The sequence below is a fragment of the Kaistella haifensis DSM 19056 genome (assembly GCF_000735695.2).
Lineage (GTDB): Bacteria > Bacteroidota > Bacteroidia > Flavobacteriales > Weeksellaceae > Kaistella > Kaistella haifensis.
Window position 1 is genome coordinate 1 of the sequence record NZ_JASZ02000022.1, and the last position, 43,152, is coordinate 43,152.

The 43,152-nt window shown below is 35.7% G+C and carries 45 protein-coding genes, 1 other RNA gene and 1 pseudogene; 27 read left to right on the forward strand and 20 right to left on the reverse strand.

Going from position 1 to position 43,152, the window contains the following annotated elements; all coding sequences use genetic code 11:
- The 8 genes and pseudogenes from AP75_RS09785 to AP75_RS09820 all read right to left on the reverse strand — a co-directional run.
- Positions 1 to 186: pseudogene (locus AP75_RS09785) on the reverse strand (IS4 family transposase); the annotation flags it as partial.
- Positions 187 to 780: 594 nt separating this feature from the next.
- Positions 781 to 1,512: a hypothetical protein gene (locus tag AP75_RS09795; protein ID WP_088264503.1), complete on the reverse strand. Its 732-nt coding sequence runs from the start codon at positions 1,510 to 1,512 to the stop codon at positions 781 to 783.
- Positions 1,513 to 1,630: 118 nt separating this feature from the next.
- Positions 1,631 to 2,473: an alpha/beta hydrolase gene (locus AP75_RS09800; protein WP_031503367.1), complete on the reverse strand. Its 843-nt coding sequence runs from the start codon at positions 2,471 to 2,473 to the stop codon at positions 1,631 to 1,633.
- Between the two features lie 208 nt (positions 2,474 to 2,681).
- On the reverse strand, positions 2,682 to 4,808 hold the full coding sequence (locus tag AP75_RS09805) for a S9 family peptidase (RefSeq protein WP_088264505.1): 2,127 nt from the start codon (positions 4,806 to 4,808) through the stop codon (positions 2,682 to 2,684).
- A 148-nt stretch (positions 4,809 to 4,956) separates the two neighbouring features.
- Entirely contained in the window at positions 4,957 to 5,697 is a 741-nt protein-coding gene (locus tag AP75_RS14685; protein ID WP_242589798.1) for an AAA family ATPase, read from the reverse strand.
- A gap of 170 nt (positions 5,698 to 5,867) precedes the next feature.
- Positions 5,868 to 6,305: a hypothetical protein gene (locus AP75_RS14690; protein ID WP_242589799.1), complete on the reverse strand. Its 438-nt coding sequence runs from the start codon at positions 6,303 to 6,305 to the stop codon at positions 5,868 to 5,870.
- Positions 6,306 to 6,420: 115 nt separating this feature from the next.
- Positions 6,421 to 6,933, reverse strand: coding sequence for a helix-turn-helix domain-containing protein (locus tag AP75_RS09815; protein ID WP_088264507.1), 513 nt, complete (start codon positions 6,931 to 6,933; stop codon positions 6,421 to 6,423).
- 135 nt (positions 6,934 to 7,068) lie between these two features.
- Positions 7,069 to 8,160, reverse strand: coding sequence for a TerC/Alx family metal homeostasis membrane protein (locus AP75_RS09820; protein ID WP_088264509.1), 1,092 nt, complete (start codon positions 8,158 to 8,160; stop codon positions 7,069 to 7,071).
- Positions 8,161 to 8,509: 349 nt separating this feature from the next.
- On the opposite strand from AP75_RS09820, the gene AP75_RS09825 reads away from it, so the two are divergent.
- The gene (locus tag AP75_RS09825; RefSeq protein WP_031502605.1) at positions 8,510 to 9,616 is read left to right on the forward strand and encodes a M14 family zinc carboxypeptidase; all 1,107 of its coding nucleotides are present in this window, start codon (positions 8,510 to 8,512) and stop codon (positions 9,614 to 9,616) included.
- A gap of 49 nt (positions 9,617 to 9,665) precedes the next feature.
- Here AP75_RS09825 and AP75_RS09830 read toward each other — a convergent pair whose 3' ends face one another.
- The gene (locus AP75_RS09830) at positions 9,666 to 10,169 is read right to left on the reverse strand and encodes a DUF4920 domain-containing protein (RefSeq protein WP_088264533.1); all 504 of its coding nucleotides are present in this window, start codon (positions 10,167 to 10,169) and stop codon (positions 9,666 to 9,668) included.
- A gap of 192 nt (positions 10,170 to 10,361) precedes the next feature.
- Here AP75_RS09830 and AP75_RS09835 point away from each other — a divergent pair, with 192 nt between their 5' ends.
- The 7 genes from AP75_RS09835 to AP75_RS09865 all read left to right on the forward strand — a co-directional run bounded on the left by AP75_RS09835 (position 10,362) and on the right by AP75_RS09865 (position 16,695).
- Positions 10,362 to 11,771, forward strand: coding sequence for an APC family permease (locus tag AP75_RS09835; RefSeq protein WP_088264511.1), 1,410 nt, complete (start codon positions 10,362 to 10,364; stop codon positions 11,769 to 11,771).
- A 176-nt stretch (positions 11,772 to 11,947) separates the two neighbouring features.
- Entirely contained in the window at positions 11,948 to 12,184 is a 237-nt protein-coding gene (locus AP75_RS09840) for a hypothetical protein (RefSeq protein ID WP_031502609.1), read from the forward strand.
- Between the two features lie 152 nt (positions 12,185 to 12,336).
- Positions 12,337 to 13,173: a 1,4-dihydroxy-2-naphthoyl-CoA synthase gene (locus AP75_RS09845; RefSeq protein WP_031502611.1), complete on the forward strand. Its 837-nt coding sequence runs from the start codon at positions 12,337 to 12,339 to the stop codon at positions 13,171 to 13,173.
- Positions 13,174 to 13,245: 72 nt separating this feature from the next.
- Complete coding sequence (gene menA, locus AP75_RS09850) at positions 13,246 to 14,175, forward strand: 1,4-dihydroxy-2-naphthoate octaprenyltransferase (RefSeq protein ID WP_088264513.1); 930 nt, start codon at positions 13,246 to 13,248, stop codon at positions 14,173 to 14,175.
- 10 nt (positions 14,176 to 14,185) lie between these two features.
- A complete protein-coding gene (locus AP75_RS09855; RefSeq protein ID WP_031502031.1) occupies positions 14,186 to 15,094 on the forward strand; it encodes a restriction endonuclease in 909 nt (302 codons plus the stop codon).
- A 49-nt stretch (positions 15,095 to 15,143) separates the two neighbouring features.
- Complete coding sequence (locus AP75_RS09860; RefSeq protein ID WP_031502030.1) at positions 15,144 to 15,824, forward strand: metal-dependent hydrolase; 681 nt, start codon at positions 15,144 to 15,146, stop codon at positions 15,822 to 15,824.
- 58 nt (positions 15,825 to 15,882) lie between these two features.
- Positions 15,883 to 16,695 carry an HNH endonuclease gene (locus tag AP75_RS09865; RefSeq protein ID WP_051872551.1) on the forward strand — a complete coding sequence of 271 codons (813 nt, stop codon included), beginning with the start codon at positions 15,883 to 15,885 and terminating at the stop codon, positions 16,693 to 16,695.
- Positions 16,696 to 16,704: 9 nt separating this feature from the next.
- On the opposite strand, the gene ffs is transcribed toward AP75_RS09865, so the two are convergent.
- An RNA gene (ffs, locus tag AP75_RS09870) (signal recognition particle sRNA small type) lies at positions 16,705 to 16,802 on the reverse strand.
- 103 nt (positions 16,803 to 16,905) lie between these two features.
- Between ffs and AP75_RS09875 the strand changes: the two genes are divergently transcribed.
- The 8 genes from AP75_RS09875 (at position 16,906) to AP75_RS09910 (ending at position 24,538) form a co-directional block, all read left to right on the forward strand.
- Positions 16,906 to 17,454 (forward strand): DUF4199 family protein, encoded by a 549-nt coding sequence (locus AP75_RS09875; protein WP_262488060.1) that lies wholly within the window; start codon positions 16,906 to 16,908, stop codon positions 17,452 to 17,454.
- A gap of 73 nt (positions 17,455 to 17,527) precedes the next feature.
- A complete protein-coding gene (locus AP75_RS09880; protein ID WP_031502026.1) occupies positions 17,528 to 18,478 on the forward strand; it encodes a glycosyltransferase family 2 protein in 951 nt (316 codons plus the stop codon).
- A gap of 36 nt (positions 18,479 to 18,514) precedes the next feature.
- Positions 18,515 to 19,216, forward strand: a complete 702-nt coding sequence (locus tag AP75_RS09885; RefSeq protein WP_031502025.1) for a GIN domain-containing protein — start codon at positions 18,515 to 18,517, stop codon at positions 19,214 to 19,216.
- A gap of 188 nt (positions 19,217 to 19,404) precedes the next feature.
- Positions 19,405 to 21,123 carry a phospho-sugar mutase gene (locus AP75_RS09890; RefSeq protein ID WP_088264515.1) on the forward strand — a complete coding sequence of 573 codons (1,719 nt, stop codon included), beginning with the start codon at positions 19,405 to 19,407 and terminating at the stop codon, positions 21,121 to 21,123.
- 85 nt (positions 21,124 to 21,208) lie between these two features.
- Positions 21,209 to 22,462, forward strand: coding sequence for a pyridoxal phosphate-dependent aminotransferase (locus AP75_RS09895; protein ID WP_031502024.1), 1,254 nt, complete (start codon positions 21,209 to 21,211; stop codon positions 22,460 to 22,462).
- 3 nt (positions 22,463 to 22,465) lie between these two features.
- A complete protein-coding gene (gene kdsB / locus AP75_RS09900; protein ID WP_088264517.1) occupies positions 22,466 to 23,200 on the forward strand; it encodes a 3-deoxy-manno-octulosonate cytidylyltransferase in 735 nt (244 codons plus the stop codon).
- 57 nt (positions 23,201 to 23,257) lie between these two features.
- On the forward strand, positions 23,258 to 23,920 hold the full coding sequence (locus tag AP75_RS09905) for a LolA-like protein (protein WP_088264518.1): 663 nt from the start codon (positions 23,258 to 23,260) through the stop codon (positions 23,918 to 23,920).
- A 48-nt stretch (positions 23,921 to 23,968) separates the two neighbouring features.
- On the forward strand, positions 23,969 to 24,538 hold the full coding sequence (locus AP75_RS09910; protein ID WP_031503728.1) for a glutathione peroxidase: 570 nt from the start codon (positions 23,969 to 23,971) through the stop codon (positions 24,536 to 24,538).
- Positions 24,539 to 24,584: 46 nt separating this feature from the next.
- On the opposite strand, the gene AP75_RS09915 is transcribed toward AP75_RS09910, so the two are convergent.
- The 3 genes from AP75_RS09915 to AP75_RS09925 all read right to left on the reverse strand — a co-directional run bounded on the left by AP75_RS09915 (position 24,585) and on the right by AP75_RS09925 (position 29,398).
- Positions 24,585 to 26,039, reverse strand: coding sequence for an LptF/LptG family permease (locus AP75_RS09915; protein WP_031503726.1), 1,455 nt, complete (start codon positions 26,037 to 26,039; stop codon positions 24,585 to 24,587).
- Between the two features lie 72 nt (positions 26,040 to 26,111).
- Positions 26,112 to 26,759, reverse strand: coding sequence for a LolA family protein (locus AP75_RS09920; protein WP_031503723.1), 648 nt, complete (start codon positions 26,757 to 26,759; stop codon positions 26,112 to 26,114).
- A 149-nt stretch (positions 26,760 to 26,908) separates the two neighbouring features.
- Positions 26,909 to 29,398, reverse strand: a complete 2,490-nt coding sequence (locus AP75_RS09925; RefSeq protein WP_088264521.1) for an FtsK/SpoIIIE family DNA translocase — start codon at positions 29,396 to 29,398, stop codon at positions 26,909 to 26,911.
- Positions 29,399 to 29,617: 219 nt separating this feature from the next.
- On the opposite strand from AP75_RS09925, the gene AP75_RS09930 reads away from it, so the two are divergent.
- Entirely contained in the window at positions 29,618 to 29,845 is a 228-nt protein-coding gene (locus AP75_RS09930; protein WP_031503721.1) for a hypothetical protein, read from the forward strand.
- Positions 29,846 to 29,909: 64 nt separating this feature from the next.
- Here AP75_RS09930 and AP75_RS09935 read toward each other — a convergent pair whose 3' ends face one another.
- On the reverse strand, positions 29,910 to 30,299 hold the full coding sequence (locus AP75_RS09935) for an acyl-CoA thioesterase (RefSeq protein ID WP_031503719.1): 390 nt from the start codon (positions 30,297 to 30,299) through the stop codon (positions 29,910 to 29,912).
- Positions 30,300 to 30,642: 343 nt separating this feature from the next.
- On the opposite strand from AP75_RS09935, the gene AP75_RS09940 reads away from it, so the two are divergent.
- The 4 genes from AP75_RS09940 (at position 30,643) to AP75_RS09955 (ending at position 34,548) form a co-directional block, all read left to right on the forward strand.
- A complete protein-coding gene (locus tag AP75_RS09940; RefSeq protein ID WP_088264523.1) occupies positions 30,643 to 30,942 on the forward strand; it encodes a hypothetical protein in 300 nt (99 codons plus the stop codon).
- A gap of 361 nt (positions 30,943 to 31,303) precedes the next feature.
- Complete coding sequence (locus tag AP75_RS09945; RefSeq protein ID WP_088264524.1) at positions 31,304 to 33,289, forward strand: urocanate hydratase; 1,986 nt, start codon at positions 31,304 to 31,306, stop codon at positions 33,287 to 33,289.
- A gap of 288 nt (positions 33,290 to 33,577) precedes the next feature.
- Entirely contained in the window at positions 33,578 to 34,279 is a 702-nt protein-coding gene (locus AP75_RS09950; RefSeq protein WP_034767430.1) for a DUF6261 family protein, read from the forward strand.
- 77 nt (positions 34,280 to 34,356) lie between these two features.
- Positions 34,357 to 34,548, forward strand: coding sequence for a hypothetical protein (locus AP75_RS09955; RefSeq protein WP_221404535.1), 192 nt, complete (start codon positions 34,357 to 34,359; stop codon positions 34,546 to 34,548).
- Between the two features lie 34 nt (positions 34,549 to 34,582).
- Here the strand turns inward: AP75_RS09955 and pncA are convergent, their stop codons facing one another.
- Positions 34,583 to 35,188, reverse strand: coding sequence for a bifunctional nicotinamidase/pyrazinamidase (gene pncA / locus AP75_RS09960; RefSeq protein WP_031503712.1), 606 nt, complete (start codon positions 35,186 to 35,188; stop codon positions 34,583 to 34,585).
- Positions 35,189 to 35,309: 121 nt separating this feature from the next.
- Between pncA and AP75_RS09965 the strand changes: the two genes are divergently transcribed.
- The 4 genes from AP75_RS09965 to AP75_RS09980 are packed head-to-tail and all read left to right on the forward strand — an operon-like array spanning position 35,310 to position 37,281.
- Entirely contained in the window at positions 35,310 to 35,846 is a 537-nt protein-coding gene (locus AP75_RS09965) for a YfiT family bacillithiol transferase (protein ID WP_088264527.1), read from the forward strand.
- Positions 35,840 to 36,304: a DUF1569 domain-containing protein gene (locus tag AP75_RS09970; RefSeq protein WP_088264529.1), complete on the forward strand. Its 465-nt coding sequence runs from the start codon at positions 35,840 to 35,842 to the stop codon at positions 36,302 to 36,304. Before AP75_RS09965 ends, AP75_RS09970 begins: the two co-directional genes overlap by 7 nt.
- Positions 36,301 to 36,675 (forward strand): bacillithiol system redox-active protein YtxJ, encoded by a 375-nt coding sequence (gene ytxJ / locus AP75_RS09975; protein WP_031503709.1) that lies wholly within the window; start codon positions 36,301 to 36,303, stop codon positions 36,673 to 36,675. Before AP75_RS09970 ends, ytxJ begins: the two co-directional genes overlap by 4 nt.
- Positions 36,676 to 36,690: 15 nt before the next feature.
- Entirely contained in the window at positions 36,691 to 37,281 is a 591-nt protein-coding gene (locus AP75_RS09980) for a Crp/Fnr family transcriptional regulator (RefSeq protein WP_031503707.1), read from the forward strand.
- A 47-nt stretch (positions 37,282 to 37,328) separates the two neighbouring features.
- Here the strand turns inward: AP75_RS09980 and AP75_RS09985 are convergent, their stop codons facing one another.
- Complete coding sequence (locus tag AP75_RS09985) at positions 37,329 to 38,195, reverse strand: sigma-70 family RNA polymerase sigma factor (protein ID WP_039344711.1); 867 nt, start codon at positions 38,193 to 38,195, stop codon at positions 37,329 to 37,331.
- Between the two features lie 265 nt (positions 38,196 to 38,460).
- Here AP75_RS09985 and AP75_RS09990 point away from each other — a divergent pair, with 265 nt between their 5' ends.
- Together AP75_RS09990 and AP75_RS09995 are read left to right on the forward strand one after the other, a co-directional pair.
- A complete protein-coding gene (locus AP75_RS09990) occupies positions 38,461 to 39,324 on the forward strand; it encodes an aldo/keto reductase (protein ID WP_031503706.1) in 864 nt (287 codons plus the stop codon).
- A 141-nt stretch (positions 39,325 to 39,465) separates the two neighbouring features.
- Complete coding sequence (locus AP75_RS09995) at positions 39,466 to 39,810, forward strand: RNA recognition motif domain-containing protein (protein WP_055043157.1); 345 nt, start codon at positions 39,466 to 39,468, stop codon at positions 39,808 to 39,810.
- 70 nt (positions 39,811 to 39,880) lie between these two features.
- Here AP75_RS09995 and AP75_RS10000 read toward each other — a convergent pair whose 3' ends face one another.
- The 4 genes from AP75_RS10000 to AP75_RS10015 form a co-directional block, all read right to left on the reverse strand.
- Positions 39,881 to 41,656 carry a DUF4153 domain-containing protein gene (locus AP75_RS10000; RefSeq protein WP_088264530.1) on the reverse strand — a complete coding sequence of 592 codons (1,776 nt, stop codon included), beginning with the start codon at positions 41,654 to 41,656 and terminating at the stop codon, positions 39,881 to 39,883.
- 56 nt (positions 41,657 to 41,712) lie between these two features.
- Positions 41,713 to 42,171, reverse strand: coding sequence for a BlaI/MecI/CopY family transcriptional regulator (locus tag AP75_RS10005; RefSeq protein ID WP_088264531.1), 459 nt, complete (start codon positions 42,169 to 42,171; stop codon positions 41,713 to 41,715).
- Between the two features lie 4 nt (positions 42,172 to 42,175).
- Entirely contained in the window at positions 42,176 to 42,778 is a 603-nt protein-coding gene (locus tag AP75_RS10010) for a phosphatase PAP2 family protein (protein WP_031502057.1), read from the reverse strand.
- Between the two features lie 57 nt (positions 42,779 to 42,835).
- The coding region (locus AP75_RS10015; protein WP_088264535.1) for a transposase at positions 42,836 to 43,152 on the reverse strand (317 nt) is incomplete at its 5' end.

A 43,152-nucleotide genomic window follows, 5' to 3' on the forward strand; every position in this document is an offset into this window, starting at 1 on the left:
AGTTCTCTGGCTTAGTTTTTCATTGTCGAAGATACAGAAAAGCAAAAGGTAGAACATTTTCTTGCCATGAAGCACCTTGCTGTAATAGTCCACCTTCGTGGTTGCAGAAAGATGGCTCAAAAGAGCTTCGGGAATAAAATCCAAAACTTGTTTAAGAGAAATCTTGTGGTCTTTAAATACTGACATAAGTTATTGATTATCAGATATAAAGATACGAAATAAAACCCATTAATCCAAATTAAATCATTGAAAATCAACAAGTTAACCAAAAAAAATCAAACAATTTTAAATACAAAAAGTCGGAAGAAAAATCTTCCGACCATGACTGAATGTCAAACCGCTGATATAAAGATGAAAAATGACCAAGGTAAACACAAAATTTCCCACCATCATACCTATGGTTGTATCTAGACCATAAAAAATCAGTCGCTCTAACCAAAAGTAAATGCCCTGACTGACGGCAAATATTACAATGGACAGAAAAAAGGACGCCAACATTTTAGATATTTTCCTGAATTGGCTTTTTGAAATTATTTTCCAAGCAATAACAGTACTTATCAGAGAAAATATACAGGTGATAATTCCAAAAATGTGAGTAGATAAATTGAAAAAATCAATGTCCCCAAACTTTCTCGTAATGTGCAGCACATAGGTTTGCACAGTATTTACCAAGACAATAAATACCAGTAAAAGGATAATGTTCGATATGAATTTGTGATGCTTCATGTTAAAAATTCAAAAATGGGCATTTTTCGTGAAAGATAAATGCCCAAATTTATATTATTTAGTTGCCGTAACCAGGAAATCTTTTATTTCTCCAGTTTCGGTAAAGGTTTGGATTTTGGGTTGCCCTTTTTCATCAACATAGATCATCAGTTTTGGCTGTCCTTTTTGGTCTGCAATGAAGAGTCCTTGCGAATTTCCTTTGGTTTTGCCTAAAAATAAAAGGTTTCTGATTCCGTGCGTTTGAGAAATTTCACGGATTTTTGCTTTTCTGGCTTTATCATCAGTGATTTTTTCGACCTCTTTAATAGCTTCATTTCTCTGATTTATGCCGTTTAAGGTTGGATAGTCATTCACAAAAAAACCGCGTTGAGAAAAAATTTTACCTGCGTCTATGGATTCATCATTTAAAATTTGAATGACCTGATCATCCCGATAACGGTCCATCGTGATGGACATCCCGCTGGTGGCTTTGCCGTCGGCTGTTTTTTTGGCTGCATATACCAAACCGCCGCATTCGTCCCCCAAATCGTTGAAAAAAATCATTCCTGCCTGTCTTTCCCGCTTTTCCCAATCTTTGCCGTCCATTCTCCCAGAGTGCTGAAGTTCTTTGTTGGAGATTACCATTCTTATGGTACCATCTTTTTCAATGATGTTAATTCTTTTCACATTAATTTCATCAAAATTTTCAATTTTTTTTTCTAATCGGAAAGAATTTAGAAGGGTAAAAAGGGTAAATGCTGCACCGAAGAGAACGACTCCCAAAGGCATTTTAACTGTTGATTTCATTTTAATAATTTTTTGATTGTTTATTTTTTATTTGCTTAATGCTTTTTCGAGTTCTTTTTTAAAATGTTCAGGTTCATCGCTCCAGACATTATGACCGGAATTCGGTATGACTTGGAGATCAATGGAAGGATAATTCTTTATATTTTCCGAATAGTGTTGTGCTGCCAAAATCCATAAAATCGTATTCGCCATTGATGATGGTTATTTTTCCGTTTTTGTTCATCGCATCGCGGTAATCGTAATTCCAGTTGACTGTTTTAGGCATCGCGTTAGCCACTCTTTGATTATAGTAAGCCATTCCGCCTTTGAAGTTTTGCAGGCTTTTATTTAACTGATAAGAATTTACCGCAGCAAACTGAATCTTCCATTTACGTGTGGCTTCTCTCGGCGAAAGATTTTGTTTTTTTTCATAAGGCTGAAGCAAATCTTTGACTTCTTTTCTTTCCATCAAAAATTTTACCTGTTCGGTCTGGCGCTTGGTGAAAACATCGTCCGCAGACTTTGCTACCGGTGTAATTGCGCCGACCAATACCATATTTTTCACCATTTCGGGATGCTGTTTTAGAAATTCCATTCCCACAAGGGTTCCCATGGAATGACAAAGAAATTTTGCCCTCTTGATGTTTAATGCTGTCATCAGCGTTTCGATATCGCCTACATTTTTATCGAATGTCAGGTATTTTTCAGGAGCCGAAGGTTGCGACATCAATGAACCGCGCTGATCGTAAAAAACAAAATGGAACCGACCTTCCAAACCCTTTGTCGCATCCAACAAATAATCGTGGTTGGCTCCAAATCCACCGTGAAGCACGATAACCGTGTCTTTAGAGGTAGAAAGAGATTCTTTTACATAAATTCTTAAACTGTCTTTGGTGTTAAAATACCATTCTTCATACTTATTTTGCTGGGCGGAAAAGAGTGCTGCAAAAAAGAAACAAATAATTTGAACTAAAACTTTCATGATATTTTGCTTTGATTGTTGATTTCTAGAGCAAATTTATTTCGCTACCTAGCGGATTGGAATAGCTTTTAAATGAATTGAGGGAAAAATAAGATGAATGGTGGATTTTTTCAAATAAAAAAAACTACCCAAAATTTTGAGTAGTTTTTTTGAAGTCTCTCTGCAACGGAGAGGAATTTAGGATGAGAATTTTCAACTTCCAGCCCTCCTACAAATTTTCCAAAATAAAATCGGTCATTTTTTGGTAGAGTTGTGGTCTTGTATTTCCGCCATAAATCCCGTGGTTTTTATCAGGATATGCCATAAATTCGAATTGTTTTTTGTTCTGAATTAATGCTTCTGCAAACTCCATCGAGTTTTGGAAATGCACGTTATCGTCAGCACTTCCGTGAATTAAAAGGAAATTACCTTTCATTAAGTTTGCGTATTCTGTTGGGGAATTTTCGTCGTATCCTTTAGGATTTTCCTGAGGAGTTCTCAGGAATCTCTCAGTATAAACCGTGTCATAATATCTCCAGTTGGTAACCGGAGCTACTGCAATACCGGCTTTGAAAACGTCTGCACCTTTAGTAAGGGCTAAACTTGCCATATATCCACCGTAACTCCAGCCGAAAATTCCGATTCTGGATTTGTCGATATAACTTTGTTTTCCGAACCATTTTGCGGCTGCAATCTGGTCTTCAATCTCGTATTTCCCGAGGTTCATGTAGGTTGACTTCTTATACTTCGTGCCTTTATAGCCGGTTCCGCGACCATCTACACAAACAACGATATAACCTTTTTGTACAAGGTGGTTAAACCATAATCCGTTTCCTGCATCCCATGAATTAGAAACGCTCTGCGATCCCGGTCCGGAATACTGATACATAAATAGCGGATATTTTTTATTAGGATCAAAGTTTTTTGGCTTCATGATCCAGACGTTCATCTGGTCTCCGGCTTCGTTGGGAACCGTGAAGAATTCTTTGTTAACCATGTTATCTGCCTGAAGTTTCTGCAGCAATTCGTTGTTGTTTTGAAGTTCTTTGATGGTTTTCCCGTTACCGTCCTTTAAAACATAAGTAAATGGTTTTGCGGCAGATGAAGAAGTTTCGATAAAATAATTATAATTTCCGCTGAAACTCGCACTGTTATTTCCTTCAGCGTTAGAAAGCAACGTCGATTTACCGGTTTCAATATTGATCTTAGAAACTACTTTATTGATGCTTCCTTTTTCGGTGGTTTGTACCAGAACTTCTTTTGTTTTTGGATTAAATCCGTAATAATCAGTTACTTCCCAATTTCCTTTTGTAATCTGTTTTTTAAGTTTTCCATTTTGGTCGTACCAATAAAGATGTCTGTTCCCATCTCTTTCGCTGCCCCAGATAAATGAATTGTCATCTAGAAATTCCAGCGTAACATTATCGGTTTCTATCCATTTATCATCACTTTCTGTAAATAATTTCTGAATAGTTCCGGTTTTTGTATTCACTTTTAAAACATCCGACGCATTTTGTAATCGGTCTGAAGTAATCAATACAATTTCGTCAGATTTTGCGGTTTTATAAACATTCGGAATGTAATAGTTCTTAAAGTTCAATAAATTTAAAGCTACTGTTTTCTGAGAATCCAAACGATATAAATGCGCTGAAACCATCGAGTTTTTTTCACCCGCTTTTGGATATTTAAACCGCAGTTCAGAAGGATAAAGTTGTTTTCCGTAAATCGGGATGTACATTTCCGGAACTTCCGTTTCATCGGATTTTACAAAGACAATTGCGTCCGAATTTTTGGTCCATTCGTATTGCTTTGCGTGCCCGAATTCTTCCTCATAAACCCAATCTGCAAGTCCGTTTATTATTGAGTTTTTCTTCCCATCTTGAGTGATTTGGGTAATCTTTTCTGAGTATAAATCTTGGTAAAATAAATTGTTTTCAGCAATAAATGCTACTTTCGTTCCGTCTGGTGAAAAAGTGGGTTCTTGAATGTAATTTCCATTGTTTAAACTTAATGTTTTTCCTGATTTTAAATCCTTTACATCGAATTTTCCGAGGAAAGAATGGCGATAAATGGGCTGACTTTTTTTTAGTAATAGGATCTTCGACTCATCATCATTAAATTGATAAGATTCGAAACTTCCATCGACAATATTTCCTTCTTTTGCGGATGTTTTATAAGAATATTTGGCAATTCCACCTCTTTCGATTACGGCATAATTTTCACCATTTTTTAAGGAAGCAATCCCTGCAATTCCTTTTCCGCGGTAGTATCCGGAGTAAATTTTATCTAAAGTTATTTCCTGTGAGAAAGTTGCTACAGAAACTAAAATAGAAACGGATAAAAAGATTTTTTTCATTGTAAAAATTTGATAATGATCAAAGATAACAAAATTATCAAAATGCGTCCATCATTCTCCAACAATAGGGATTCCTTTTGTTTGAAAAATTTTTTAACCAAAATATGAAGTTTTTCCTTTAAGTGAGCCGGTGTTTTATCAAAAAAAATTACTCTTCCTGATCTCCATTATGAGTAAAACCAATGGTTTTTATTGGTTTTTCAACCATTTTATAGCTATCAAGTTCCGCTTTCAGAGCTTCAATTCTACTGGAAAAATCATCATAATTGTTGATAGAAACATCCTGTACAAATTGGGCAACGTGATTTAGGTATTCTCCTGTAAGTTTTGCGGAAGCTTCTCGAAAAGCGGCTTCCAAAAGTTTTTCAGTAATTTTTATATTTTGAGAACTGTTTTTTAGATAAATATCTCTGATTTTCTTTTTCAAACTTTGGGTGAAATCGATGATCATCGTATTCGAAAACACTTTCATTTTCATCGAAATATCTTTCCAGAACGGTAAATGATCGGCATCGTTCGCTTTTAAAATTTCCATTAAAATAGCATCTTTGGAAAGATTTTCCTTTATATAATACAGAATCATTTCGGAGCGTTCCTGGGCATTTGGCGGAAAAATGGGAATACTTACATCAAATCTTCCCGGCGCCAGAATCTCCGTATCAATATCAACTAAAGAATTTGCTGATCCAATCATCAATATGCCTTCTTTTTCGAACTGATTTACGTAATGCAAAACAATTTCTTTGGTTTCTTCATAACAAGATGAAACCGATTTTTCCTGGCTTCTTTCACTCATAATCGTATCAAAATCATCCATGAAGAGTAAAACTTTGTCTTCGCTCATCATTTCAACCAAAAAATCGTTGAAATTGGCTTTCCTACCATCCACAAATGAAGTTCCGAAATAATATTTTTTAATCTTTTTAAACTGAAAATCAACAATTTATGCAATTTTATTAGCCCAGAAAATTTTTCCACTTCCGGGAGGTCCATATAAAATAATTCCTGCTGATTTATGAATTCCCCAATCCGTAAGCAGCGAGTGATGTAAAAACGGATCTAAGGTTTTGGAAATAAAGAAAAAAAGGTCACGATAACCGATGAAATCTCGCTCAGCAAGACTGGTTTTTTTCCGAAATAATCATAAACAAATTGATAATTGCCACCCAGCTTTTGATCGATTACATAGCTGGAAACAGAAGATTTATAAAAGCCATTGTCATAGATTTTTACCTTATCTTTTTCTAAAATTTCGGAAACTTTATCTTGGGGTTGCTTTATGGTTTTGGCGATATCTTCTACGGATTTATTTTGGCCTAAATCCTCTTCATATTTCTTCAAAAAAGTTATATTTTCTTTAGCGAATTTTATGAAATCTTTCTTTACCTCAAAATTTGTCGAAATGCATTCTGAAATTTCCAAATCGAAATCCTGGATAAATTTGATAAAGCTTTCGGTGGATATTTGAAGTTCTTTTGCGAGTTCGGCGAATTTCATTTTGATTATTTTTTGAGGAATTATCAAATTTACAAAAATCATGCTGAATAGAAATTTCCTTACCCGAGAGAAATAGTCTGAAAAAAAATAATTGAAAAGGTACTTTTCTTAGAAATTAAGGTTCGAAACTTTCAAATTTCCCATTGTCATAAAACATTACAATCCTGATAATTTTACTTTTTTGATTTTCAGGTGTTTGTAATTTAGGTTGAATTTCCTGAACGGCTAATCGCTGAGAATCGGATATTTTTTCTCTTTCGGGACTTTGTTGGGAAATTTTTGATTCTCGCGGAATTTCTTTTTGTACTGAATCTTCACTTTCCGTAATTCCGAAATTATCATCATCAATTAAAGAAAACAAATCGGGCAGGGAAGTGGGTTTTTGTTTTTCAACAATTATTTCCGGTTCTGGTTTGATGAGCATCTCACCTTCGCCTTTGATCAGCCAATCCCACTGAATTTCTGGAAAACGTTCTTTAATTTTGATAAGAAAATCCAGCGATGGTTTATTTCTACCGGAAGTAATATGCGAAATATTCGAACGTTGTACATCGATCGTATCTGCAAATTCAGAAGAAGAAAGTTCTGAATATTCTATAATTTTTGAAATTCTTTCGTTCAAATTCATAATTACAAATGTAAATAAATATTTACTTACAATAATATACAAATGTAAATAAATGAAATCGAAACGTGTTTACAAAAGTAAAACCAACAATATGATTGCTGGTTTTTAAATGTTTAAGGTGTTCACTTTTATAAATTACCGATGTAAATTTTCCTTATGATCATCATCAATTCTTAATTTTCTTTCCTTTTTATGTTCAGGAAATATTAACGAGAAAAATATACTTAGTCCTAAAATACTTACAATAATGAGCAATGAATGTGTTGTGGTAAATCCAAATGAATCCAGGTAGGAATGGAAAAGCATTTTCAAACCGATAAAAGTTAAAAGCATGGCCAATCCTAACTTCAGGAAACGGAATTTATCGATAATTCCTGCTAATAAAAAGAACATCGATCGAAGCCCGATAATCGCAAAAATATTGGAGAAAAATACAATATAAGGATCTTTAGTCACCGAAAAAATTGCAGGAATACTATCGACTGCGAAGATCAAATCCGTAGCTTCAATAATAAGGAGAACCAGAAAAAGCGGGGTAATTTTCTTCACACCATCTATTGTCACAAAAAATTTGTTTCCAACAAAATGGTCATGAACTTTAAAAAATCGTTTCGCAAACTTTACCACCGGGTGATTTTGAGGATCAATTTTCTCATCGTTGTCTTTATCGAAAAACATTTTGATTCCTGTGAAAACGAGAAATGCTCCGAATACATACATGATCCAACTGAATTTCTCGATCAGTGCAGCGCCAACGAAAATAAAGATAAAACGCATCACAATCGCTCCCAAAATTCCCCAGAACAAAACCCGGTGATAGTTCTTCTGCGCCACTCCAAAAGCTGAGAAAATAAGTACCATTACAAATATATTATCCACAGAAAGGGCATACTCAACAACGTATCCGGTTAGATATTCCAGACCCAAATTTTGATTATACAATTGGATACTGTGTTCCAGATCTTGCGGAATAACTTTGACGGGATGATGATGAGAAGTAATCACCTGTTGTAGTTTTTCCATGTTATCGATGCCGTGGAGTAGGTGACCGTACGTGATCAAAATAAAATAAAAACACATGGACAATGCAACCACAAAGAAACTCATCAGTCCTGCTTGTTTCATTGAAATGGTGTCGGATTTTTTGTTTAATAATCCTAAGTCTAATGCGAGGATCAAAAAGATAAATAATATAAATCCTATAAGGAAAAGTGATTCGCTACTCATATAAAATATTTATTACAAAGATAAGAAATTAATCATTTTTACTCTGATTTACATTTGTAATTTTATTGTAAATTATATCGATATCCACAAAATAATGTGTTTACGTTTTTTCCCTACAAATAGGCAATTCAGTGTACTTTTTAGCTTAAAGTACATTTAAAAAAGTAGTTTATTTAAATATAATAAATAACTGATATTTAGGTTGATATAAAAATTTTTTAAATAAAATGCAATCCACAATTTTATCAACAGACAAACTGACATTTTAACCTGTTTAGCTAATTTACAAAAGTGAATTTTTTAAATCCGTTTAAAAAAATTAAATTTGAAAATTGTAAAATAACTTTCTATGCGAGATAATCTCATTTATCGAAAATGCCCCGATTTCCCAAACCGCTATATTTCCCCGGGAAAATTATTTTTTTTACTACAGACGAATTACAGCGATTGTATTTCAGAGATCGGAACATCTTTTCTGGATCAACCTATTTATAAAATGCGAATCGGATCAGGTGGAACAAAGGTTTTGGCTTGGTCGCAGATGCATGGGAACGAATCGAATGCTACACACGCAATGCTTGATTTGTTGGAGATTTTTAAACATCAACCCGAATTGAAAGAAAAATTGTTTCAGGAGATAACTTTGGATTTTATTTTCATGTTGAATCCAGATGGATCAGAAAAATGGTCCCGCAGAAATGCGATAGATATTGATATAAACCGTGATTTTCTAAAGCTTTCGAGCAAAGAATTTCCTATTTTGAAAAATATCGCTGAAAACGGTAATTATGACTATGCATTAAATCTTCATGAACAACGTACGATTTTTACTACGGATGGTGAAAATCCGGCAACGCTTTCTTTTCTAGCGCCTTCAATGAACGTGGAAAGAGATGTTACTGAAACTCGAAAAAAAGCGATGGCGGTAATTGTGAAGATTTTTGAAGCTTTGAAAAATGAAATTCCGAACCAGATTGCTCGATATTCGGATGAATTTTATCCAACCTCTACGGGAGATAACTTTACTAAAATGGGAATCCCGACAATTTTATATGAAGGTGGTCATTTTCCGAATGATTATAAAAGAGAAGGTACCCGAAAATATTATACTTTGGCGCTATACGAAGGTTTAAAGGCGATTGCGGAATTGAAAGGTGCAACTGATTTTTGGGAAAAATATCAGGAAATACCGGAGAATAAGGAGTCGCATTACGACATAATTTACAGAAATGTGAAATTGAACACCGATCATTATTGTATTCTCGACATCGCAGTACAGTTCAAAGAAGAAATTCGCGCAGGTGATGATGAAATTTCTTTTGTGCCTATCGTGATGGAAGTAGGTGACGTTGGCAAAAAAAAGGGTTGGAAAGAAATTGATTGTACCGGGAAAAAATTTATTTCCGACAAGAAATTTCCAAAACTGGATACGGAAGTTGATTTTAAAATAGAATAGAAAAAGCGAGACTTAAAAGTCTCGCTTTAAATTTGTAAACTGTTGATAATTAATTCACAACCTTGATTCCGGATGCTACAAATCGAATTTCTTCCTGTGGTTTGGTGATGGCATCAATTTCCTGTTGCGATTTTTTCGCATCTTCAGCGTAATGTTTCTGCTCATCGACTGAAATTATTTTCGTCTCTGCGTTGCCTTCTAATACTACGTTTTTTCCAATCAAAGCAGTAGGAACGAAGAATCCGTAATCTTTCATTTTCACAAAAAACTTCTCGTTGTTTTCTGTTTCTAGAGTCAACCAGCAGCCTTTTTTATCGCAAACATCGGTTACTTTTCCTTTCACCGCAATATTTTCTATTTTTTTTGATTGAGCCAGCTTTTTATCCAATTTTTCTGGTGAAATTGCTTTTTTTTCAGCTTTTGCAGAAATTACACTTCCATAAACGTCTCCTATTAAAGCGTTTCCTGGAGGTGGACCCATCTTTTTCTCGCTTTCCTGAGCGAAAACCATCGTAGATAATGCGATGCTTACTATAAATACTAATTTTTTCATAAACCAAATTTTCACAAAAATAATAAATTTTTCCAATTTTATTTTTAGAAAAGGTGTTTTTAAGTTTAAATCCTATATTAATCTTAATTAAAACTTAAAACCTTTAAATTAAATTTATACATTTACTAACTATGTTTTAAAAAATAATATATCCGGAACTAATCTTTTTTATTTAAAATATATTCAAAATTAATGGAAAAAAAACTCAAACTTTGGGATGCTACAATGCTCGTAATGGGCTCGATGATTGGTAGCGGAATATTCATTGTAAGTTCCGATATGATGCGGAATTTGGGATCCGGATATTGGCTGATAGCGGTGTGGATCATTACTGGAATTATGACGGTTGCTGCGGCGATTTCTTACGGTGAACTTTCTGCGATGTTTCCAAAAGCGGGCGGGCAATACACCTACATGACCGAAATTTTCGGCAGAATGACTGGTTTTCTCTACGGTTGGGGATTGTTTACGGTAATCCAAACCGGTACGATTGCCGCTGTTGCAATGGCTTTCGGAAAATTTACCTCTTATTTGATTCCAGCGCTTAATAATTCGCAACCGATTTTCCAAAGCGGAAGTTTCAAAATTACTTGGGTGCAAATTTTAGCAATTGTGATTATTCTTTTGCTCACTTATATCAATACCAAAGGAGTGAAAAATGGCAAATTTTTGCAGAATATTTTCACTACTTCAAAAATATTAGCGCTACTTGGAATTATCGTTTTCGGATTTCTTTTGGTTAAAGATTCGCAATGGACAGAAAATATGAGTTTTGGCTGGAATGCTTTTCAGGATTTTGGGAAGGAAGTAGGAAATGATCTGGTTCCAACCGGTTGGCAATCGATCGGAAGTGTTACCCTTCTTGGCGGAATTGCAGCTGCGATGGTCGGGTCGGTCTTCAGTTCTGTTGCTTGGGAAAACGTAACTTTCATGTCGGGCGAAATTGAAAATCCAAAGAAAAATGTAGTAAAAGCAATGGTTTTGGGAACCATCGTTGTGATGATTTTGTATCTCCTCGTGAATTTCGTTTATTTGAATGTACTTGATCGAGACGAAATCGCATTTGCGGATAAAAATCGTCCTGCGGTAGCAGCTTCGGAAGTTATTTTCGGAAATTTAGGTACCGTAATTATGGCGATTTTGGTGATGATTTCTACGTTTGGTTGCATCAATGGATTGGTTTTAGCCGGCGCACGCGTCTTCCAGACTATGGCGAAAGACGGATTATTCTTCAAACAAGCCATAGAAAACAATAAAAATGAAGTTCCCGAAAAATCACTATGGATGCAGGGAATTTGGGCTTCAGTCCTTGCGCTCAGCGGTCAATACGGCGATTTGCTGGATATGATTTCCTTCGTTATCGTCCTTTTCTATATGATTACGGTTTTCGGAGTTATTTACCTCAGAGTCAAAAAACCAAACATGGAAAGGCCCTACAAAACATGGCTTTATCCCATAACGCCCATCTTATATCTATTGATCGGCAGTGCATTTTGTATCCTGTTGATTTGGTTCAAACCCCAATATACATGGCCTGGTTTCCTCCTTATTTTGCTAGGCTTGCCAGTATATTGGTTTATCAACAGACGGAAAACTGAATAATTTTTTTTAGGAGCATCAAGGTTTTCTATATTTTCCAAGACTCCACCTGCTGTCCGTTGCAATCTTCCGCCGACCTTGTCGGCGGAAGGATTTCCACTTCCATCAGGGCTAGAAGTTCTGTCGTTTTTATTTTGAAGATTCCCCAAATTTACCTTACATTTAATAAAAATTAAAAAATGTCAGAACTAGTTCCGATTTTTCAATCATCCTATCTTTACGAAATAGAACTTGCCAAAACCAAACTCGCATCGCGTGATATTCCGAGTCACATTAAAAATGAATATGTAAATAATGTGGCAGTTTTCCCCATTTCTCAGAATTATTTTCTGTTAGTCAATCAACATGATGTGGAAATAGCCCAGAAAATTCTAGCAGAAACCAACGAAATCACCGAAGAAGAAAATCCGGAATAAATTATATCTTTCAAGCCGTATTTTAAAACTTTTAAGAATATTTTGAGTGCAATTCTACACGGAAAATTATCCGATTTTATTCCCAAAACCCTTCGTTTTCCTTTTGTCCTGCCTCATAAATTCCGTATCTTTGGCTCAAATTTTACAAGAAAATGATCGATTGGAAAACCGTAAAAGAATACGAAGATATTACTTATCAAAAGTGTGGCGCTGTAGCTAGAATTGCTTTCAACAGACCTGAAGTTCGCAATGCATTTCGCCCAAAAACAACCTCAGAATTATACGATGCTTTTTATCACGTTTCGGAAGACTCTTCTGTAGGTGTCGTGCTGCTTACCGGCGAAGGTCCTAGTCCAAAAGATGGAGGACATGCATTCTGCAGCGGTGGCGACCAAAAAGCGCGTGGTGAACAAGGCTACGTAGGCGAAGATGGAAGACATCGTTTGAATATTTTGGAAGTTCAGCGTTTGATTCGTTTTATGCCGAAAGTGGTTATTGCAGTTGTTAACGGTTGGGCAGTTGGTGGCGGACATTCTTTGCACGTGGTTTGCGATTTGACTTTAGCGAGCGAGGAGCATGCGATTTTCAAACAAACTGATGCCGATGTGACGAGTTTCGATGGTGGTTACGGATCGGCCTATTTGGCGAAAATGGTTGGTCAGAAAAAAGCCCGTGAAATTTTCTTTTTAGGAAGAAATTATTCTGCCAAAGAAGCTGAAGCAATGGGAATGGTAAATGCCGTGATTCCGCATGCAGAACTGGAAAATACCGCTTACCAATGGGCTCAGGAAATTTTAGAAAAATCACCTTTATCCATTAGAATGTTGAAATTCGCAATGAATTTAACCGATGATGGAATGGTTGGTCAACAAGTTTTTGCAGGCGAAGCAACGCGTTTGGCGTACATGACCGATGAAGCCAAAGAAGGCAGAAATGCATTCCTCGAAAAAAGAAAACCTGATTTCGGCGAGAATAAATGGATTTCTTAAAAAAAATAGACTTCGGATAGGAGCTTAGACTCAGATTTTTAAAATTTGTCTGAAATCTTACAACTAAAATTTATGATTGATTGGATAAAAGCAGCTCGGCTGCGAACTTTGCCGCTGTCAATGAGCGGAATTATAATGGGATCTTTCATCGCAAGATGGAGAGTCATCGAAAACGGTGGAACTTGGGACTGGAAGATTTTTGCGATGGCAATCTTGGTGACGCTGCTTTATCAAATTCTTTCAAATTTTGCCAATGATTACGGCGATGGAGTAATAGGAACCGACAAAAATAGGATAGGAGAAGCTGAGCAAAGAGCCGTAGCTTCAGGAAAAATTACAGCAAATCAAATGAGAAATGCAGTGATTTTGTTCGCAATTCTATCTTTTTTGGCAACGGTTGGGCTTTTATATCTTGCTTTTTTCAAAGAAAATTTAATGAAAGAATTCTACATTTTCGTAGGATTGGGAATTGCCTGTATATTGGCAGCAATCGGCTATACAGTCGGTAAAAAACCTTATGGATACTTAGGTTTGGGCGATATTTTTGTGTTTGTGTTTTTCGGATTGGTTTCCGTTTGCGGAAGTTATTTCCTTTTCACCAAAACTTTTCACTGGGATATGCTTCTTCCGGCTACCGCAATCGGAATGTTGAGTGCAGCAGTTTTGAATCTGAACAATATGCGCGACATTGAAAACGATGCAATCAGCGGTAAAAAAACGCTGGCTTTGCGTTTAGGTTTTAGGAATGCAATGGTTTATGAAGTGATTTTATTACAGCTTCCTTTGATTCTAATGCTGGTTTTTATGATGATGAACGGTTTGCACACCGAAAGAAAATACTATGCTTTCATCTTTTTTATTCTAATGTTTCCAATGACGGGACTTCGTAGAAAAATAATGCAGGTAAAACAACCAAGCGAACTAGATCCTTTCTTAAAACAAGTAGGAATAATGACTTTGATGATGGCAATTTTAGTGGCTTTTGGGTTGAATTATTTTTAAATAAGATTTTATGATTCCAGATTTTCAAACGATAATGCTTCCTTTGCTGAAAGAGATTTCAAATGGAAATGAATTTACTGCGAAGGAAGTTAATTCTAATTTATCTCAATATTTTAATTTGTCGGATGAAGAATTGCAAGAAATGTTGCCGAGTGGAAAACAAGGAGTTTTTGTTAATCGTGTTGCATGGGCAAAAGCGCATTTGAAAATAGCAGGATTATTGGAAAGTCCCAAAAGAGGGAGTTTTAGAATTACACCTAAAGGATTGGAGGTTTTGAATCAAAATCCTGAAGTCATTAATTTAAAATTTTTAAAAACATTACCTGAATATATTGAATATTTAGAATCTTCAAAATCTGAGTATAAAACCACTGATGTTAACCTTGAAACCGAAGAAGCCAAAACTCCGGAGGAATTGATTGAACAATCATTTTTAACCATTCAAAAAGCACTTTCTCAAGAATTAATTACAAAAGTAAAGTCATGTAATCCATATTTTTTTGAAAACTTAGTGGTAGAACTTCTTGTAAAAATGGGTTATGGGGGTTCTCTTGCAGATGCGGGTAAAGCAATCGGAAAAAGTGGTGATGAAGGTATTGATGGGATTATTAAAGAAGATAAATTAGGATTAGACATTATTTATATTCAAGCAAAGAGATGGGAGGGAAATGTTGGAAGACCTGAAATTCAGAAGTTTGTGGGAGCTCTTGCAGGACAAGGTGCTAAAAAAGGAATTTTTATTACCACTTCTAAATTTACTCCGGATGCGCTTAATTATATTCCTCGAAACGAAACAAAAATAGTACTGATTGATGGTGAGAAATTGACTCGTTTAATGATTGAATATAATTTAGGAGTTTCAACTCATAACATTTATGAATTAAAGAAAATAGACATTGACTATTTTGAAAATGAATAAATTAAAAAAGTGATACCTCTTAACTTTATAACCTTTTAACAATAAAAAAATGAAAATACAATATCTCGGACAAAACTGTTTTTTGTTCACTTATAACGGAAAAAATATTTTAACAGATCCTTTTTACAACTTCGGGAAAGAAGAATCGGGATTCGATATTTCTGCACAAAATATTGATTATGTGCTCATTACTCACGCTCACGGCGATCATACTGCTGATGTGAAAGAAGTTTTGCAACATCATCCGGAAGCGGCGGTGATTGGTCAACCGGAAATCTGTGGATACTTTGCTCATCCAAATTCCATTGATATCAATTTAGGTGGATCTGCAAAAATTGATGATTTGAAGATTTCGATGGTTCCGGCAAGTCACACAAGCAGTTTTCCAGATGGAACTTATGGCGGAGAACCTTGCGGATACATTTTCAGATTTCCTGGAAAAAATATCTATTTTGCAGGCGATACCGGCGTGATGGCCGACATGGGATTGTTCCCACAATTATTCGGAAACATCGATTTGGCGGTACTTCCAATTGGTGCGCATTACACAATGTGTGCCCGAAAAGCAAGTTTTGCCGCTTCTGAATTATTGAAAACGAAAAAAGTTATTGGTTGTCATTTCGACACTTTTCCGCCAATTAAAATCAATCACGAAGAAGCGAAAGAACTTTTTGCAGAACGGAATATCGATTTTGCTTTACCGCAATTGGGAGAGGAATTTGAAATTTAATTTATACTTCGCCAATACCCCGCGTTATTTTTTGTATTTTTGTTGAAAATTTAGAAATATGATTAAGAAAAATGAAGAAATTTGGAAGGAGTATCCTTTAAATTTGGGATTTGCAACTGATTTTAGAATCGAGTTTTCAAATTTGGGTAGAATGAAGACGTTTTCTAGACTTGCTCCAAAAGGAAATATTATTAGTGGTTCCTTACAAGGCGGTTTTCCCATTTTCAGAACTACATTTACGGATGAACTCAAACCTAAAGATGCCGAAAAACTTCAAGAACTCGATAAAGAGATTGCCGAACTTAATGCCGAAATTAAAAACTTTGGATTAAAATCACCTATCGAGAATAAATCCGAAAACTTGCGTGATAAACTAGATGATTTAAAGAAAAGAAGAGCTGAACTCGTTAAGACAAGGTCAAAACTTAATAAAAAGTTTAGAAAGAAAGTCTCAAAATATGTAGCGATTTTGGTTCATAAAGCGATTGCGGAATTATTTATAGGAAAGCCTTTAGATGAGTCTAGAAAGTTTGTAATTCACCACGATTTCGATAAGTTAAATAATAATGTGGAAAATTTAGGATGGGCAAATCAGGAAGAATTAACCGAACGCCAAATGAAACATCCGAAAGTCATTTTGAACCAATTCAAAAAGCAATTCGAAGATAAAAAACCGAATGTAAGAAGTAGCAAACTCTCGGAAAACGACGTGCTTTTCATCAAATCAAAATTGGGAAAAAAAGGAGTGACGATGAAGAAATTGGCACATCAGTTTGGGGTTTCAGAAATGCAGATTCACCGCATCAAAACGGGAGAAAACTGGAGCCACGTAAAAACAGTGAGTGAACTAAAAGCAGAAATGCAAAAATAAAGAAACAAAAAATGGCAAGCTACCTAAATCACACCGCTACAACCGTTTACCTTTGCTGCGTTCCCACCCTGGAGGATTCACAGGAGCTGGTTGTTTAGGACTTGCCGATGCAAAGATAAGGGTTTAATTCAAAATTCAAAAATCTAATTCAAAAAAAATTAAAAATTATAATACTCGGATATGGTAAAAAACGTCTATGCAGTTGGTTTTATGTTGTTTATAGCGACAATGGTCCTCTTTTTTGGGATGTATTTTTTCGGGATGAATGTTGATTTTTTCAACAATTCAATGCTTTTGAATGCATTTTTGCTTCCGTTGGTGTATGTTGCTGGAGCATATTATTCTGTAAGCTCTGCCAAAAAGTTAGGATTTCCAATGGGATTTCGTGCGGTTTTTGGACGCGCTTTTAAACCGATGTTTATCGGAGGATTGTTTTCGATGCTCACAATGTTCGTTTTCCTGAATTTTGTAGATAAAGATGCTAAAGATTTACTTAATTTTCAGTACATCGAAAGACAGAAAACGGAACTCAACAAAGAGTATGAAAAGGCAAAAATCGGCCTGAAAGAAGAAGCTGAAAGAAAAGAGCTCGACAAAAATTACCAAGCCAGACTCCAAAGTTTTTCTCCGGAAATGATTAAGGGTAAAGACATGTTTTCGTTTCGCCAGTTTACCTATTATTTCGGAGCAGTTATGGTTTTTTACGTAATTTTATCCGTGTTTTTCGGAAGCTTTTTCCGAAGCCGAATCGAAGAGTAAATTTCTCATTATCAATTATTTTAATTAAAAACTTTATATTGTTCTATTGAACATTAAAATTTCAAAAATCTCAATGAATTTATCCATCATCATACCACTTCTTAATGAAGAAGAATCTCTTGAAGAATTGTTTTCAAGAATTGATTTGGTTTGCAAAACCGAAAATTTGTCCTACGAAATTTGGTTTGTAGACGACGGAAGTACCGATCTTTCGTGGAGTATTATCGAAAATTTGAAGGTGCAGAATCCGCAGATTCATGGGATCAAATTTTCTAGAAATTACGGTAAATCTCAGGCGCTTCATGCAGCTTTTGAAAGAGCAAACGGCGATGTAGTGATTACTATGGATGCTGATTTACAGGATTTTCCAGAAGAAATTCCGGAATTGTACAACATGGTAAAAAATGAAAATTACGACATTGTTTCCGGCTGGAAGAAAAAACGTTTCGATAATGTAATGACTAAAAATATTCCTTCAAAACTCTTTAATGCAGCTGCCAGAAAGGTTTCGGGAGTAGAACTTCACGATTTCAACTGCGGTTTGAAAGCTTATAAAAAACAAGTGGTAAAATCCATCGATGTTTATGGTGATATGCACCGATATATTCCGGTTTTGGCTGCCAATGCGGGTTTCCGAAGAATTACTGAAAAAGAAGTGAAACATCAGGCAAGACCTTACGGAACCTCAAAATTTGGAACTGAAAGATTTATTCGTGGGTTTTTGGATTTGGTAACGCTTTGGTTTGTAAGTCGTTTCGGAGGAAGACCGATGCATTTCTTCGGTGCTGTGGGCACTTTGATGTTTATCATTGGATTTTTATCAGCACTTTGGCTCGGAATTTCAAAATTAATCGATGTTTCGAGAGGAATTTATGGGCACCTTTTGACCAATAATGCCTGGTTTTTCATTGCTTTAACGATGATGTTGATGGGAACTTTGCTCTTCATCGCAGGATTTTTGGGTGAAATGATCATCAGATCGAACCGCGAACACAAAAATTATAATATCGACGAAGTGATTTAAGATTTGTCTAAAAAAATAGAACTTAAAGAAAAACTTATGAAAAAGCTGTTTTTTCTCCTCTTGATATTTTCCGTGATTTCCTGTGGAAAAATCTCGCCAAAAGGTAATATCAAAAGCAAAGATTTTCCGGTGGAAGAATTTGTAAATGTTAATGTCAAAGGAAAATTTCGGCTATTTTACATTCACTCCGATAAGGATTTTGTAAATGTGGAAACCTATCCGAATTTGATTAAAAACTTGAAGATTGATGTGAAAGATAAAACCTTGAATATTGAAGAAAAGAGAGAAACTCAGTCTGTTGATTTTTATAATATTACCATTTATTCGAAAAATAATTTAGAAAAAATTTCCATTTCCGATTCCGTTGAAATGAACATTTCGAGTGAAATAAAAACCGATAATTTTAAATTAAATTTAAAAAATAATGCTAAATTTATTGGGTCGGTAAATTCTCGAAGAGCAGAAGTGCAAATGACGGAGAAGAGTCGCGCTAATTTTTTAGGAAAGAGCAAAGATGCAGTGATAAAAATAGCTGACACAGCAAGTTTGATCGCGCCTTATTGGATTATTGATAACTTAAAAATCGATTCCAAAAACGGAAATTACGCTGAAGTAAACGTGAAAGATTCATTGAAAGGAGAAATCAAAAATACCGCAAAATTTGTATATTACAATGATCCAATCAGAGCTTTCAAGATTGAGAAAACAGCGAACGTGAATAATAAAGAATTGAAATAGCTGCAACCTTTTGGAATAAAGGGATAGACCAATTATAATTTAGATGTTAGATTGAGTTTCAAATTCGTTGAATTAATTACCCTTTCATAAATCTATTAAAAATTAAAATAAATGTTTAACAAATGGAAATGAGTGTGTGAAATTTAAAAACTTCCATCTTCTAGCTTCCATCTTCTAACTAAAAATATATGACAACTTTAGAAAAAGCTAAACTCTGGCTTACAGATACTTTCGACGAAGAAACCAAAAGAACCATCCAAAATTGGATTGATACCAATTCTGACGAACTGGAAGATTCTTTTTACCGAGACTTGGAGTTCGGAACCGGCGGAATGCGCGGTGTAATGGGAGTTGGAACCAATCGTCTTAATAAATATACATTGGGACAAGCTACACAAGGCTTGGCAAATTATCTACATACCCAGTTTCCTGGCGAAGAAATAAAAGTCGCAATCGCGTATGACGTACGAAATAATTCCAAAGAATTTGGGAAAATGTGTGCAGATGTGCTTACTGCAAACGGAATCAAAGTTTTGTTGTTTAAAGAACATCGCCCGACTCCCGAACTTTCTTTTACCGTTCGCGACAAGAAATGTAATGCAGGAATTGTTCTTACAGCTTCTCACAACCCGCCTGAATATAATGGTTACAAGGTGTATTGGAACGACGGAGCACAAATTGTTCCTCCTCATGACGATGCGATTATTAAGGAAGTTTATGCAGTGAAATTCGATGAAATCAAATTCAATGGAAACGATGAATTAATCGAATGGATCGGAGAGGAGCAAGACGACGTTTATATCGATGCATGTATTGAAAATTCCCTTTATCAAAAGGATAAAACGGGATATGATAATCTCAATATCGTATTTACTTCCATTCACGGAACTACTTACACCACCATTCCGAAAGCTTTGCGCAAAGCAGGTTTCCAGAAAATTGATTTGGTTAAAGAGCAGATGATTCCAAGTGGAAATTTCCCAACGGTAGTTTCCCCGAATCCGGAAGAACCTGCAGCGTTGGAAATGGCGATGGATTTGGCAAGAATTACCAACGGAGATATCGTAATCGGAACAGATCCGGACGGTGACCGTTTGGGAGTTGCGGTGAGAAATTTAGATGGGGAATTACAACTTTTAAATGGAAATCAATGCAACACGATTCTTACTTATTATATCTTGGATCAATGGCAAAAAGCTGGAAAAATCACTGGAAAAGAGTTCATCGGTTCGACGATTGTGACTTCCGATGTCTTCATTGATATCGCTAAAAAATTCGGTGTTGATTGCAAAATTGGGTTAACGGGATTTAAGTGGATAGGAAAAATGATCCGCGATTTTGAAGGTAAAGAAAAATTCATTTGCGGGGGTGAAGAAAGTTTCGGATTCATGACCGGAGATTTCGTTCGCGACAAAGATTCTTGCGGATCTGTTTTGCTGGCTTGTGAAATCGCAGCTTGGTGCAAAGCTAATGGCAAAACCATGTATCAGTACATGATCGATATTTACAAAGAAATCGGAATGTATTACGAAGGACTCATCAACGTTGTAAGAAAGGGAAGATCCGGAGCAGATGAAATTAAACAAATGATGACCGATTTCCGCGAAAATCCACCAAAAGAAATCGCAAATTCAAAAGTTGTTGAAGTACGAGATTATCTTGAACAAACTTCATTAAATCTTTTAAATAATGAAAAATCGGTGATGGACGGGATTCCAAAATCCAATGTATTGATCTATTATACCGAAGATGGAACCAAAGTTTGCGTTCGTCCTTCAGGCACAGAACCGAAAATAAAATTCTATGTTTCTGTGAAAGATTCTATCGTTTCTGAGCAGGATTTCAAAGAAAAATTAGTGCTTTTAGATCAAAAAATAAATCAAGTAAAAGCAGATTTAAACTTGTAATATCGACTCAATCATCAATTAATACAAAGAAAGCGGTAACTTTTCTTATTGCCGCTTTTTTTTAATCAACTAATAAATAAGCCACGTGAAAGTATCCAAAATCGCCCAAAACCTCATTGGTTCAGAAATTATCAAAATCGGAAATCAAGTCAACGAATTAAAAGCTCAAGGAGCTGAAATTGCCAACCTAACTATTGGTGATTTAGATTCCAATATTTATCCGATTCCGGCGCAACTGAAAGAAGAAATTCAGAAAGCCTATCAAAATAATTTAACAAATTATCCGCCAGCAAACGGACTTTTATCCTTACGAAAATCAGTTTCCAAAGACTTAAAAAATCGTTGGAATCTCGAATATTCTGCCGAAGAAATTTTAATTGCAGGTGGCTCTAGACCGCTGATTTATGCCTCTTTCAAAACTATTGTGGACGATGGGGACAAGGTAGTTTATCCGATTCCGTCTTGGAATAATAATCATTATGCATACTTAACCAACGCCGAAAAAATTGAAGTAGAAACTTCGCGTTCCAACAATTTTCTACCAACTGCTGAAGATTTAAAACCTCATTTGGAAGGTGCGGTTTTGTTGGCGCTTTGTTCTCCGTTGAACCCAACTGGGACGATGTTTACAAAAGAACAACTTACCGAAATTTGTAAATTGGTTTTAGAAGAAAACAAAAAACGTGGCGAAAATGAGAAACCTCTTTATTTGATGTATGATCAAATTTATGCGATGCTCACTTTCGGGCAAGAACATTTCAACCCGGTTTCTTTATTTCCTGAGCTTAAAGAATACACGATTTTTATTGATGGAACTTCCAAATGTTTCGCAGCGACGGGCGTCCGCGTTGGTTGGAGTTTTGGACCTGCAGCAGTAATCGACAAAATGAAAGCTTTGCTCGGACACGTTGGTGCATGGGCTCCAAAACCTGAACAACAGGCGGTTTCCACATTTTTAAATGATACCGAAAGTGTAGAGCTATTTGTAAATGATTTCAAGGGAAAAATTGCAGAAAGTCTATCCGTTCTTCACCACGGAATTCAGGATATGAAATCCCGCGGATTCGCTGTAGAAAGTATTCAGCCGATGGGCGCGTTATATTTGACGATCGAAATCGATTATCTTGGAAAAACTAAACCTGATGGATCGCAAATTTTGGATTCTTCAGACCTTGTTTTTTACTTAATTAATGAAGCTGGTGTGGCGCTGGTTCCGTTTTCGGCTTTTGGTAATTCACGAAATATGCCTTGGTTCAGGGCTTCTGTTGGTGGTTTGTCCTTAAATGAAATTCAAAAAATGTTGCCACGATTAGAAAACGCACTTTCAAAACTAAGCTAATTGATGAAAATTATAGCTGTAATTCCTGCGAGATACCAAGCCAGCCGGTTTCCCGGAAAACTGATGCAAGTTTTGGGCGAAAAAACCGTGATTGCCACGACTTATCAAAACGTGGTAGAAACAGGTTTGTTCGATGAAGTTTTTGTCGCTACAGATTCTGAGATTATTTTTAAAGAAATCATTAAAATCGGTGGAAATGCTGTGATGACCGGCGAGCATGAAACGGGAAGCGACCGAATTGCAGAAGCCGTTCGCGATATTGAGTGCGATATCGTAGTAAATGTTCAGGGAGACGAACCTTTCTTGAAAACTGAACCACTGAAACAGTTAATTTCGGTTTTTAATGATGATTTCGAGGAGAAAATTTCTTTAGCTTCACTGAAAATTCAATTAAAAAACAAGGAAGAAATCGAGAATCCAAACAATGTGAAAGTAATCACCGATAATGATGGTTTTGCGCTATATTTCAGCCGTTCGGTAATTCCTTATCCGCGAGAAATTCATCCGGATGTTGCTTATTTTAAGCATATTGGCGTGTATGCATTCCGGAAAAATGCTTTACTCAATTTCGCGCAATTGCCGATGAAACCTTTAGAAATTTCTGAAAAAATCGAATGCATCCGGTATTTGGAATATGGTATGAAAATCAAAATGATTGAAACGGATTTTGTGGGAGTTGGCATTGATGTTCCTGAAGATTTGGAAAAAGCAAGAGCAATTTTGAGCGCAGGAATTTAATTATGACATACTTAAATTCAAAAAGTATATATTTGAAAAAATAAATTGATTGATTGAATGAAAAAGATCGTATTGGTGTTGATGATATTGGTGAGTGGAATTATTTCTGCACAAACTGCCAAAGAAATTATCGACCAAAATATAGAAAAATCGGGTGGATTAACTAATTGGAAACTGTTGAATTCCATTATTTTACAAGGTAAACTCACGCTAGGAATCAATGATTCTTATCCGATAAAAATTTATCAACAAAGACCAAACTTGACCAAAACCGTAATTACCATTAATAAAAAAGAAACGGCGATCGAAGGTTACGACGGAAAAAAAGGTTACGCGATGAATTACGCGACCAATAAACTTCAGGAATATCCGAACTACAACGCGGAAAGTTTCGATACCGATTTTATCGATTGGGAAAACAAAGGTTTTGAAGCCAAATATCTTGGAAAAGAAAAAGTTGGCGAAACTTATTGTCACAAAGTTGAATTGACCAAAAATGTCAACAAAACCATTTATTATTTCGATACCAAAAATTATATGTTGTTGAAGGAAGTAAAAAGCGATGAAACCCTTTCGTACAGCGATTATAGAAAAGTCGGTAGTTTGCTAATGCCTTACAAAATTGAGGCTTCTTCACAGAAAAAAGACAGCGATTATGTGATGATTCTCAATACTATAGAAACCAATAAAGCTTTGCCTGCAAATACTTTTAAGTTTTAATAAAAGAATTTTCACAAGAAAATTTTTCACAATAATAAACCTTTAAGTATGAAAAAAATATTCATTCTTCTTTTATCAGCTGCAGCTTTTTTGCAAAATTGTACCCAACAGAAGAAGGAAGTTTCACAGGATAAAAATGTTATTATGAAAAGCATTTACGACTACAGAGTAGAAGGTTTGGACGGTAAAGAAATTAATTTTGCTGATTTTAAAGGGAAGAAAATTCTCATTGTGAACACCGCTTCCGAATGTGGGTTTACACCGCAATACGCTGATCTAGAAACACTTTCCAAGGATTACAAAGATAAATTGGTGGTCATTGGTTTCCCAGCCAATTATTTCGGAGGCCAGGAACCGGGTAGTAATACTGAAATTGGTGCTTTTTGTCAAAAAAATTATGGGGTAAGTTTTCCGATGGCTGCAAAAGTTTCGGTAAAAGGTGATGATACTGCACCAATTTTCAAATATCTCACGGAAAAAGATTTGAACGGCGTGAAAAACACAACCATTCTTTGGAATTTTACGAAGTTTTTGGTCGATGAAAACGGAAAATTAATTGATAGTTTCATAAGTACTACCAAGCCAACAGACGACGCAATTACCAAATATTTAAAATAAAAAAAGCCGCAATTTTTGGAAATTGCGGCTTTTCTTTTCTTCATTTTTATCGATATCTCTCGTGTTCTTTATTTTTCGTAAATCGATCGGTAATTGGTTTGAATAAACTTTTATATTTCTCGATATCAAATAGTTGCGAATCGGTAAGTGCTTTGTAAGTAAGCCACGCACCGAAAGGGAAAAGAACCATATTTGGGAGCCATGCCGCCACGTAAGGATCCAATTTTCCGGACCAAGCCATGTTTTCTACCGAGAGATTCATAACATAAAAAATAATGAAAACCACGATAGCGATGACCACCGGAAGTCCCAAACCTCCTTTTCGGATAATTGATCCTAAACTCGCGCCAATTAAGAAGAAAATAAGACATGTTACCGAATAAGCGAAAATACGTTGTTGGTATAAAATAACCCGCGAAAAATACCCGTGAAGCTCTTTTATTTGGGAACTCTTACTGGTGTTCAAACTCTTGATTCCGTCGATTTTGTTGTACGCGGAATACAATAATTCTTCCCTCTTCTTTTGTTCTAAACTTTCTATCGTAGGAGCAGCAACGATTTTTCCTTTTAATTTTGTTTTATCGATATAGCTCACAAAACCGTTGGTTTGGTTGATCAGTTCATTGCTGATGTTGCCAATTACATTATCATTTTCTTTTTTAGCTTTGTCAATGGTGGAATTGAGTTCGATGAAATTTTGAAACGAATAATCATCGGTAATTTTTTGAGATTCTAAAGCTTTATTAATGATATCTGAAATATTAAAATGTGAAACCAAAGTATCGAATTTAATCGCTTGATCCGGTTGTTTCAATCTTTGGTTGTAATCTGAATTAGAAATATTATCTTCAAAAATATGCCCATTGAAAAGCACTAATTTCAGGAAATTTCGGTTGGTGGCAGGAACAAATTTTCCTTTTTCAGCTACAATTGATTGTTGGTTTTCGAAAGAATTTGCCATTTTGTGAATAAACACGCCCTCCAAATTTTCACCATTCTCGCCGGAAATTTTATCGAACTTTACACTGTAACCTGGAATTTGTTGGATAAATTGCCCGGGTGTGAAATTGAGAGCCGGTTTTGTCGCAGCGATATTGTAGAGCATATTTTTGGCTTTCCGCTGGAAATCGGGAATTACATTATTTGAAAATATAAAAAGGAATAGCGAAAAAATAAAGGCAACCCCAAACAAAGGCAACATAATTCTTGTTAATGAAATTCCTGCTGCTTTCATCGCGGCAAGTTCGTACCTTTCCCCAAAATCGCCAAAAGTCATGATGGAGGCGAGCAAAATCGTAAGTGGAAGAACCAACTGGACGACAATCGCCGAAAGGTAGGAAAGCAACTTCAGAATTTCCCAGTAACTAAGACCTTTTCCTGTGAATTGGGCCAATCGGATCCAGATGATGTTCACCACGAAAATGAAAAACAATACACTGAAAATAAAAAGAAACGGGCCGAAAAAAGTTTTAATGACGTAGCCGTCGAGTTTTTTTATCATGCACCAAATTTACCAAAAAAGTTTTTAAAAATTCACAGAAAAAAATCCTCCCGAATTGAGAGGATTTTGTGATTATAACTCGGTTATGAGATAGTTTTTGTATTGATTTTTGTCGAAAGAAAACATCGAGTTGCTCAATGTTTGGTTTTCTTTGTAATCGCTGATTGCTATTACAGAAACCGAATTGTCGGTTGAAAATTGCTCTAGTTTTACCAATTGTTTTTTCGCATCATTCACGAAAAGGTTAACCTCTTTAATTCCGTTATTCTTCGTTGGAATCAATTTAATATGGTCAGTTTTTACGCCATTTACGGTAATTTTTCCGAGATATTTTACGTTGTATCCTTTTTTATATTCTTCTACATAATTCAGTGGAGAAAATATTTGAGAATCTGGCGTTGGTTTAGCAACCGTCACTTCCTGATCTTCGCCGGAGATATTGTAAACATTGTTCCCATCGAAAATCTGTTCTGTTCCCATGATTTTCAATTTGTATTTATCTTGGGCAGAGTAGAAGACGCCGGGTTCGGTTTTGGTTACTTTCTTGTTATGGCCGGTTCCGTAGACAAATTTAAAGTAAACATTATCTTTTGCTTTATATTTACTGGAAACCGCATCGAGAATTGATTTTGCTTTTGCATCGATTTTCTGAGCAGAAAATGTTGCTGCTGTTCCCAAAACGAAAACTCCACCGGTAATTTTTTTCAATATACTTTTCATATGTAGAATTTATTTTTTATTAAGGTCATATGCAATCGCCTTTTTCCACAATAATTTTTGGGTATAATCTAATCTTGGCGATTTCATTCTTTTTTATTTTTTGGATTAAAATTTTAAAATAAAGTTAAACCGTTGTTTAAAGTTTAAATTTAATTCCGCAATTCTTCCAAAAATTGTTCCAAAGAATTCAAATCACTGATTAACACTTCCCTTGCTTTTGCCCCATTGAAGCCGCCTACAATTCCGCTGGCTTCCAATTGATCCATAATTCTACCGGCTCGGTTGTAACCCAATTTCAGTTGCCTTTGCAACATGGAAGTAGATCCTTGCTGTGTGGAAACAACGATTCTTGCCGCATCTTCGAAAAGGGCATCTTTTTCGTTCGGATCAAAAGTTCCCGCAGAAGAGGTAGTTTCCTCGCTTGAATATTCAGGTAGCATGAATGCACTTGCATAACCTTTCTGTTCACCGATGAATTCTGCAATTTTTTCAACTTCGGGAGTATCGACAAATGCGCATTGTAGCCTTAAAATTTCATTTCCGTTAAAGTAAAGCATATCACCTTTTCCGATCAATTGATCTGCTCCCGGAGAATCTAAAATCGTTCTTGAATCTACACTCGAAATCACACGGAACGCTGCTCTTGCTGGGAAATTCGCCTTAATCATACCTGTAATTACATTCACAGAAGGACGTTGAGTCGCAACGATTAAGTGAATTCCAACTGCTCTTGCTAATTGAGCCAATCTTGCAATCGGAAGTTCTACTTCTTTTCCTGCGGTCATAATTAAATCTGCAAATTCGTCAACCACCAAAACGATATAAGGTAAATAGCGATGTCCGTTTTCAGGATTGAGTTTTCTTTCGGAAAATTTCTTGTTGTACTCTTTTAAGTTTTTACAAAACGCATTTTTAAGCAAATCATATCGCTGATCCATTTCTATACAAAGCGAATTCAGCGTATTGATTACCTTGTGAGTATCGGTAATAATCGCGTCGTCACCATCCGGAAGTTTTGCCAAATAATGTCTTTCAATTTTGGAATAAAGCGAAAGTTCCACTTTTTTAGGATCCACCATCACGAATTTCAGTTCGCTTGGATGTTTTTTGTAGAGTAGGGAAGTGAGGATCGCATTAATTCCTACAGATTTTCCTTGTCCCGTCGCACCTGCCATCAGTAAGTGAGGCATTTTTGCTAAATCTGCCATGAAAATTTCGTTCGAAATCGTTTTTCCGAAAACCACCGGCAAATCCATATCGGTATTCTGGAATTTCTGGGAAGCAATCACACTTCGCATCGAAACCATCGAAGGATTTTTTCTTGGAACTTCAATTCCGATGGTTCCTTTTCCTGGCATTGGTGCGATAATTCGAATTCCTAGAGCGGAAAGATTCAGCGCGATATCGTCTTGTAATTTTTTAATGGAAGCTACTCGGATTCCGGCTTCAGGAACGATTTCGTATAAAGTTACGGTTGGTCCTACCGTCGCTTTTATTTCAGCAATTCCAACATTGAAATTCTTTAGAAGTCCAACAATTTTATTCTTATTTTCTTCTAATTCGTCGCGGTTGATGGAAATTTCTTCGTTTCCGTAATCTCTTAGCAAATCGATCGTCGGCATTTGGAATTTCGCAAGATCTAATTTGTGATCGTAAAGCCCGTGTTTATCAATAAGTTCCTGTGATTTCTGATCGGTTTCATCCAAAATATCCATCGTTTTTGCAACTTCTACTTTGAATTCGATGTTATCTGTTTTTGGAGTTGGAGTAGTTGTTGGATTTAAATTGATTTCAGCCGCGGAAGTTTCGGTTACCGTGATTTTTTGTGGAATTTCTCCTTCATCGAAGGTCGTTTTATTGGGAGTTTTAATCGTTTCAAAATCATTACTAATTTCGACCTCAGGAAAACCTTTCACTGGAATTTCTACGGGAGTCACCGGCGCAGAAGTTGGAGAAACGATATTTGTTTTTTCAGTATCAACTTTAGCAATTTCTTCTAATTCCTCGTCTGCTTCGAAGTTTTCAGAACTTGGCATCATTGCTTTTACTTTTCCTAAAGTATTTTCATTCAAATCATTAAGTTTCGATTTGATATTTTTTGGGTTTAAATTAAATTCTAAAACAAAATAAAGAGCAATACTTACAAAAAGAACCAGCCAAAGTCCTGCAGTTCCGATTACCGAATTTAGAAAATCCATAATTTGGAAACCATATACGCCGCTTAAAACACCTTCACCTTTCGTAATTGCGCCCATAAAAATAGGCAACCAACAAATGAAAAACAGAGAATGGCCAAAGGTTTTCCAAGGTTTGAAATAATTTTTTTTCATAATCATCGTTCCGAAAACAAAAAAAATAAATGCTACCGCAAATGCAGCAATACCAATGCTTTCGAAAATGAAAAGATTGCCTAACCAATCGCCGATTTTACCGAAAAAATTCGAAGATTTCACAGTTTTATCGAGCATCGTACCAGCTTGGCTTTGATCCGCTTTCCAATTCAATAGATATGAAACGAAAGAAAAAGTAAGCACAATAGAAATAAGAACGAACAACACACCAAAAAAAATACGTGGTTTTGATAAGATTTTACTTTGTTCGGAAGTAGATGTCGGGGAGGTTTTAGCGTTTTTTTCCATAATATCAATGAGGGCAAATTTAATAATAATTTTAAGAAATTGTGACCAAGTTTTCAGTTTTATTTAGCATTAAAATGTTGAACTTTTCTCTATTTTTCTTTAAATTTTTAATAGTAATGAGAAATAAATGATGATTTTTAAATTGATGACAAATTTCGATATGATGATTTTTTGTGGAATAATATTTGAACTCGATTGACAATATTTAAATCAATCACAATGAATCCAAACAACGAAAATAACAACGAAGAAAATTCTAAAAAAGTTGCTCCCGAAATTTTAGATTCTGCTGAAGACAACCAATCAAAATCAGCGCCTGAAAATAGAGACAGACTTCCAGAAAATGCCGAAAATGCAGTTCCGCCAAAAGCTTGGGAGAATCAGAAAAAAGCTTATGACGACGCTTGGAATAACAATAAAAATCAAAATCTTGATAATGATTTTTAGATTTCCAGAAACAAAAAAAATTCCACTTTTGAGGTGGAATTTCTATTTAAAGTTGATTCAATAATTAATCCTTGAAAATTTTGACCGGTTTTTTATTTTCATCCAAAGCAACCAACGTGAAATCGCCTGAAACCGCTTTCTCTCTCTTTTCTTCATACATTTCTTCAACGAAAACTTCTACATTCACTTTCAAACTGGAGTTGCCGACATATTTTACCTTACCGATAAGTTCAACCAGCGTATCTGCAGGAATCGGTTTTTTAAAATCAATTCGGTCGCAACTTACGGTTACAAAGGACTTTCTTGCAAATCTTGTTGCGGTCATAAACGCAACTTCGTCCATCATTTCCATCACCGTTCCACCAAACATGGTGTTGTGATGATTGGTAATGTTCGGAAATACTACCTTGAAAACATGGGTTTCGGAATCTTTAATTTTTGATTCGTAATTCATTTCTGTGGGGTTAAAAATTAATATTTGAAATGAATAGAAATTCTTTCTACTTCAAATCGCGAAAGTTTTTGGGGATCCGACTTCTTATTTCTAAATTACGGTTGCGCGACAGATCGTGAGTTGCACACGATTCACCCTTTTCGCCGGCAAATATAGCGGTTTTTGTGAAAAATTTAATGATTTCTTAGTGGCAATTGACGCAGATTTTAAAATGTAGAAAAAATAAGGTCGAATTTTTAAATTTCGAAAAATTGCCGACTTGTGCAAATCCGAAAGTTTATGGAAAATAAGTTAAAATTGGAATCATTTTTGAGTTAACCAATTAATTTTAAAAACCACTATTATGAGTACAGAAGATAAAGACAAAGAATTAGAAAAAAATTTAGAAGAATTGGATTATAATCCAAAAGAAGATATTTTTAACAAAGAAGAAGCAATCCCGATGGACGGGGATGGGAATCCAATTACCAACCCAAATAATTTAGCTGACGAAATGCCTTATGGATTGGATATCCCGGGTTCGGAAGATGACGACAATTTTGAACAGATTACAAGCCAAATTCCCGACGAAGAAAATGAATATTACAGTTTGAGTGATAATGAAGATGACCACGAGGAAGTAAATGAAGACCTGATCGAATAATAGCAGCCTTACTTTTTTAAGTAAGGTTTTTTGTTAGTAAAAAATCTTGTTTAGATTTTTCCTTATGTTAATAATTAAAACATCAAAAAAGAATACTCAATTTACCCTGATTTTATTGAATTTGAGTTCATTTTCAAAACTGAATATTTCAGAACAAAATTCGAAAATCAGGCAATGCAAAATTTAAATTGGAAGATCAAGTTTTTAAAAAATTTAATTGATAAAAATAATCTTAAAGCAATCTGATATTCTCAATATATTTTAAATTCCATATCTTTTAATATTTGCATAGATTTTCTAATTTGAATATCTTTAAAACCACAAATTTTCAAATCTCAAATACGAAATCTCAAATTTAAACATGACTTTCCAAGAACAAATAAAACAAGGAATTCCCACAGAATTACCTCAGCCAAAACCATACGACTCAACCATCAATCACGCTCCGAAACGTAAAGAAATCTTAACGGATGAAGAGAAAAAACTCGCTCTGAAAAATGCTTTACGTTATTTCGAACCAAAATTTCACGCAGAATTATTGCCGGAATTCAAGGAAGAACTGGAGAAGTTCGGCAGAATTTATATGTATCGCTTCCGTCCGAATTATGAGATGAAAGCAAGAGATATTGCCGAATATCCCGGAAAATCTGAGCAGGCAAAAGCCATTATGCTGATGATTCAGAACAATCTGGATTATGCTGTGGCGCAACATCCCCACGAGCTGATTACTTATGGTGGAAATGGCGCTGTTTTCAGCAACTGGGCACAGTATCTTCTGACGATGAAATATCTGTCTGAAATGACGGACGAGCAAACATTAACAATGTATTCCGGGCATCCTATGGGATTGTTTCCTTCGCACAAAGATGCTCCGAGAGTGGTTGTGACCAACGGAATGATGATTCCAAATTATTCTAAACCGGATGATTGGGAAAAATTCAATGCTTTGGGTGTGACGCAGTACGGACAAATGACGGCCGGATCTTATATGTACATTGGTCCGCAGGGAATAGTTCACGGAACAACGATTACAGTTCTGAATGCTTTCAGAAAAATAAATAAAGATCCAAAAGGCGGATTATTTGTGACTTCAGGATTGGGCGGAATGTCTGGAGCGCAGCCAAAAGCCGGAAATATTGCTGGTTGCGTTACGGTAATTGCAGAAGTTAATCCAAAGATTACTAAAATCCGTCACGACCAAAAATGGGTGAACGAAATTCACGAAAATCTGGATGAATTGGTTGAAAGAGTGAGAAAAGCTCAGGAAAATAAGGAAACGGTTTCTTTAGCTTATCTCGGAAATGTGGTAGAAGTTTGGGAGAAATTTGACCAAGAAAATTTGAAAATTGATATTGGTTCCGACCAAACTTCGCTTCACAATCCTTTTGCAGGAGGTTATTATCCTGTAGGAATTTCATTTGAAGATTCCAATAAAATGATGGCGGAAAATCCTGAACTTTTCAAAGATAAAGTCTATGAAAGCTTAAGAAGACACGCTGCTGCAATCAATAAACACACCGAAAAAGGAACGTATTTTTTCGATTATGGAAATGCTTTTCTACTCGAATGTTCCAGAGCTGGAGCCGATGTTTTGGCAGAAAAACCGACTTTGGGAAGAGAATTTAAATATCCTTCTTATGTTCAAGATATTATGGGGCCGATGTGTTTCGATTTCGGTTTCGGGCCTTTCCGTTGGGTTTGTGCCAGCGGAAAACCGGAAGATTTACAGAAAACGGACGAAATTGCCTGCCAGGTTTTAGAGGAAATAATTAAAAATTCTCCTATCGAAATTCAGCAACAAATGCAAGATAACATTACCTGGATTAAAGGAGCGCAAGAAAATAATTTGGTGGTAGGTTCGCAAGCAAGAATTTTGTACGCCGATGCGGAAGGCAGAATGAAAATCGCTGAAGCCTTTAATAAAGCCATTACAAACGGTGAAATTGGGCCGGTTGTGCTCGGTCGCGACCATCACGATGTTTCTGGGACGGATTCGCCGTACCGTGAAACTTCCAATATTTACGACGGTTCCAGATTTACAGCAGATATGGCGATTCACAATGTGATTGGCGACAGTTTCCGTGGGGCGACTTGGGTTTCTATTCACAACGGCGGCGGAGTTGGTTGGGGAGAAGTAATCAACGGTGGTTTCGGGATGTTGCTCGATGGAAGCGATGATGCCGATAGAAGGCTGAAATCAATGCTTTTCTGGGATGTGAACAACGGAATTTCCCGACGAAGCTGGGCTAGAAACGAAGGTGCTATCTTCGCAATCAAAAGAGCAATGGAAATCGAACCGAATTTGAAGGTGACACTTCCGAATTTGGTGGATGAGCGTTTGTTTTAATTCAACTTTGTCAAAGTTTTTTGAACCTCACCAAAACATTGTTGGGAACCTGCCCAACCTCTCGGGAAGTGTAAAACAATAGTGTTTGTCCTTTCCCGAGGTGTCGGGAGGTTTAAAACAAGGGTGTTTGTAACTTCCGGAGGAGTCGGGAAGTCTTCTGCAATTTGCGGGAAACCTTCCGAGTGATCGGGTAGTTTGTTTTAGGGGTATTTGTAAGAAAATGATATTTTTTTTTATATTTGATATTATAAATTATTATCAAATCATTAAATAAAACATAAAAAAATTATGAAAATCAAATTAACAGCACTCAGCACAAAAAACCTTGCCACATTGGCGCAAAGAGTGATTTCTTCTTCTAGTTCCGGCAATTATCAAGTGATTGCAAACCACCCGCTTTTATTGGCTTTACAAGCTTCTTACAACGAATACGATTTGGTTTATACGAAACAAATCTACAGCGGAAAAGGGACTGATGTAGCTGCAGCAGACCACGAGAGAGACGCGGCTTACAACAATTTGAAGGCTTTCCTGAACGGATACCGAAAGTTGCCTTCGGCGGCAAATTTTCAGTTGGCGGAAGACTTGTATCAGGTCTTCAAAACGTTCGGATTGGATATGAACCGCCTGAGCTACTCTTCGCAAACGGCTCAAATGAAAAAGCTGGTAGAAACCCTGGAACTACCGGAAAATGCACAGAAAATAACGACTTTATCATTAACCGCCGCTTTCGCAGAGATGAAAACCAAGCATGAAACTTTCGAAACGCTGTTTGCCGAACAAGCGGAAGCTAATGCAGATTTAAGAAATATGACGAGTGCATCCGCCATTCGCCGGAATCTGGAGCAAACGCTACGTTCGTACCTTAATCTCATCACCGCTATGAAGGAGGTTCCGGGTTGGGAGCTGCTCTATGCCGACATCAACGAGTTGGTAAAAGCGGCGAGCAATTCTAAGGTAAAACCTAAAGAAGAAGATCCAACTCTGTAGAAAATAAACCATCATCAACCTGTCCATTGGCAGGTTTTATTTTTCTAAAAATAGAAGAATTGTATTTGTATAAGATATTGATACGAAAAACTGTAGAACCTAAACAATGGCACAACGAAACCAAAGAGGAAATTTTGGAATCACTTATGAAATTAGAGGAAGACATAAAAAACGGTAGAGTACACGATTATCAAACAGTAATGGAAGATCCAAGAAACCGACTGCAAAAATATCGAGATGAAAAACAAAAAAAAAACTCCGCAAAGTGATTTTGCAGAGTCTATTCTCAATGAATTAAAGTTCTTATCCCAAAACAGTTACGGAATTTTGTAACATTTCGTACAAAGCATCTTTACCATTGTCGGGTTTCACGTTCACAGCGCGTGTTCCGTTGAAATGCAAACATGTGATATAGCCCAATTGGGTGGCGTCCAAACAAGTGAATTTTACACAATAATCAAGCGCTAAACCTACAATTTCTAGTAATTGAATATCGTGATATTTCAAGAAATCGTCCAGACCGGTTTTCACAAAATGGTTGTTATCTTGGAAGCCGCTGTAACTATCGACATCGGTGTTTTTTCCTTTCTGAATGATGTGGGTTACCTTGTCGCGGTTAAGATCTTTATGAAACTCTGCCCCGAAAGTTCCCTGCACACAGTGGTCTGGCCACATAAACTGTGGTATTCCGTTTAAAATGATGGTTTCACCTACTTTTTTTCCGTTGTTTGAAGCAAAACTTTTGTGGTTCGCAGGATGCCAATCTTGCGTGAGGACGATTTGGTCGTATTCATTTTCTTCCATCAGAAGGTTGATGTAGGGGATTATTTCGCTGGCTCCCGGAACCGCAAGTGCGCCGCCTTCACAAAAATCGTTTTGTACATCTACTATTATCAGTGCTTTTTTCATAAGTTAAATTGTATTAAAAAAAAATAGAATCGTTTGAGATTTTGGGTAAATTTACAAAATAGAAAGTCAAATTTTTAGCCAAAATCATTAATCAGCCAAATCGGCAAAATAGAATATTAAAATGGACAATTTAGAACAAAAAAAATATCCGATCGGAACTTTTCAATGGCCGGAAAATATTTCGGATGCAGAGATTGATCTTCACATAGAAACGCTGAAATATTTCCCTCAAAAATTAAAAAGATTAATAGAAAACTGGATTGATGATATGCTGGAAACTCAATACAGATCGGGTGGTTGGACGGTTCGGCAACTCATCAATCATCTCGCGGATAGCCATATGCAGAGTTTGTCGAGATTCAAATGGGCTTTAACAGAAGAAAATCCGACCATAAAACCTTATGATGAAGCCAAGTGGGCGGAGTTGCAAGATAGCCGCAGCGAACCGGTGAAATCGGCACTTCTTATTTTGGAAGGTTTGCATTACCGATGGGCGCATTTGCTGAAAACGATGACTAATAAGGACTTTAGCAGAAGTTTTTACCATCCGGAACATCAAAAAAGTATGAATCTAAGAGATATGCTTGCATTTTACGCTTGGCATTGCGATCATCATTTTGCACATATTGAAAATTTAAAAAAAGAAAAAGGTTGGTAGCCAAGAAATCGATTTTCAATCCGGAAGATTTAGAAGAAATAAAACTGAGAATTTCCAAAATTAGCCCACAATCTGAGAGAAAATGGGGAAAAATGAATGCTGCGCAAATGTTTCGACATTGCGATAAAATTCTGCAGATCGGCTTTGGTAAAATCATTTTGCCCAAAATTTCTCCCGGAATAAAATGGATTGGAATGTTCACGAAATTTGAAATGAAAATTTTCAATAATGGAATTCCGCCAAATATGCCGACTTTTGCGAAGGTAATTACCACAGAAAACTGTAATTTTGAAAAATCAAAAAGTCAGCTTCTGGGAACACTCGACGATTTTGTTGCAAAAGGATTGAAGAATAATTTGCTTTCCGAGCATCCGCTTTTCGGGAAAATGACGCAACAAGATTGGGGTTTTATGGAGTATAAACATCTTCACCATCATTTAAAACAATTTGGAGTATGAGTTTTTTTAATAAAATATTTGGAAGTTCGGAAGAAGAAAAACCATCACCGAAATTTTGGAAATATATTGAATCTGAAGAAGATTTGAAACGTGCAATTGCAACTTCTGCAGAAAAAAAAGTGGCTATTTTTAAACATTCCACAAAATGTTTTATCAGCAAAACGGTATTGAAAAACTTCGAAAAAGAAGTTGAAAATTCTGATAAAAATGTGGATTATTATTTTCTAGATTTGCTTGCGCACAGGGATTTATCAAATAAAATTGCCGATGATTTGGGAGTAACTCATCAAAGTCCGCAACTGATCGTTTTGGAAAATGGAGTAGTGGTGAATCATGCTTCTCATCAAAGTATTTCTTTATCCTTAATCTAAATTTGCATCTTTTACATGGAAAATATCGAAACCTATTTATCCGAAATCTTAGAAATTCCGAGAAATGAAGTTACCCAATGCAGCAGTTTTTATGAAACAAAAAGCGTTGCGAAGAATGAATTTCTACTGAAGGACGGTGAGGTATGTAATGCTACTTATTTCGTGGAAAAAGGCTTGCTCAGAATGTATTCCATTGATAAACACGGAAAGGAACACATCATTCAGTTTGCCCCGGAAAAATGGTTGATTTCGGATAGAAGCTCGCTTTATTTTAATGAAAAATCGAAATATTATATAGAAGCGGTGGAGGAATCAGAAATATTGTTATTAAAAAACGATTTTTTTAAAAATATGGCTTTGCATTTCCCAAAAACTGCCGAAAAAAACGATTTGCTTTTGCAGAAACATATCCGAAATTTGCAGAATCGGGTGAATTCACTTTTGGCGGAAACTGCCGAAGAACGTTATATGAATTTCATTAAAATGTATCCGGATATTTTGCTGCGTGTTCCGCAATGGATGGTGGCTTCTTATTTGGGAATTACGCCGGAAAGTTTGAGTAGAGTAAGAAAAGAATTGGCGCGGAAGAATTTTCAGCCTTCATAAAAAAAGGAACTCAAATCGAGTTCCTTTTCCTTTGTTTCTTTTTGAAATTATTTACCTAAATAAGATTTCAAAATCTTACTTCTGGTATTGTGTTTCAAGCGTTTGATTGCTTTTTCTTTAATCTGACGAACTCTTTCTCTTGTAAGATCGAAAGTTTCACCGATTTCTTCTAAAGTCATTGGATGTTTCCCGTTCAAACCGAAGTATAAACGTACCAAATCAGCTTCACGAGGCGTTAAAGTTTGCAACGCTCTTTCGATTTCGATCTGAAGAGATTCCAGCATCAAATCTTTATCCGGACTTGGCGATTCCCCGGACCGCAAAACGTCATATAAATTGGAATCTTCACCTTCAACCAATGGCGCATCCATCGACAAGTGTCTTCCGGAGTTTTTCATTGATTCTTTGATGTCGTCTTCGCTCATATCCAAAACTTCCGCCAATTCTTCCGGAGAAGGAGGTCTTTCGTTTTCTTGCTCCAGGTGAGCGTAAGCTTTGTTGATTTTATTGATAGAACCAATTTTATTTAAAGGCAATCTTACAATTCTGGATTGTTCTGCCAATGCTTGCAAAATCGATTGGCGAATCCACCAAACGGCATATGAAATAAATTTAAAACCTCTGGTTTCATCATATCTTTTAGCAGCTTTCATCAAACCAAGATTCCCTTCGTTGATCAAATCGGGTAGGGAAAGTCCTTGGTTTTGGTATTGTTTCGAAACAGAAACCACGAAACGTAAGTTGGCTTTAATTAGTTTTTCAAGGGCAACTCTATCGCCAGCGCGAATTTTTTGTGCCAATTCTACTTCTTCATCAGCGGTGATAAGGTCCACTTTACCAATTTCTTGTAGATACTTGTCGAGTGAAGCGGTTTCTCTGTTGGTAACCTGCTTGGTAATTTTTAATTGTCTCATGTATTAAAACCTGTCCACTTTAGGACTGCAATATATTATACGATGCGAAATATAAAAAGGTTACACTGGTTTTAAATTTCAATTAAATAATTGTGATGTTTCATTCATATTTAAATGAAAAAATACAAGTTTTTAGTTTTAAATTTCTAATTGCGGTTTGTAATTAATAAATTTGAATAACAACCAAGTATTATGCTGAAAATATGAGATTTTATTTATCAAAAATTTATTTTTAATATTTATTTTTGATGAAAAATATAGCATTATGACATTTTCACCTATTATTATAGGAACCATGCGTTGGGGAATTTGGGGCGCCAATCATTCCCAAAAAGAAGTTCAGAAACTCATTGAAACATCTCTGGAAGAAGGTTTTTCCACTTTTGATCATGCCGATTTATATGGCGATTATACCACCGAAAAACTTTTTGGCGATGCGTTTTCTCAAATGAAAATCAATAGGGAAGAAGTGCAGTTGATTACTAAATGCGGAATCGAAATGCCTTGCGAAAATCGAAATTATCAAATCAAATCTTATAATTATTCAAAAGAACATATTTTAAAGTCGGTGGAAAACAGTTTAGTAAATTTGCAAACTGAATATTTGGATCTTTTGTTGCTGCACCGGCCGTCTCCACTGATGAATCCTCAAGAAATTGGTGAAGCTTTCGAAGAATTAAGAGAAAAAAAATGGGTGAGACATTTCGGCGTTTCCAATTTTTCCCCTTCGCAGTTTGAATTGATTAATGATGCTTTTCCGTTGGTTACCAATCAGGTAGAAATTTCGATTAATCATACCAACGCTTTTGATGATGGAACTTTGGATCAATTGATGAGAAAAGGATTGCAACCGATGGCTTGGTCTGTTTTGGGGAACTATTTTTCAAAGGAATCTGAGCAGAACAGCAGAATAAGATTGGTTTTAGTGGAATTGTGCAAAAAATATAATGCAGATGAAAATCAGTTGCTTTTGGCATTTATTCTCAAACATCCCGCCAAAATTCTTCCTGTTATCGGTACTTCAAGATGGGAAATGATTAAAAAGTTCAAAGAAAGCCTCGATATTAATTTGGAAAGAGAAGACTGGTTTAAACTGTTGGAAGCTTCGCAAGGAAAGGAAGTAAATTAATATTAATCATAAAAAAGTTGTTTTTCTGATTTATAATTGTATCTTGCACCCGTTTTTATATCCGAAATCAATATTTGTTCATCCTTTGTTGACTTTCATTTATAATTTCAACAAGTATTAATTTTTTTAATTTTTTTTATGATGAACATTTTTGTTTCAAACATCAATTACTCTACAAGAGAAGAGTCATTGCAGGACCTTTTTTCAGAATTTGGCGAAGTATCTTCTGCTAAAATTATCACAGACAGAGAAACCGGTAGATCTAGAGGATTCGGTTTCGTAGAAATGGGCGACGAAGACGGTAAAAACGCTATCGAAGCTTTAAACGGTAAAGAATTGGATGGTAAAGAACTTAACGTTTCTGAAGCTAAGCCAAGAGAAGACAAACCAAGAAGAAGTTTCGACAATAACCGTGGAGGCGGTTACGGTGGAGGAAACCGTGGCGGTGGTTACGGTGGAGGAAATCGTGGCGGTTCAAACTGGTAAGATTTTTCTACAAATAATGAAGCGGCTTTTTAGCCGCTTTTTTTATGGAATTATTTTCGAAAGGGAGAATCTATTTCTTGCGGATTAAAATGTACGCGTCACTGAAATAGATATTTTCTGTCCCGAAATTTTCCCTGATAAGATTATCGAAAATGATTTTGATATGATAATTTCCCAGATCGTGTTCCAACGTAATTTCCGGAACAGAAAGACGCCCCGTTCTGTTGCTGTGCTTTGCCATCAAGGCTTTTATTTCTGCACTTGCATCCCACTTTTCATTGCTGTTCAAAGTAATAATTAAAAGTTTTTCTTTTTGCTGGCTGGTGATGGTAAAAATATCCTGGCCAACAGTTAACCCTTCTGTGTCCCGGAAATTGCCAACCCTCGCAAAAAAATCGTAACCTTGCACAGACCGTAATCTGTTTTCAGCAACAAGTTCGAAATTTTCTCCAAAAGAGTTTTTGGTTTTGTCAACATTCGAAAATGAAGACCGGATCTGACTTTGTATTCCGTATAATTCTCCCTTATTAATTTTGCTGGTAATTATCTTTTGATATTTTAAATTCATGTAATTCAAGACGAAATGCGTTTCATCACGTTTTACCAAAAAGCCGATTTTATTGGAAATTTCATCTGCCACAGTGTCTGAAACTTTTGCAGTGAAATCTATTTTCCCGTTTTTCAGTACCTTGTTCTGATTCAGGATATTTTTAAGTTCTGTTTTCTGACTCCTTGTCGCGACAGAAAATGTATTCAGATAAGGAAAAACCAGCGAAAATAATCCAAACGCAAACATGCTGATTGGAACAAATTTAATCGTCGCTCTTTTTGTGAAAATAAAATAGAAAACAACCGACGTCAGCCAAATCGCCAGTAAAAGGACAAAATATCTGGGTTCGGTATAGCCGTATTCTAAAATTCTTGTGAAAATAGCGGTAAAAAGTAAAACAAGAAGCGGGATAAGGGTAAAATAAAATATTCTCGAAAATACTCTTACCCAAGAAGTCGTAGATTCTTGTTTTAAAGGATGCACCAGAAGTAAAGCCAAAATCCCTACGACTGAATATGCTAAAATTAAATACGAAACCCAGCCCCTCGGAAGCTCCCAGTTTAAAAGGATTTTAGCAGAATAAAAGTAAAGAATTACCGCATAAATGATTAAGAGCGGAATTAAAATATATTGGGTGAAAAATTTCAGAATTACAGGATAAGTTTCGTCTTTTTCCAATTGCAGAAGTCCCTTTTCATTAAACAGAAGAAAGATAAAACTGCTGCCGAAAATGGAGAGGAAATAGAACGTTTCCAGATAATACCGGTCGTTAAAATTGAAATCGAAAAGTTTATCCACTGCCAGAATCGCGAGTTCTACACCGCCTGTTAAAACACCGGTAAAAATCGCGGTAAGAAATAAATTAATAAATAAATTCTTGTTGTACTGCCAGAAATTCAGCTCTTTCTCTTTTCCGAAAAAAGCAATAAACGATACTAAAAGATGTGAAAGAATAAAAGTCGGTACAATCAAAAACGCATAACGCTCGGTGAAATATTTTTCTTCTTCGGGAAGAAGAAAATAGAAAAATATTAAGAACAAAACACCTGAAATCTCCAGTAAAATTTGCTTTCCAATCCGTTGCGAAAGCATTTTCAAAGCAAACATAAGTGAAATTCCGATACAGGAAACCAACGCGAATTTTATAAAAACAAAAAAATTAGGATTTGAATTGAAATTGCCGTGAGCAAAGCACATCAGCGAAACTGCTCCAAAAAAAGACATGAGCAGTACCATTGGATATTGGCGGATCACAAGACCAGCTTTTCCTGTTATTTCCTTAAATTTATTTAGCATTACGTTAGGGTTAAATTTTACAAAAATGGACTGAAGTAGCGTTAAGGAGAAAAATTTTATTTTTTCTTTTTTTCTTTCTTTTTCTTCTTATCCTTTTTGCCGGTTTTCTTACCCGAAGTTATTTCTTCTACAAAATCACTGATCGGATTTTCCTGTTCAGGAATTTTGGTCCCGAAAAGATTGGTAAGTTCGGAAGGATTAAGCAGTTTTACATCAACGAGAGTTTTTACCAGTTCGCTTCCGGAATTTCCGAAATATTGCTCCACAAAAGATTTGGTTCGGTACTCGCGATAGTCTTCAAAAGGGATGGCAACCCGGTATTTAAAGATTCGGCCTTCTTTTTCTGTGGTTAAAAATTCTTTTTCCACCAAAATTTTTATAAAAGTAGAAACTGTATTTTGGTGAGGTTTCGGTTCGGGATACTGCTCCATTACCTCTTTCATGTAAGCGGAATTCAGTTTCCAAAGGATGGTCATTAAAAGTTCTTCGGCATGGGTGAGCTGATTTATTTTCATAGTTTTAATGCTGAATTTGGATATGGGTATAAAGATAAATAAAAGATATGAAACCTGCGATAAGGGCGCCGGAAAGGACTTCTCCTACGGTGTGTCTTTTCAGAATAACTCGGGATATTCCTACAATAATCGTTATGAAAAACCATACCATTCCCAATATGGGATTGCTTGAAAAAAATAAAGCTGCAACGAAAAGGTTGAAAGAGGTATGCATGGAACTTTTGATAAAATAATTGCTGATCTGCATTACTATAAGTAAAACCATGATAAAAACCATTATAAGATCAGCATTTTTATTAACGGCAAAATCATACAGAAGATATCCGGCAATAGCAGCGATAATAAAGAAATAAAGACTTTTTCGTTGTACACGGTTGGAAACGTCCATGTTGGAATACTTCCCTGTCTTCACATTCCAGAAAATCCATATTGAAATAGGAAGTGCCGTTAAAAGAAATAAAGGTAAAAAGCGACGAATAGTTTCTTGTACCGAGTAATTTTCATAACTGAAATACAAAAAATACAGGAAAAGAGAGGTGAGAGGATTGAAGAAATCGGAAATAATTTTCCAAACCTTAGTTTTCGTTGTAGTGGTATTTTTGAACATAAAAATAAATAGTGACTCAAAAATAAGTTTTTTTATCTGTTTATAATTAGAGCCTGTTTAAATTTTATTCAATAAATTTTTTATGGCGGATAATTTTACCATATTTTCAGAATTTTCCATTAGTAATTCGTAATTCCTGCATAATCTCCTGTCGTTATCAAACCAGGAAAATGTCCGTTCAATAATCCATCTTTTAGAAAAGGGCTTAAAATCTGTTTTCTTTTCATCATTTCTCATCACCACATTGATTAGATAAGCAAACTTATTTTTCACCTGTTCTATGATTTCTCCTCTGTAACCTCCATCAGCAAGAATAATCTTCACAGGACTTAAGAAATATGCCAAAGTTCTCATGAGAAAATCAACAGCTTTAC

Excerpts from the sequence above, each read along its gene's own strand:
- AP75_RS09795 (WP_088264503.1), bottom strand. The coding sequence starts at position 1,512 with ATGAAATCAACAGTTAAAATGCCTTTGGGAGTCGTTCTCTTCGGTGCA.
- AP75_RS09800 (WP_031503367.1), bottom strand. The coding sequence starts at position 2,473 with ATGAAAGTTTTAGTTCAAATTATTTGTTTCTTTTTTGCAGCACTCTTT.
- AP75_RS09805 (WP_088264505.1), bottom strand. The coding sequence starts at position 4,808 with ATGAAAAAAATCTTTTTATCCGTTTCTATTTTAGTTTCTGTAGCAACT.
- AP75_RS14690 (WP_242589799.1), bottom strand. The coding sequence starts at position 6,305 with ATGAAATTCGCCGAACTCGCAAAAGAACTTCAAATATCCACCGAAAGC.
- AP75_RS09815 (WP_088264507.1), bottom strand. The coding sequence starts at position 6,933 with ATGAATTTGAACGAAAGAATTTCAAAAATTATAGAATATTCAGAACTT.
- AP75_RS09820 (WP_088264509.1), bottom strand. The coding sequence starts at position 8,160 with ATGAGTAGCGAATCACTTTTCCTTATAGGATTTATATTATTTATCTTT.
- AP75_RS09825 (WP_031502605.1), top strand. The coding sequence starts at position 8,510 with ATGCGAGATAATCTCATTTATCGAAAATGCCCCGATTTCCCAAACCGC.
- AP75_RS09830 (WP_088264533.1), bottom strand. The coding sequence starts at position 10,169 with ATGAAAAAATTAGTATTTATAGTAAGCATCGCATTATCTACGATGGTT.
- AP75_RS09835 (WP_088264511.1), top strand. The coding sequence starts at position 10,362 with ATGGAAAAAAAACTCAAACTTTGGGATGCTACAATGCTCGTAATGGGC.
- AP75_RS09840 (WP_031502609.1), top strand. The coding sequence starts at position 11,948 with ATGTCAGAACTAGTTCCGATTTTTCAATCATCCTATCTTTACGAAATA.
- AP75_RS09845 (WP_031502611.1), top strand. The coding sequence starts at position 12,337 with ATGATCGATTGGAAAACCGTAAAAGAATACGAAGATATTACTTATCAA.
- menA (WP_088264513.1), top strand. The coding sequence starts at position 13,246 with ATGATTGATTGGATAAAAGCAGCTCGGCTGCGAACTTTGCCGCTGTCA.
- AP75_RS09855 (WP_031502031.1), top strand. The coding sequence starts at position 14,186 with ATGATTCCAGATTTTCAAACGATAATGCTTCCTTTGCTGAAAGAGATT.
- AP75_RS09860 (WP_031502030.1), top strand. The coding sequence starts at position 15,144 with ATGAAAATACAATATCTCGGACAAAACTGTTTTTTGTTCACTTATAAC.
- AP75_RS09865 (WP_051872551.1), top strand. The coding sequence starts at position 15,883 with ATGATTAAGAAAAATGAAGAAATTTGGAAGGAGTATCCTTTAAATTTG.
- AP75_RS09875 (WP_262488060.1), top strand. The coding sequence starts at position 16,906 with ATGTTGTTTATAGCGACAATGGTCCTCTTTTTTGGGATGTATTTTTTC.
- AP75_RS09880 (WP_031502026.1), top strand. The coding sequence starts at position 17,528 with ATGAATTTATCCATCATCATACCACTTCTTAATGAAGAAGAATCTCTT.
- AP75_RS09885 (WP_031502025.1), top strand. The coding sequence starts at position 18,515 with ATGAAAAAGCTGTTTTTTCTCCTCTTGATATTTTCCGTGATTTCCTGT.
- AP75_RS09890 (WP_088264515.1), top strand. The coding sequence starts at position 19,405 with ATGACAACTTTAGAAAAAGCTAAACTCTGGCTTACAGATACTTTCGAC.
- kdsB (WP_088264517.1), top strand. The coding sequence starts at position 22,466 with ATGAAAATTATAGCTGTAATTCCTGCGAGATACCAAGCCAGCCGGTTT.
- AP75_RS09905 (WP_088264518.1), top strand. The coding sequence starts at position 23,258 with ATGAAAAAGATCGTATTGGTGTTGATGATATTGGTGAGTGGAATTATT.
- AP75_RS09910 (WP_031503728.1), top strand. The coding sequence starts at position 23,969 with ATGAAAAAAATATTCATTCTTCTTTTATCAGCTGCAGCTTTTTTGCAA.
- AP75_RS09915 (WP_031503726.1), bottom strand. The coding sequence starts at position 26,039 with ATGATAAAAAAACTCGACGGCTACGTCATTAAAACTTTTTTCGGCCCG.
- AP75_RS09920 (WP_031503723.1), bottom strand. The coding sequence starts at position 26,759 with ATGAAAAGTATATTGAAAAAAATTACCGGTGGAGTTTTCGTTTTGGGA.
- AP75_RS09925 (WP_088264521.1), bottom strand. The coding sequence starts at position 29,398 with ATGGAAAAAAACGCTAAAACCTCCCCGACATCTACTTCCGAACAAAGT.
- AP75_RS09930 (WP_031503721.1), top strand. The coding sequence starts at position 29,618 with ATGAATCCAAACAACGAAAATAACAACGAAGAAAATTCTAAAAAAGTT.
- AP75_RS09935 (WP_031503719.1), bottom strand. The coding sequence starts at position 30,299 with ATGAATTACGAATCAAAAATTAAAGATTCCGAAACCCATGTTTTCAAG.
- AP75_RS09940 (WP_088264523.1), top strand. The coding sequence starts at position 30,643 with ATGAGTACAGAAGATAAAGACAAAGAATTAGAAAAAAATTTAGAAGAA.
- AP75_RS09945 (WP_088264524.1), top strand. The coding sequence starts at position 31,304 with ATGACTTTCCAAGAACAAATAAAACAAGGAATTCCCACAGAATTACCT.
- AP75_RS09950 (WP_034767430.1), top strand. The coding sequence starts at position 33,578 with ATGAAAATCAAATTAACAGCACTCAGCACAAAAAACCTTGCCACATTG.
- pncA (WP_031503712.1), bottom strand. The coding sequence starts at position 35,188 with ATGAAAAAAGCACTGATAATAGTAGATGTACAAAACGATTTTTGTGAA.
- AP75_RS09965 (WP_088264527.1), top strand. The coding sequence starts at position 35,310 with ATGGACAATTTAGAACAAAAAAAATATCCGATCGGAACTTTTCAATGG.
- ytxJ (WP_031503709.1), top strand. The coding sequence starts at position 36,301 with ATGAGTTTTTTTAATAAAATATTTGGAAGTTCGGAAGAAGAAAAACCA.
- AP75_RS09980 (WP_031503707.1), top strand. The coding sequence starts at position 36,691 with ATGGAAAATATCGAAACCTATTTATCCGAAATCTTAGAAATTCCGAGA.
- AP75_RS09985 (WP_039344711.1), bottom strand. The coding sequence starts at position 38,195 with ATGAGACAATTAAAAATTACCAAGCAGGTTACCAACAGAGAAACCGCT.
- AP75_RS09990 (WP_031503706.1), top strand. The coding sequence starts at position 38,461 with ATGACATTTTCACCTATTATTATAGGAACCATGCGTTGGGGAATTTGG.
- AP75_RS09995 (WP_055043157.1), top strand. The coding sequence starts at position 39,466 with ATGAACATTTTTGTTTCAAACATCAATTACTCTACAAGAGAAGAGTCA.
- AP75_RS10000 (WP_088264530.1), bottom strand. The coding sequence starts at position 41,656 with ATGCTAAATAAATTTAAGGAAATAACAGGAAAAGCTGGTCTTGTGATC.
- AP75_RS10005 (WP_088264531.1), bottom strand. The coding sequence starts at position 42,171 with ATGAAAATAAATCAGCTCACCCATGCCGAAGAACTTTTAATGACCATC.
- AP75_RS10010 (WP_031502057.1), bottom strand. The coding sequence starts at position 42,778 with ATGTTCAAAAATACCACTACAACGAAAACTAAGGTTTGGAAAATTATT.